This window comes from Pseudomonadota bacterium (genome assembly GCA_030859565.1).
Taxonomy (GTDB): domain Bacteria; phylum Pseudomonadota; class Gammaproteobacteria; order JACCXJ01; family JACCXJ01; genus USCg-Taylor.
In genome coordinates, this window is record JALZJW010000009.1 from 1 (window position 1) to 49,368 (window position 49,368).

Annotated in this window: 42 protein-coding genes and 2 pseudogenes; 21 read left to right on the forward strand and 23 right to left on the reverse strand. The window is 56.9% G+C overall.

Annotated features, from left to right (window positions below; genetic code table 11):
• The first annotated feature begins 1,002 nt into the window (after positions 1 to 1,002).
• The 3 genes from M3436_02520 to M3436_02530 all read left to right on the forward strand — a co-directional run bounded on the left by M3436_02520 (position 1,003) and on the right by M3436_02530 (position 7,063).
• A complete protein-coding gene (locus M3436_02520; protein MDQ3563044.1) occupies positions 1,003 to 4,137 on the forward strand; it encodes a polysaccharide biosynthesis tyrosine autokinase in 3,135 nt (1,044 codons plus the stop codon).
• On the forward strand, positions 4,134 to 5,432 hold the full coding sequence (locus M3436_02525; protein MDQ3563045.1) for a glycosyltransferase: 1,299 nt from the start codon (positions 4,134 to 4,136) through the stop codon (positions 5,430 to 5,432). The genes M3436_02520 and M3436_02525 overlap by 4 nt, the downstream gene beginning before the upstream one ends.
• Before the next feature lie 389 nt (positions 5,433 to 5,821).
• Entirely contained in the window at positions 5,822 to 7,063 is a 1,242-nt protein-coding gene (locus M3436_02530) for an oligosaccharide repeat unit polymerase (protein ID MDQ3563046.1), read from the forward strand.
• A 243-nt stretch (positions 7,064 to 7,306) separates the two neighbouring features.
• Here M3436_02530 and M3436_02535 read toward each other — a convergent pair whose 3' ends face one another.
• Positions 7,307 to 8,575 carry a right-handed parallel beta-helix repeat-containing protein gene (locus M3436_02535; protein ID MDQ3563047.1) on the reverse strand — a complete coding sequence of 423 codons (1,269 nt, stop codon included), beginning with the start codon at positions 8,573 to 8,575 and terminating at the stop codon, positions 7,307 to 7,309.
• An 894-nt stretch (positions 8,576 to 9,469) separates the two neighbouring features.
• Here M3436_02535 and M3436_02540 point away from each other — a divergent pair.
• Positions 9,470 to 10,351, forward strand: coding sequence for a hypothetical protein (locus tag M3436_02540; GenBank protein ID MDQ3563048.1), 882 nt, complete (start codon positions 9,470 to 9,472; stop codon positions 10,349 to 10,351).
• A gap of 1,122 nt (positions 10,352 to 11,473) precedes the next feature.
• Here the strand turns inward: M3436_02540 and M3436_02545 are convergent.
• Positions 11,474 to 11,721: pseudogene (locus M3436_02545) on the reverse strand (integrase core domain-containing protein).
• Positions 11,722 to 12,032: 311 nt separating this feature from the next.
• On the opposite strand from M3436_02545, the pseudogene M3436_02550 reads away from it, so the two are divergent.
• From M3436_02550 to M3436_02590, 9 genes and pseudogenes are all read left to right on the forward strand, one after another.
• Positions 12,033 to 12,101, forward strand: a pseudogene (locus M3436_02550) (hypothetical protein).
• 145 nt (positions 12,102 to 12,246) lie between these two features.
• Positions 12,247 to 13,056 (forward strand): IS630 family transposase, encoded by an 810-nt coding sequence (locus M3436_02555; GenBank protein MDQ3563049.1) that lies wholly within the window; start codon positions 12,247 to 12,249, stop codon positions 13,054 to 13,056.
• 36 nt (positions 13,057 to 13,092) lie between these two features.
• A complete protein-coding gene (locus tag M3436_02560) occupies positions 13,093 to 13,893 on the forward strand; it encodes a glycosyltransferase (GenBank protein MDQ3563050.1) in 801 nt (266 codons plus the stop codon).
• Positions 13,894 to 14,046: 153 nt separating this feature from the next.
• A complete protein-coding gene (locus tag M3436_02565; protein ID MDQ3563051.1) occupies positions 14,047 to 15,030 on the forward strand; it encodes a PstS family phosphate ABC transporter substrate-binding protein in 984 nt (327 codons plus the stop codon).
• A 135-nt stretch (positions 15,031 to 15,165) separates the two neighbouring features.
• A complete protein-coding gene (gene pstC / locus M3436_02570; GenBank protein MDQ3563052.1) occupies positions 15,166 to 16,077 on the forward strand; it encodes a phosphate ABC transporter permease subunit PstC in 912 nt (303 codons plus the stop codon).
• Positions 16,077 to 17,000, forward strand: coding sequence for a phosphate ABC transporter permease PstA (gene pstA / locus M3436_02575; protein MDQ3563053.1), 924 nt, complete (start codon positions 16,077 to 16,079; stop codon positions 16,998 to 17,000). Before pstC ends, pstA begins: the two co-directional genes overlap by 1 nt.
• A gap of 4 nt (positions 17,001 to 17,004) precedes the next feature.
• Positions 17,005 to 17,853, forward strand: coding sequence for a phosphate ABC transporter ATP-binding protein PstB (gene pstB, locus M3436_02580; protein MDQ3563054.1), 849 nt, complete (start codon positions 17,005 to 17,007; stop codon positions 17,851 to 17,853).
• A gap of 25 nt (positions 17,854 to 17,878) precedes the next feature.
• Positions 17,879 to 18,628: a phosphate signaling complex protein PhoU gene (phoU, locus tag M3436_02585; GenBank protein ID MDQ3563055.1), complete on the forward strand. Its 750-nt coding sequence runs from the start codon at positions 17,879 to 17,881 to the stop codon at positions 18,626 to 18,628.
• A 231-nt stretch (positions 18,629 to 18,859) separates the two neighbouring features.
• Entirely contained in the window at positions 18,860 to 19,273 is a 414-nt protein-coding gene (locus tag M3436_02590; protein MDQ3563056.1) for a porin, read from the forward strand.
• On the opposite strand, the gene M3436_02595 is transcribed toward M3436_02590, so the two are convergent.
• Positions 19,161 to 20,678 carry a DUF1929 domain-containing protein gene (locus tag M3436_02595; protein MDQ3563057.1) on the reverse strand — a complete coding sequence of 506 codons (1,518 nt, stop codon included), beginning with the start codon at positions 20,676 to 20,678 and terminating at the stop codon, positions 19,161 to 19,163. The two genes, M3436_02590 and M3436_02595, sit on opposite strands and share 113 nt — an antisense overlap.
• A gap of 407 nt (positions 20,679 to 21,085) precedes the next feature.
• Between M3436_02595 and M3436_02600 the strand changes: the two genes are divergently transcribed.
• The 3 genes from M3436_02600 to M3436_02610 all read left to right on the forward strand — a co-directional run bounded on the left by M3436_02600 (position 21,086) and on the right by M3436_02610 (position 25,262).
• Positions 21,086 to 22,705 carry an AAA family ATPase gene (locus M3436_02600; protein ID MDQ3563058.1) on the forward strand — a complete coding sequence of 540 codons (1,620 nt, stop codon included), beginning with the start codon at positions 21,086 to 21,088 and terminating at the stop codon, positions 22,703 to 22,705.
• A 354-nt stretch (positions 22,706 to 23,059) separates the two neighbouring features.
• The gene (locus M3436_02605; GenBank protein MDQ3563059.1) at positions 23,060 to 23,365 is read left to right on the forward strand and encodes a hypothetical protein; all 306 of its coding nucleotides are present in this window, start codon (positions 23,060 to 23,062) and stop codon (positions 23,363 to 23,365) included.
• A 382-nt stretch (positions 23,366 to 23,747) separates the two neighbouring features.
• Positions 23,748 to 25,262, forward strand: a complete 1,515-nt coding sequence (locus tag M3436_02610) for a choice-of-anchor I family protein (GenBank protein MDQ3563060.1) — start codon at positions 23,748 to 23,750, stop codon at positions 25,260 to 25,262.
• A gap of 47 nt (positions 25,263 to 25,309) precedes the next feature.
• Here the strand turns inward: M3436_02610 and pgeF are convergent, their stop codons facing one another.
• Together pgeF and rluD are read right to left on the reverse strand one after the other, a co-directional pair.
• Entirely contained in the window at positions 25,310 to 26,077 is a 768-nt protein-coding gene (pgeF, locus tag M3436_02615; GenBank protein MDQ3563061.1) for a peptidoglycan editing factor PgeF, read from the reverse strand.
• Complete coding sequence (gene rluD, locus M3436_02620) at positions 26,077 to 27,054, reverse strand: 23S rRNA pseudouridine(1911/1915/1917) synthase RluD (GenBank protein ID MDQ3563062.1); 978 nt, start codon at positions 27,052 to 27,054, stop codon at positions 26,077 to 26,079. The genes pgeF and rluD overlap by 1 nt, the downstream gene beginning before the upstream one ends.
• A 102-nt stretch (positions 27,055 to 27,156) precedes the next feature.
• Here rluD and M3436_02625 point away from each other — a divergent pair, with 102 nt between their 5' ends.
• Positions 27,157 to 27,933, forward strand: coding sequence for an outer membrane protein assembly factor BamD (locus tag M3436_02625; protein ID MDQ3563063.1), 777 nt, complete (start codon positions 27,157 to 27,159; stop codon positions 27,931 to 27,933).
• On the opposite strand, the gene M3436_02630 is transcribed toward M3436_02625, so the two are convergent.
• The 3 genes from M3436_02630 to sucC are packed head-to-tail and all read right to left on the reverse strand — an operon-like array spanning position 27,923 to position 31,639.
• Positions 27,923 to 29,557: an NAD+ synthase gene (locus M3436_02630; protein ID MDQ3563064.1), complete on the reverse strand. Its 1,635-nt coding sequence runs from the start codon at positions 29,555 to 29,557 to the stop codon at positions 27,923 to 27,925. The two genes, M3436_02625 and M3436_02630, sit on opposite strands and share 11 nt — an antisense overlap.
• 43 nt (positions 29,558 to 29,600) lie before the next feature.
• Positions 29,601 to 30,476 (reverse strand): succinate--CoA ligase subunit alpha, encoded by an 876-nt coding sequence (sucD, locus tag M3436_02635; protein ID MDQ3563065.1) that lies wholly within the window; start codon positions 30,474 to 30,476, stop codon positions 29,601 to 29,603.
• On the reverse strand, positions 30,476 to 31,639 hold the full coding sequence (sucC, locus tag M3436_02640) for an ADP-forming succinate--CoA ligase subunit beta (protein MDQ3563066.1): 1,164 nt from the start codon (positions 31,637 to 31,639) through the stop codon (positions 30,476 to 30,478). Before sucC ends, sucD begins: the two co-directional genes overlap by 1 nt.
• Positions 31,640 to 31,735: 96 nt before the next feature.
• Here sucC and M3436_02645 point away from each other — a divergent pair, with 96 nt between their 5' ends.
• Positions 31,736 to 33,394 carry an ATP-binding protein gene (locus M3436_02645; GenBank protein ID MDQ3563067.1) on the forward strand — a complete coding sequence of 553 codons (1,659 nt, stop codon included), beginning with the start codon at positions 31,736 to 31,738 and terminating at the stop codon, positions 33,392 to 33,394.
• Positions 33,395 to 34,699, forward strand: coding sequence for a sigma-54 dependent transcriptional regulator (locus M3436_02650; protein MDQ3563068.1), 1,305 nt, complete (start codon positions 33,395 to 33,397; stop codon positions 34,697 to 34,699). It abuts the gene before it with no gap.
• 337 nt (positions 34,700 to 35,036) lie between these two features.
• Here M3436_02650 and purF read toward each other — a convergent pair whose 3' ends face one another.
• Both purF and M3436_02660 read right to left on the reverse strand, forming a co-directional pair.
• Positions 35,037 to 36,551 (reverse strand): amidophosphoribosyltransferase, encoded by a 1,515-nt coding sequence (purF, locus tag M3436_02655; protein MDQ3563069.1) that lies wholly within the window; start codon positions 36,549 to 36,551, stop codon positions 35,037 to 35,039.
• A 117-nt stretch (positions 36,552 to 36,668) separates the two neighbouring features.
• Positions 36,669 to 37,157, reverse strand: coding sequence for a CvpA family protein (locus tag M3436_02660; protein ID MDQ3563070.1), 489 nt, complete (start codon positions 37,155 to 37,157; stop codon positions 36,669 to 36,671).
• Positions 37,158 to 37,439: 282 nt separating this feature from the next.
• Here M3436_02660 and trpD point away from each other — a divergent pair, with 282 nt between their 5' ends.
• Positions 37,440 to 38,456 carry an anthranilate phosphoribosyltransferase gene (gene trpD / locus M3436_02665; GenBank protein MDQ3563071.1) on the forward strand — a complete coding sequence of 339 codons (1,017 nt, stop codon included), beginning with the start codon at positions 37,440 to 37,442 and terminating at the stop codon, positions 38,454 to 38,456.
• 23 nt (positions 38,457 to 38,479) lie between these two features.
• Here the strand turns inward: trpD and M3436_02670 are convergent, their stop codons facing one another.
• From M3436_02670 to M3436_02710, 9 genes are all read right to left on the reverse strand, one after another.
• Complete coding sequence (locus tag M3436_02670) at positions 38,480 to 39,124, reverse strand: thiol:disulfide interchange protein DsbA/DsbL (GenBank protein MDQ3563072.1); 645 nt, start codon at positions 39,122 to 39,124, stop codon at positions 38,480 to 38,482.
• 111 nt (positions 39,125 to 39,235) lie between these two features.
• Complete coding sequence (locus M3436_02675; protein ID MDQ3563073.1) at positions 39,236 to 39,829, reverse strand: cytochrome c4; 594 nt, start codon at positions 39,827 to 39,829, stop codon at positions 39,236 to 39,238.
• A gap of 1,126 nt (positions 39,830 to 40,955) precedes the next feature.
• Positions 40,956 to 41,591, reverse strand: coding sequence for a DUF502 domain-containing protein (locus M3436_02680; GenBank protein ID MDQ3563074.1), 636 nt, complete (start codon positions 41,589 to 41,591; stop codon positions 40,956 to 40,958).
• Positions 41,592 to 41,791: 200 nt separating this feature from the next.
• The gene (locus M3436_02685) at positions 41,792 to 42,409 is read right to left on the reverse strand and encodes a hypothetical protein (protein MDQ3563075.1); all 618 of its coding nucleotides are present in this window, start codon (positions 42,407 to 42,409) and stop codon (positions 41,792 to 41,794) included.
• A gap of 790 nt (positions 42,410 to 43,199) precedes the next feature.
• Positions 43,200 to 44,453, reverse strand: coding sequence for an MgtC/SapB family protein (locus M3436_02690; GenBank protein ID MDQ3563076.1), 1,254 nt, complete (start codon positions 44,451 to 44,453; stop codon positions 43,200 to 43,202).
• An 81-nt stretch (positions 44,454 to 44,534) separates the two neighbouring features.
• A complete protein-coding gene (locus M3436_02695) occupies positions 44,535 to 44,687 on the reverse strand; it encodes a hypothetical protein (protein ID MDQ3563077.1) in 153 nt (50 codons plus the stop codon).
• Positions 44,688 to 44,795: 108 nt separating this feature from the next.
• Complete coding sequence (locus M3436_02700; protein MDQ3563078.1) at positions 44,796 to 45,041, reverse strand: hypothetical protein; 246 nt, start codon at positions 45,039 to 45,041, stop codon at positions 44,796 to 44,798.
• 535 nt (positions 45,042 to 45,576) lie between these two features.
• Positions 45,577 to 45,747, reverse strand: coding sequence for a Uma2 family endonuclease (locus M3436_02705; protein MDQ3563079.1), 171 nt, complete (start codon positions 45,745 to 45,747; stop codon positions 45,577 to 45,579).
• Between the two features lie 13 nt (positions 45,748 to 45,760).
• On the reverse strand, positions 45,761 to 45,949 hold the full coding sequence (locus tag M3436_02710; protein ID MDQ3563080.1) for a CCDC90 family protein: 189 nt from the start codon (positions 45,947 to 45,949) through the stop codon (positions 45,761 to 45,763).
• Between the two features lie 205 nt (positions 45,950 to 46,154).
• Here M3436_02710 and M3436_02715 point away from each other — a divergent pair, with 205 nt between their 5' ends.
• Entirely contained in the window at positions 46,155 to 46,646 is a 492-nt protein-coding gene (locus M3436_02715; GenBank protein ID MDQ3563081.1) for a CCDC90 family protein, read from the forward strand.
• A gap of 450 nt (positions 46,647 to 47,096) precedes the next feature.
• On the opposite strand, the gene M3436_02720 is transcribed toward M3436_02715, so the two are convergent.
• From M3436_02720 to M3436_02735, 4 genes are all read right to left on the reverse strand, one after another.
• On the reverse strand, positions 47,097 to 47,339 hold the full coding sequence (locus M3436_02720; GenBank protein MDQ3563082.1) for a CCDC90 family protein: 243 nt from the start codon (positions 47,337 to 47,339) through the stop codon (positions 47,097 to 47,099).
• An 81-nt stretch (positions 47,340 to 47,420) separates the two neighbouring features.
• Positions 47,421 to 48,170, reverse strand: coding sequence for a hypothetical protein (locus M3436_02725; GenBank protein ID MDQ3563083.1), 750 nt, complete (start codon positions 48,168 to 48,170; stop codon positions 47,421 to 47,423).
• Between the two features lie 250 nt (positions 48,171 to 48,420).
• The gene (locus tag M3436_02730; protein MDQ3563084.1) at positions 48,421 to 48,999 is read right to left on the reverse strand and encodes a Uma2 family endonuclease; all 579 of its coding nucleotides are present in this window, start codon (positions 48,997 to 48,999) and stop codon (positions 48,421 to 48,423) included.
• Positions 49,000 to 49,086: 87 nt separating this feature from the next.
• Positions 49,087 to 49,368, reverse strand: a complete 282-nt coding sequence (locus tag M3436_02735; GenBank protein ID MDQ3563085.1) for a hypothetical protein — start codon at positions 49,366 to 49,368, stop codon at positions 49,087 to 49,089.

The following is a 49,368-nucleotide window of genomic DNA, read 5'->3' on the forward strand; positions in this document are numbered from 1 at the left end:
ACCCCATACATCGAACAGGAAGCCCATAAGCTCCCGGCGATAATAGCGCCATCTATTACGCGCAGCATCGCTGTCAACGTGGATTGATACGGACGAATCAATCCACGAGAACCCCTTGTGTTTTCCATGTACTGAACGCTACTCACGGCTCACCTCTCCTTGTGATTATCCTTAACCCGCCAAATTCTCGGCTAACATCCTACTACGTAGCACGTTTACCGTACAAGTCTTTCAGGGATCCAGTTATTTTCCAGTCATTTTCGTGTTCTACTTGCCTTTTTTTGTTGTTAGCACATTCCAAACTCGACTTTCGTTCTGCAGGTCACACGCCGTCTCGTCTCTATACTACTCTATTCTTCGGTAACTATACTCGCTATCGGAGCGGTGTTGCTCCGAATAAATCCGCCCCCGGCATCGTTTTCGCGCCGTTAGGGCACGCCGGATTGGCCGTAAGTGCTAACGGCTACAACTCATTGCGCGAGGTATTTGTAGTCCACTATTGACATCTGAACCCGATCAGGCTCTAGTATATTTAGTGCCTGGGATAGTAGACCTGCTGTCCTTGGAACGCGGGCAAGAAGGTTTATCATTTTGCTCGGCATTTTTGAAAAATGGCCGTCAGCGCCTAGCATGGACATGGTAAGAACATGGAAGGTACAAACGCAGCAGTCCGCAGTCCTTTGCCCTTGGCGAATCGTTGTGGCGTCCCAAGCGGAATCATATGATCGTACGCATGAAAAGGCTTATATACTTTTTAGCGAAGGTATTACGATGGCGTTTTATCCGGGCAAATTCCCACTATAGGAGGTAATTGATGATTGCCCAAAGAAGCAAGGGCCTTCCAAATGAATTTGTGATGAGAGCAGCGGGATCGCATTGGAGTAGCTCATCTAATTAGCCACTGGATAGTGGAGACAAGTAACCGGCTATTATCAACCTTGGTCTTTTTTCAATTTAGCGACTCGAAAAAGCTATCATTATACTTCGAGATTAGAGGCAGTTATGACGAAATCAACAGGACATAGCTTGCAGGAAGATGACACGCCAATGGCAAAGGAACACCGTTCCCTACGCCGAGCCGTTATCAAATCAATAGCACAGATCCCGCAGGACGATAACACCCGTGAGGCTGAGGAGCTTCGTTCGCTGCGCCGATCTCTGACAGAATCAATCGAAGATTTCCCGCAAGAGGATGGCACGCCAGAGAATAAAGACCTCGACGAACACGAACACCGCGTCCTGGCGGAGATTGAGCGCTGCACGAATGCGGACCAGATCGTGGAAATACTTGATAAAGAAGGTGTTTTAACTGCACAAGTCGGGCGCTGGCGGCGCCGGCACGGCAGAGCTAAAGAGGTTGGTTCAAAGAGTTCGATCATAGAAGAGTTTATGCATGAGATCACGGATGCCTTTGTGACCGAATCAATAGAGCATACTCCGCAATCGGATAATGCGCCCGTAGCTACGGCATCTCGTTCCCTACTCCGATCTCTTGCCGAAACAATAGGGCGTATCCAGCGCCAAGCTGTAAGACCAGAGGCTAACGAACTGCATTCCCTGCTCCAAGCCCTTGGAGACTCACTAGAAGATTTTCCGCAAGACGATAGCGCGCCGGAGGGGGAACATGAGCTTCGCTATTTCGACGCCGATCGTGAACGCCGGATTCTTAACCAGGTAGGGCGTTGCAATAATGTTACTCAAATCCTGGAGATCTTCGATCGGGAAGGCATTTCCACTGCAAAAATTTCGGCCTGGCGCCGCCAGCGGGTCAAGAGCGGCGAGCTACACGTGAAGCGCCGGCGCGAAGCTAAAGACATGAGCGGTATTACTACCGTAAAGGATCCCGGATCATCACTAGTGAAAACCCCGGGGCGGCCCTTGATGATGCGCCATGAAGCGACATCTGATGAGCCACTAATTAGCGCGAGCTCGTCAATGTCGTTAGCAGACTTTTTTTCTACACTACGGCGGCGAAAATGGGTACTGATGGGTGTCGTAGGCGCATTGTTGGCATTAACGACCGTGGTTTTATTCATGTTGACTCCACGATACGCAGCTGAAGCATTGATCATGGTCGACGGTCAGGAACGCGTGAACATCGGCATCCCGGAAGTGATGCCGATTCTGCCTATGGATTCCGAGACCATTGCCAGCGAAATTGAAGTCCTTCTCGGACGTAGCATGGCGGGCAAAGTCGTGGATCGGTTGAAACTAGAGCAAGACCCAGAATTTAACGCCGAATTGCAAACGAAAACAGAATTCGCCGAGTTTATCGAGCAACTGAAGAAAACGGTAACAGGAATATTTCGCTCTCCGGAAAAAGAGGCGGAGTCCGATGCGCAACGTCAAGCGCGTGAGCGAGCAGCGGTCATTGATACCTTTCTAAAACAACTCAGCGTCGCTCCGAAGGGGCGATCGCGGGTGATCACTGTCGGATTTGAGTCAAGCGGCGCCGAAAAGGCTTCCCATATAGCAAACGCTGTTGCCGACCTATATATAGGGGCGCGGATCGACAACAAGCTCGGAGCGGCCCGACAAACGACCGAATGGCTGGACGAGCGTATTGCCGCAGTACGTAAGCAAGTTGAGGACTCCGAGGAGGCAGTCGAAAAGTACCGCCGGGAGGCCGGGTTAATCCAAGGCCGGGACGGGACCTTGGTGGCGCAAGAGATCTCTGAATTAAACACACAGTTAGTCCAGGCACGGGCGGAGAGAGCGGCCGCGCAGGCGCGCCTCAGAGAGCAAAAACGAGGGTTAACTTCAGCGGGCGGTAGCGCCGATTCTATTTCCGAAGTACTCGGATCTGCTTTGGTCCAGGGGCTCAGAGGACAAGAAACAGAGCTAGCGCGCAAGTCTGCCGAGCTTTCCGAAGATCTCGGGGAGAAACATCCCACCATGCTGCAGCTACAAGCTGAACGGCGCGATTTACAAACCAAGATAGAAACGGAAATCGGAAAGGTTTATAGAGGGTTGCAGCACGAGGCTGATATTGCTAGCGCCCGGGAATATGCGTTTCAGTCACGACTAAGAGAGCTTGAGAAGCAGGTGGCTAAGTCCAACGAAAGCGATGTTCAACTACGTGCATTGCAAGCGGAGGCCGATGCGAATAAGGCGCTCTTAGGGACCTTTTTGACGCGCACAAAGGAATCGAATTCGCAAGAATATCTTGGGGCACGGCAGGCTGATGCGCATGTCATCTCTTATGCAGATGTGCCCATCAACCCGACTTATCCGAGAAAAAAAATATTCCTTGCTCTGGCCTTCGTCGTTTCGCTGTTTATTGCGTTCACTGTTATATACGTCATTGAGGAGCTGGACCCAGGCTTTCGGAGTAGCGAACAGATTGAACGTGCCACCGGATTGCCAGCTCTCGGTTCGATCCCCAAGTTCGGTGGATTTGCAAGTATTGGTAAAAAACTAGAATCATATATTCTCAAACAGCCCCGATCGGCAATCACCGAGTCGTTCCACGCGCTTTACACGAGTATTCGTTTCAGTACGGTAGGCGTGCCGCCAAGAACCGTTCTTATTGCTTCGTCATTGCCATTGGAAGGTAAGACAACAATAGCTTTGTGCTTAGCGAGACTGTGGGCACTCACTGGGCAACAGGTACTTATTGTCGATGCCGATCTTAGAACTCCGAAAATTCACAGCACCTTAGGCATCAAACGCGAACCGGGCCTTATCGAGATCTTGGACGACGAGATATCTCTTGACGACGCAATCCGACTAGACGAAGCATCTGGCACCTGTGTGATATGCGCCGGACGCCCTGTCACAAACCCGAATTACTATTTGAATTCCGAGCGGTTGGACGTTTTACTCGACCAGTTGGCAAAAAAATTCGATTTAGTGATCCTAGATTCGCCGCCGGTGATGGCCGTCGCGGATACACGGGTTCTTGCAACAAAAGTTGATACCACCGTGTACATCGCGAAATGGGCCTCGACACGCCGAGAAATCGTTAAGTATGGAATAAAAATGATCGCCAGCGCCGGGGGCCGCATCAGTGGAGTTGTGTTGTCGATGGTTGATACAAAAATCCACGCGGCTTCAAGGTTCCCGGATGCAGCCGCATATTATACAAGCCTAAATAAATATTACATGAAGCTCCCTAAGCATACCCAACTATCGTGACAATTATCATCACACCAAGCCGATTTTGTCACGCATTCAAAAGAGGAGTAGCTGATTTCAAAAAGCTAACGATTGTTTTCGCAAGCCACACCTTCATGGGTGGAACCTTTGTTGTTGGCTCTAATCATCTAGCACGTTGCTTAGCGAACCAAGGCCACCGCGTCTTGCACCTGAGCACTCCCATCACACCTTTTCACCTGGCTCGTTGGTCAAATCCCGAAATCAAGGGGCGCTTTAAGACTTGGTGTCATGGTGGGAGAGCGTATCACGATGGGGTGATCGACTACGTACCACTGGGCTTAATTCCCAAGAGGATTGCATACCGACTTTTCACGCAGCGCGGTCCGTGCCTCCTCACGCTTCCATCTATCCGGCACATTCTTCGGCGATATAACTTTACTGCTGTCGATCTCCTTCTAGTTGATCAGCCCATTTTCGTTGGTTTAGAAAAGATCGTTAGCCCCAGGATAACGGTCTATAGAGCGACTGACCTGTACAGAGAAATGCTTGGTAATCTACTTAATGAAACGATCGAGAAAGAAATGGCAAATCGAGCGGACTTTCTTATTGGAACGTCGCAGCCGGTTTTAAACAGATTACGAAGTTTGGCGCCGGACAAACCTATTTCGATGTTGGAAAACGGCGTGGACTACCTGTTTTTTTCAAAGCCTGCTATGGCGCCTCCTGAATATGCCGCGATACCTTCTCCCAGACTCGTTTATGCTGGTGCGCTTGACGGACGGTTCGGATACGAGGCCGTAAGGGCGACAGCAAAGTGTCTTCCACACGCCAACGTCATTCTAATCGGCCCGTACGGAAACGATGCTGTCAAGCAGTTAGGTGCCGGTAACAACATCCATTTATTAGGACTGCGGAAATACCATCAGCTGCCGGCCTACTTTCAGCACGCTGACATAGGGTTACTTCCGTTAAGCGATCATCCGGCGAATGCTGGAAGGAGTCCGATGAAGTTATTTGAGTACGGTGCCAGCGGATTGCCAGTGGTTGCAACTCGAACGATCGAGTTGACCAGGCGTAAGCTCGATTTTGTGTTTTTAGCCGATAACGAGCACGAATTTGTTTCTCACATAATTGACCTAATGGATTGTGCCGAGACACGAGAGAAAATAGGATCAACCGCTAAGGATCTATCAAGCAATTACTCGTGGGAAAAAATAACGCGTCGCTTCCTTACTGAGATTTGCGCTATACAACTGTGGACGAAGTATTCCGGGGGTAGTACCCCTAATTGCATTGTCCGAGAAACGCAGCATGACGACTCGATATCCGTTTAGCTCGAGGCGTCACTCACGTGTATAAATCCGCAAGGAAACTTGTTATGAACTTTTAGGGGTTTGAACATGGATAATGTATACCGCAGAGTTATCTTAGTTACCGGCATGAAATCCAGCAACGTCGAGACTACTTTGCATTGCACCCGGGACTACGATGTAGAGGTTGCGGGTCGGTGGTTCGACGCTGTGTTAGCATGCTTATGCGATCGAGGCGGTTTTTTTATCATGGCACCACAAAATCGAAGGCAACCAAGAGATCGAATAAGTCATATGGGAGATTTGATGCTCTTGAGCAACAATTGTGGTATTGATATGAATGGAATTCAATCGTTAGTAGGGAGATGTGTCAAACTTATTTTGCGTAGGTGTCGCGCTGCATCTAACAAGAGATGAATACGTATTGGTGGTATAAGCCCTACGTTTTAGCGCCGACAGTCACATTGCCGTTTCTAGGTGTTGGGGCCCTCTTGCCCACAGAATGGTACACCACAGCGGGCACTCAAAAGTACCTAGATTTAGAGACCTTCACGATTGGGTTTGTTGCGCTCTTTTGCTATTCCTTAGCAGCTTGGTTCAGTGCACGGTCATATAGCTCATCACCGCGCCGCCATCTCGAACCGCATCTGCAAGTAAATGAGCATACCTATCGCAAGGTAATGCACCTCGTTCTGTTCGTGACCACTGCCGCATATCTCATATGGTTTGGGCCGCTATTGAACCGGCCAGAATTAGTCCTGTCGTTACTCAAAGGCGAGCAGGGTGCAATTTATGCGTTAAAAGAGTATGCGGAAAAGACACCCGGAATTACTTCTTTCACGAATCTGGGTCCTCTTTATGGAGTGTTGTATGCGCTTTATCCGACGGCGACCGGATACGAGCGTCGGCCCGGTGATCGCCTTTTCTTTCTTGGATTTATGTTTCTTGCAGTATTACGCGTTTTATTTTCGTCAGAGCGAGTAGCATTGCTCGAGGTTGTTATCCCGTTCGCCGTAATTATGCTAGGTACTACTTATAGGCACCGAATATTCATAAATTCGCTACCATTCACAGCCATTGGCGCGCTTAGTTTACTGTTTGGCGTTAGCGAATATTTCCGGTCCTGGGTCAATTTCTACATGTATCGTTACGACAGTTTTTGGGATTTTATTTTTAACCGGATGTTTGAGTACTACGTAACGGCGTTAAACAACGGAGCGGGCATGGGTAAGATAGTAGGGCCATTGTTCTTGCCTTATTTTACTGCATCATGGTTTTGGAAATTTCCAATCAATATCCATTCGGAAGGGATGCCGGGTTTGTTTCGAGTTGATAGGTTAATATACGACGGGTTTTTGTACACTTATGCCGACCCCGAAATGAACAATCCGTCAGGGTTATTCAGTCCCATAAACGACTTCGGCGTTTTTTTTGGGGTAGTGCTATGGACCGCTTTTGGCTGGATAGCTGGACGTCTATATCATAGTTTTCAGTACAACTCTATCTATGGTTTGTTGTTTTATCCTACCTGCGTAGTAGCCATTATAGAGATTCCAAGGCTTTTCTACTTCGGTTTAAGTAAAACCTTTCCTCTGCTCATAACAACGGCGATGGTCTGCTGGTTTTTCCGATCGGCTACTCGGCGTGTTGGTTAACGTGGTAACCGCAGCACATTGAAGCGCGCTTGTGTCACTAACTCAGCGGTTATCCAGCAGGGCTGTCTTTGATTGCCCAAGGGCTGGTAGTAGACGCGATAGATCGCCCCGAGACGGAACCGTCTCCATGGGTGGACGGTTCCGCCAGGGGAGTGTTATTGGTCTTGCAGGCTGTATGCATCGACAGCACCTACCCCCTCGCACGAATCTCCTAGATTGTGGCGAGACGTTTGGATGCTAAGTTTATAGAGCGCTTCCCGTTACATTGGGCATGGGCGCTCCGCACTTCGGATTCGACGTCGCCTTACCGTTATAAGTGTTGCCGTAACAGGCAATCTTTTTACCGTTCCGCTTCAAATCGATAACACCTATAGGGTTCCGTCCTACATTATATAAAGCGTTTCCGACCAAGCCCACCTTGGAAACGTAACCAGTTACGGTGATCCCGTCCCTGTACGTGGTATGGACAACATTATTACGAACCATGACATTTTCTACAAAATTGCGGCTCAGGTGGTATCCTGCGATGTGAATACCGCCCCACCCTAATTTTACCCGGATACCTTTAGGGTTATAAACCGGCGCAGTAGTCTGTACATGCCGAATTGTATTGTTTTCCACTAGGACATTACTGACGGGAGGATGTGTCCTTCCTTTTTTATTGGTCTCGCTGTATAAAAGAATACCGGGACCATGGGCGGTATATTGGGCTAAGTTGTTCCGTATTGTAATGTCCTTACCTCCTACAACCGCGATCCCTCTACCCCAATAGTTACCCGCTACATCGTTGTCTTCGATGAGTACATTATTGACTCGATAACTGCTAAGCTGGCCGTAGCTTACTACCGCAATCATGTCATCGCCGTTCTCACGCACGGTGTTCTGGGATATTTTGACATCGCTTGACCTGCCGGTAACATGGATCGCATCAGCATAGGTACGGTATACCGTATTGCGGCCAATGAGCACATTCGTGCTGCTTAAAGCAAAAATACCCGTGGCATAACGAACTTTATTATCAATAATCTGATGATTGCTAGAGTTGAGAGCGACGATGCTATAGCAATTAACTCCATGAGGCTGGCAGCCGCCACGTTTCCAGGACCAAGGCGATTCTTTTCTAAAGCCGTAAATGTGGGTGTTATTGGCAATTAACTGAATAGCATGAGAATTCACGTTGGTTGGCTTGAGTGTGGCACCATACCCCCAAAGCTTCACGTTGGGTTTTGTAAGTTTAAGTGCTTTCGAGTACTTATAGGTCCCCGCGGGGAACTCCAACGTTCCGCCGTTTGTCATGCTATTCATGGCATTCTGAATCGCCTGTGTGTCGTCCTTTACCCCGTCCCCCTTCGCCCCGAAACTCTTGACACTCACGATTGGTTTCGTCTTGATCGGGATGGGCACGAAGCTATTTCCTATGGCGATACGTGGGAGGTTACCGGCAAACGCGACAATTGATATCAACACTAGGTAGCGTATCTGCTTTCCATCAGTAATTTGTAAATTTCCCATAATAATATCCTATAGTGAAAAACCGCTTTCATCCTAATTGAACTTTGATATTGCCAATGGCCTAGGCAGAACCTGCTCGCCATGAGCCCCGCAACGGCTGAAGTATCGGCGGGTGATTCGAGCGACTTAAATATCAACTCGCCGTGCAATTCTTCTGGCAACGGTTCGAGCTGACCATTCAAAATCAGTAATGACCACAGGACCAAGTCTGGTGCATATACCTGAGCGAGGTTCACATCCATTTGATCACCGAGCGTTCGCCGAAGGTATCGGGAGTTCGCGTCCGCTGACGCGGTTCTAGAAACAGTCGTCGCGTATTGATTTATACAGATATAGGGGTACGTGTGGCACGCCGCCGCGCCGCGGACAGCTTTCGGATATACGAAGGGTCCACCAAGCCTATGACCGCACTCGGCAGTTCCGTTCTTCAGGGGTTGCGGAACTTCTCAATGGCGGTGGACTTGAGGCATGATAGGCACCGAGTGCCGGGGCTTTAACATCGCTCTAACGCTCGGCACGATAGATCCTTTCGTCTCCATAACTCTTCCTGTTGTTTCCCGATCATCAGGGAGTAGCCGTGCTCCTCAGCGGTTACGCTTCTCCCCTCCAAGGTTCCAGACCGGGCTTCTCGATGGCGCTTCAACCGCGGGGCTTATCAATCTCCGGCACGAAGTACGCCGATCGAGAACCGCATTCAGCTTGTGACCTCTAGACTCCAAACGACGTTCGTGGAATTTCGGAGATCACCGCCCGCGAGCAATGACACCTCGCCATTATCCACGCGTCCACCTACTGCGATCACGATCACACAATCGCAACGTGTGCCTATCGCTCTGCCGACAGAGCACGAAAGATTTTTCAACTTTGGCCGAATTGCCATCCAGCCGGGCACCTATGTTGCGCCCAGCGCTGAGCTGCCCCAAAACAAGCCAACGTGTAAAAATGAAACATTCACTCCCGATAATGGTATTGACTGTGGCAACGCTATCGGCCCTCAGCGCTTCCACGTTTGCGATCTCATCCCACCCGCACGGGAAGGGCCATGCGGGGAAATCAGGAACGAGTATAACGGTCCACTACGAGCGCCCGTGGATCGAAGCCTCGATCCAGAACGCCCGCTTGCTTGATGTGTTCCGAACCCTAGCAGAGAAAGCACCGCTACGGTATTCCTTTGCGCAAAGGGAAATTGCCGAATACCCAATTTCCGCGGTCGTGCGAACCACCAAGCTCGTCGAAGGGGTCAGGCGAATCCTGAGCGGATTCTCTTATGCTATCGATGTTCGGCGCAGCCATATTCAGGTGCTGGTTTTAAGTGCAGTCACGTCCGCACCGACCATCGATGCGGAAACTGAAGCTGCTTATGTGCCGTACCGGCAAGTCCACGGGGTAAGCGAGCCATCGCTATTAGACGTACCGAATGACCTGGAATCTGAGGTCATCTTTGCTGCCGCCGAGCGTGAAGAGCATGAAGTCCATCTACAACGCGTCCTCACTGACTTGCACTCCCTCGACGTGAACCAGCGCACCGACGCCATTAACGAACTTTTGAGCATTGACGATCCTAGCGCTGTCCAGGCTCTAATCGGAGTCACAAACGCCCACGATAAGCATGAGGATGTCCCGTTGAGGTTAGCCGCGGTAGACGCACTTGCCCAATATGCTCTTGATAACAATTTCTCCGATCGATCGGTCGTGGAAGCGCTCGAACAACTCGCAGGAGATACGGAAGAATCGGTCGCCGGTGCTGCGCAGATGGCGTTGCAGCATCGCGAATAACACGCGCTAATTCGCGGCCATATACTTAAACCTGTCTCGGTAACTTTTCCGTCCAACAACGATCTCTCCATCGCTTTACCGAAGGCGTCCATCTTCCGCAGATGCATGTCCCTACCTTATCCGTGATTCGGTACTGCCTAACCTGAAATATTCGGGCGCGAATTGCCGAATAATTCTGCCAAGTCGCTAGAAAGGTTGCGGCGGCAGGCGACAGCGCGCCGACCACGTTAATTACCTACCATTTTGCGCAATCTTGAATTCGTTGATTATTTCACCTTTCGGATTGAGTAAGGTAGCATGATCCTATGGAAGCTGATCATGTTTTTTTAGGCTCAGCACGGAATCGAGTGGGTAGTTTTGAGCATTTTAAGGCGCTGGTAACATGCAGGTCAGGACTTTCAATCGCAGGTACTCCTCGTCGTTTCGCTGATCTAGCCATCGAAACATGATGCCAAATTCAGCGACCTCGCGACATGCACGAAAGCCTGCAAATATAGGCCGCTCAGCCACCGCTATGGTCCTCATATTACCCACTCGATTCCGTGAAGACCCCTTTTTTTAATTTAATGTACGTGCGATTCTACTATCACGTTCCAAGTGACTGTGTCGCCAACCTTGTTTGCAACAAGACCTGAAAGGCTGTTAACGTCGAACACCACACAATGGGCTTAAGGAAGAAAGTGTTCCAAACAAGCGCTCTATTGACGGTAGTACGTTGGACACGGCAGGCGATAAGGGCGGCCTCGTACATTATTCTCGCCCGCCATCTCGAACCGGCTGATTTTGGTATTGCCATGTCGGCGAAATTACCCAGTGGGCTTTTTGGAATGATTGCAGCAGGCTGGTATGGGGGCAGCGCTAGTGTCAACTAGGCGGGCTATTGAGGAAGCTACCCCCATGGCCTTCTATTGAGCCTTGTGGTCGCGACTACCCTGTGTGTGGTGCGTTCGTGTTTGCATCTTTCTACGCGGATGCATTTGCGCGTCCGGAGCATTGCTGATGGTCTCAACTTTTTCCGGAATCGTGATGGCGATTTTCCTCGCTTACTTCGGTTCGTGATGGTAGCCGGGTTAAAGCAAGTTGGAGTTACCCCCGTTCCGTGGACGGTTTACGGTTTGGGATTCAAGCCTGGCATTGCAGCGGTTGTCTGCGTGTTGGGCATATCCTCCTCTCGTAGTTGACGGGTGACAAGTAGCGTATGGACGAGTGCCGGCGGTGCGGGTTGTACCAGCCCTCGATGAACTCGAAGATGGCCATCTTCGCCTCGGCCTGGCTCTCGAAGCGCCGACGATCCAGCAGCTCGCATTCGGCGTGGCGAAGAAGCTCTCGCACATGGCGTTATCGAAGCAGTCGCCCACTGATCCCATACTGATCCCATGGAGGGCCGTGGCACTCGTAGCAGTTGGTAAAAACAGTGTTTCCCGTGAGGTAAAAAGTCGGCGTACCATGATCACTAAGTACCCCATTTCGCAATTACACTAACGTATTATTGGTAAGTTCGGTCACGTATGGCATTTTGGCTGCGAACCACCAAGAGGGTTCACGTATGCCGAGAAGCAGCCCATTTGTCATCCATCTGTCGGTCGAGGAGGCGCACGAGCTGAAGCGTCGGGCGGCGAAATATACGTTGCCGTATTTCGAAGTACAGCGGGCCAGGATTATTCTCATGGCCTCCCAGGGGATGAGCAACGATGAGATCGCGGCCCGGCTGGACACCCGGCGAGAAGTGGTCAGTCTGTGGCGAAAGCGCTTCTTCAAGGAGCGATTGGCGGGCCTGGAGGAACGAGCCCGCCCAGGTCGCCCCCGGGCTTTCCCCCCCCAGAGATCAGCGTTGAGATCAAGGCGCTGGCCTGTAGCTTCCGGCCACCTTGGGTCTGCCGTTGTCGCGGCTCAGTGTGGCCGATGTGGCGCGGCAGGCCGAGCACTCGGGATTGGTGGCACGCATCAGCGAGAGCACCGTCTGGCGTTGGCTGCACGAGGACGCGATCCGCCCCTGGCAGCACCGCTGCTGGATCTTTCCGCGCGATCCGCAATTCCAGGCCAAGGCCGGACGGATCCTGGACCTGTATGGGCGCACTTGGCAGGGGCAAGCACTGCGCGAGGACGAATTTGTCATCTCCACCGACGAGAAGACCAGCATCCAGGCGCGCGTCCGCATTCATCCGAGCCTTCCCGTTTCTGCAGGCAAGCCCATGCGCGTGGAGCACGAGTACGGGCGCGCTGGTGCCTGGGCCTATCTTGCCGCCCTCGATGTGCACCGGGCGAAGGTGTTCGGCCGCTGCAAGGCAACGACCGGCATTGCACCGTTCGCGCGGCTGGTCGACCAGGTCATGAGCCAGCCTCCCTACAGAGAAGCGCGCAAGGTGTTCTGGGTGATGGATAACGGATCTTCGCATCGAGGCGAGAGTTCGGTTCAGCGGCTGACGCAGGCTCATCCCCGGCTGGTGCCGGTGCATGGACCGGTGCACGCTAGCTGGCTCAACCAGATCGAGATCTACTTCTCCATCGTGCAGCGAAAAGTGCTCACGCCGAACGATTTCCCCTGCTTGGAAGCGGTCGCCGAGAGGCTGTCGAGCTTCGAGCGCTACTACGAAAGCATCGCGCAACCGTTCGAATGGAAATTCACTCGTGCCGACCTGAACGCTCTGCTCGCAAGGATGCGAACAGGGTATTCCGAAAGCCAGCTCCAGAAACTGGCGGCCTAATCGATACGTGTCCGTATTTATGAAACGAGGTACTAAATGATACCACCCCAGGAGTCGCCGGCCGTGCGAGCTGAAGATATCACCATCATCGTCCCAACGCGTAACGAGATGCGCAACATCCCGGCGTTCCTGGGATCGATACCTCCCGATATCCGTCTTATCGTGGTCGACGCCAGCAGTGACGATACCCCGCGATGCATAGGTGAGATCCGTCCGAATAACACCGTTTTGTTGCGTTACCCTGGGACTATCGCCGAGGCACGCAATGCCGGAACGGCGGCAGCCAAAACACCGTGGCTGGTATTCACTGATGCGGATGTCACCTTCCCACCGGGTTTTTTCGACCGATTGATGCAGCACCCATTGAGCGATGCGGTTTATGGCCCCAAGCTATCGATAGGTGACTATAAGAGCTACTACGCGTGGTTTGCCCGCGGTCAAGGGTTGTCGGATAGTCTTGGGATACCGGCCGCCAGCGGTTCCAATCTGTGTTGTCGCCGTGATGTCCTGCGAGCGGTGGGCGGATTTGACCCCGCCTTAGTCGTGAACGAAGACTCCGAATTGATGTGGCGTATCAAGCGCGGGGGCTTTCGGGTCACCTTTGATTCCGCACTGGCGGTCTTTGCCTCCGACCACCGGCGGCTTAAGCAAGGCGCTCTGCGCAAGACAGTGCACTCGATTACGCGCTGTTTCTTGTTGTACTTTGGGCTGCTGCCGCGCCGGTGGCGGTCCAGCGACTGGGGTTATTGGAAGCATGGCGGCATCGGGATCCGGCGCATTCCCAAAAAAGGAGATCTGGCCTTGGTCTATAACGATTTCGAGCGCGACGAGGTTTGAGCCGTGTACCTGTCACATGCCTGTCACATGAATTTTGTCTAATAAAAAGCGTAGTGTTGTCTACGAGGAGCTTGCGATGACCACCAATATAACGATGAGACCAATATTGCTATGAACATCATATTAACGAAGGTTTTCAGACGTTTAGGCACCATGGCGCTCGTTGCCGGTGCGCTGTACGCGACCGCGGTTCGGGCCGAGCCGGTGATCCAGATCGATGGCTCCAGCACGGTTTACCCCGTCACGGAGGCCGTCGCGGAGGAATTCCAGAACGCCAAGAAGGGAGCGATCAAGGTGACAGTCGGCATCTCGGGTACCGGAGGAGGATTCAAGAAGTTCTGCCGCGGTGAGACCGACATCTCCGACGCCTCCCGCCCTATCCTCAAGGAGGAAATGGATGCTTGTGCCGAGAACGATATCAAATACATCGAGCTGCCGGTGGCCTTCGATGCCCTGACGGTCATGGTCAATCCGAAGAATGATTGGGTTGACTATCTCACCGTGGCCGAGCTTAAGAAAGCCTGGGAGCCCGAGGCGCAGGGCAAGGTCCAGAACTGGAAAGACATCCGCCCTGGCTTCCCGGATGCGCCGCTTGCGCTCTTTGGCGCGGGGGCCGACTCGGGGACGTTTGACTACTTTACCGAAGCTGTCGTTGGCGAGGCCAAATCGAGCCGCGGCGACTATGTGGCCAGCGAGGACGACAACGTGCTGGTCCAGGGCATCTCGCGCGAGAAAAACGCGCTCGGGTTTTTTGGCCTCGCCTATTATGTGGAGAACAAGGATAAATTGAAGGCGGTGCCGATCAAGCCCGAGGAGGGCAAGCCGGCGGTGTCGCCGTCGATCGAGACGGTCAATAACGGCACCTATCAGCCGCTTTCCCGTCCGATCTTCATTTATGTCAACGATAAATCCGCGAAGAAACCGGAGGTGAAGGAATTCGTCGAGTTCTATCTCAAGAACGGCGGCGAGCTATCCAAGGAGGTCGGGTATGTCAACCTTCCGGATAAGGCCTATACACTGGCACTCGAGAATTTCCAGAAGCAAAAATTGGGGACCGGCTTCGGCGGGGTGTCAGAGGTTGGCGTGCTCGTGGAGGACCTCTTGACGCGGGAAGCAACTCTGACAGCCGGGCAGTGATTGGTGATGCGTGATCGGTCAGATATCAGGGGGCGTCGTCCGGCGCCCCTTGTTTTTCTGCAGCCCCCAAGACGAACGGGATCACGCGCGATGCACAGCGATAGCGGATTTTCGCGAGCAGCGTGAGAGCTGGCTGTGATCCCAGCCCATTCGCGGTTTGCCCGCCGTCCCTTGCGCCATTGGCGCGAGCGTGCCATCGAGGGTATCCTATTTTTCGCCGCCTTCTCGTCGGTGGCGACGACCATTGCCATCGTCGCCATCCTGGTTTATGAGTCGCTAGGCTTCTTTGAGCATGCGCCGCTGTGGGACTTCCTGACCGACACCCAGTGGTCCATCCTGTTCGCCGAGAAGCACTATGGGATCCTGGCGCTCATATCATCCACTTTGGTGGTGACAGGAGTGGCCCTGCTGGTGGCCGCGCCGCTCGGCACCATCATCGCCATTTACCTGAGCGAGTTCGCCCCCCACAAGGTGCAGGAGACCATCAAACCGACGCTGGAACTCCTGGCGGGGGTGCCCACTGTGGTGTATGGCTACTTCGCCCTCCTGCTCGTAACCCCCATGCTGCAGAACTTCTTGCCCGATCTCTCGGGCTTTAACCGGCTGAGTGCAGGCATCGTGATCGGCGTTCTGATCATCCCCCAGTTGAGCTCCCTCAGCGAGGATGCCATGCGCGCTGTGCCCATGGCCCTTCGCGAGGCCTCCTATGCCATGGGCGCCACGCGCTTTCAGACGGCTATCAAGGTGGTATTGCCCGCGGCGACCTCCGGCATCGTGGCCGCCTACATACTCGGGATCTCGATCGCCATCGGCGAGACCATGGTGGTAACGGTGGCCGCGGGCCAGCAGCCCAACTTCTCCTGGAACCCCATGGAACCCGGCGCCACCATAACCGCCTATATCGCGCAGGTAAGCCTGGGCGATCTCCCCCACGGTAGCCTTGAATATCAGAGTATCTTCGCGGCGGGCTTAGTGCTTATGATCATGACCCTGACACTCAACGTCACGGGGCATCTAGTGCGTAGGCGCTTCCGGGAGGTTTACTGATGCCGGCGCAGGATGTGCAGGAGATCCGGCAACTGGTTGCCCGGCGCAAGCGCTGGGATAAGGTCTTCGCCATCCTCGGGCTCCTGTGCATGATGGTGGGCGTAATGACCCTGCTTGCCCTCATCATCGACATGGCCATAGACGGTAGCGGGCGGCTGTCGTGGGATTTTTTCACCTCTTACCCGTCGCGCCATCCCGAGCGGGCCGGCATCCTCTCGGCTTGGGTCGGCACCGCGCTCGTCATGCTGGTCACCGCCGCGGCCGCGATCCCCCTGGGCGTCATGGCCGGGATCTACCTGGAGGAGTACGCACTGCGCAACTGGCTGACCAATCTCATCGAGATCAACGTGACCAATCTCGCCGCGGTGCCTTCCATCGTCTACGGCCTGCTAGCGCTGGGACTGTTTGTGTACCAGTTCGACTTCGGCGAGAGCATTCTTTCCGCTGGCCTGACCCTGGCCCTGATGATCCTGGCCGTGGTGATCGTGGTCACCCGCGAGGCCATACGCGGGATCCCAGCGGCCATTCGCGAGGGATCGTATGCCTTGGGAGCCACCAAATGGCAGACTGTCAAGGACCACATCCTGCCCTATTCGATGGGTAGGATCCTAACCGGCATTATCATTGGCTTGGCCAGCGCCATCGGCGAAACCGCACCCCTCATCACCATGGGGGCGCTCACCTTTATCGCTTTCCTGCCGCCGGCACCGGTGGAGAGTGGATTCCCTTACCTCTCGTTCGACTGGCTGTTTGCGCCCTTCACGGTGATGCCCATTCAGATGTTCAATTGGGTCTCCCGCCCTCAAGCAGCGTTTCTGGAAAACGCGGCGGCGGCCGGCTTCGTGCTGCTCGTCATGACCCTCGCCATGAACGCCTTGGCCATCTGGCTGCGGATTCGCTTTCGCAAGCGCAGCAAGTGGTAGCGCGATGGACGAAACGCTCAATAAGCTGTACTTTCGCTCGCTCGTTGACAGCGAGCGCGAAGAGGCGACGACCCCCGAGGCCCATGATCTGAGAAAGCTCAAGGCCGAGGCCAAAGGGTTGAGCTTCTACTATGGTGAGGTCGCGGCGCTCAAGGCGGTCAATCTGCCGGTCGCCGAGCACCGGGTGAGCGCCCTCATCGGGCCTTCCGGCTGCGGTAAGTCGACCTTTCTCCGGGCTGTCAACCGGATGCACGACCTCTATCCCGGGAGCCGCTATGAAGGGAGGATCCGCTTCTACCCCGATGACATCGACCTGCTCGACAAGGACGTGGACCCCATAGAGGTGCGGATGCGCATCGGCATGGTGTTTCAAAAGCCCAATCCCTTCCCCAAGTCCGTATTCGACAATGTGGCCTATGGGCTGCGCGTGCGCGGGGAACGCAACCGGCGCCTGCTCGTCGAGAAGGTCGAGCAGGCGTTGCGCGACGCCGCGCTCTGGACGGAGGTCAAGGACCGCCTGGACGACATGGCTTTCAATCTATCGGGCGGCCAGCAGCAACGGCTATGCATCGCCCGCGCCCTGGCCACCGAGCCCGAGCTCTTGCTCTTCGATGAACCCACGTCGGCCCTGGATCCCATCGCCACGGCCAGCATCGAGGATCTCATCCAAGGCCTCAAGGCGCGGGTGACCATTCTCATTGTCACGCACAACATGCAACAGGCCGCGCGCGTCTCCGACTATACGGCCTTTATGTACTTAGGGGAGCTCGTCGAGTTCGCGCCGACCAAAACTATGTTCACCAACCCTTCTGATCCGCGGACCGAGAACTACTTGACCGGTCGCTTCGGATAAGGTGAAGTCACCTGTGGAGGGCGGCATGACGCCGGAGCAACGAACACATACCGATAAGCAGTACGACGAGGAGTTGGCCTCGCTGCGGCAGCTCGTGCTTGATATGGGGGCGCTGGTCAAGGAGCAGATCGCTCAGGCTGTCGCTGCACTGGAGCGAGGAGATGTCGAAACGGCCGACCTCGTGATCAATCGCGATTACGAGGTCAACGGCTATGACGTCAAGATCGACGAGGGGACGGTGGCGCTCATTGCGCGACGGCAGCCGGTGGCCAGTGACTTGCGGCTGTTGATGTCGATGGTCAAGGCGGTGGCGGATTTCGAGCGTATCGGCGACAAGGCGAAGAAGATTGGCAAAATGACGCTTCTGTTTAGCCAGCATGTCGCAAACCCGTTTAACGGCGGGCTGCTGCGCGATGTGTCGACCATGGGGAAGCTGGCTTTGGAGATGTTAGAAGGCGCACTCGACGCGCTGGCACACCTCGATGTGGCAGGGGCGGTGACCATCGCCCGCAGGGACCGGGATCTCGATGCGGAATACCAAACAGCGTTGCGGCGCCTCATCACCTACATGATGGAGGACCCGCGAATGATCGGCCCCGCGATTGATATACTCTTCGTCGTCAAGGCGCTTGAGCGCGTCGGCGACCATGCCAAGAACATCGCGGAGTATGTGATATACCTTGTGAAGGGCAAGGACGTGAGGCACATTAGCTTGGAACACCTTGCTCAGGAAACAAGCACAAACAACACGAACAGCACGAAACATTCCCCTTAAAGTGTTCTGGCCGCTGGGGTGCTGCGCACTGCCTCGCGGTGCCCTTGACGCCCAAAAGTGTCCACCGTGCGGTGGACAGATAGTGATCTGGACTTCGACGGCTGGTATGTCTTCGGGAGCTGGTCTAAACCGGCGAGTCGCGCGCCGCGGCCTACAAGGTCGAGAAGGGCGCCTTCGATCGCATGAGAGATCGCGGCGCGCTACAGCACGATTGACCTGGAGGACGAGGACATCCTTGACGGCGAGCAGGATGATTTCACCTTTGGCCTCAACTGGTACCCGAACCCCAACATCCGCTTGATGGCGAACTACGTTAAGGTACTCGACATCGGGGCGGGGAATTCGAGGGCGCATCGCCCGACATCTTCCATCTCCGCGCCCAGGTTGACTGGTAGCCCGGGCGGCTCCCGCTCGGCAGGTAGGCTTCCGAGGCTCTGCTCGAACCTGAGGCTGCGCCCCACCTTGACGGGTGGGGCGTTTTTTCGGGCGTTCCGCAGGCTCCGTAGCTTACCTGGGAGCGAGGAATCGGGCCTTAGGGGCGCGTCAAGCGAAGGTTCTTGGCGACTGAGGGCACACCGTTTTGATTTATCACAAATATCATCCAGTAACCAGGCATTGCTACGTTCGCGTTCTTGGGAGCGGTAACAGTCAGGGTCCCGCCACTTTGGGTAAAGCTCAACGCCGTGAAAGACGTGGCGGCGTCGAACGAATGCGTCACCGATCCCTTTCGCACCAGTGTGACGCGCTTGATGGAGTCTCCGCTTGGCACAGTGACGAAAAACTTACCACCCAGAACCACTGTGCCCGGTGCGCTCACGATCGACGGACGGCTGGCGAGCTGTCCCGAGCCATCCGCTTTCCAGAGGTACGGCGGATAGAATTTCTCACCGTTCAGGTTCTTCACCGGGCCGGGCGCACCCCCTCCGGCCGTGAGTACACTCGCATCGGGCAGCAGCAGTGCAATCGAGTGATAAAGACGCGGCTTCTGGGCGGCGGCTCCGAGCGTCCACTTACCGGTGGCCGGATCCCAGATCTCGACTGCGTATATTGCGGAGGGTAGGTTATTCCTAACTCGGGAACCACCGCTGACCATGACCTTTCCGTCCGCTAAGACCGTCGCATTGGACCAGTCACGCACGCTGCTGACCGGCGCCGTAGCCGTGAAGGTAGGCGGCGACTTGTTCAGGTCGACGATGATCACTTTCTTGTCCTTCCGCAGGGATAATATCTTGCCGGGCGCGATGTGCACGCTCGGTAACGCAGGGCCATTCGAACCGGGGGCTAATGCGCTGGTCGCTCGTTTGATCGATCCGGTTCCTGTCGGGTTCAAATAGAACATTTCACCATGATGCGCGAGTATGAAAACCTGGCCGTTGGGAGCTGGAAATGCACGCGGATAATACCAAGAACCGTTGGTACTTCCGTACGCGAGATTGCTCTTTGCGGTGCTCAAGGTTTTCCAGCCCGTAGCCGGGGTATATACCTCGGGGATAGACCCGTAGGTTGCGGCGGCCGTGGACGTCGATCTCGCGCTTCGTCCGCCGAGGACCAGCATGTTACCGTTTGTCAGTGCAAGGAGCGTAGGATACCAGCGCTTGTGAAACATCGGCTGGCTGGACACTAGCACGTTGGCCCCAGGGTCGTAAACATTCGTGTCATAATTCGACCAATTCCGTTGGCCATTGACGATCGCATCCCCGCCGGTCATCATCAGTCGGCCGGTGTTCGGTAACAGCGCCTGCGCGGCGCAGAAGGTGTCGGTGGGAGTGGTATTGGGCAGCAGCGTGTGCGCCGAGGCAGCAGTACCAAGCTTGGGGTCCCATAGGTCGTGCCAGAGTGTCGCGCCCTGCGTCCCCGCCGTGTCAGTCCCGTAACTGTAAATCTTACCGTTCGGGAGAAGCGCCGCGTGAATCGGGATGATGGGCCAGGTAAAGGGATCGCCGAACACGCCCTTGATATGTGCATCGGCGCCCGGCGCCAGCGCCGCGGCATCGACAACCCCCAGAGTGCATAACATCATTAGATAAGAAACGAAATAAACGCGCTTCATGTAAACCTCCTTGCCATGGATTTTCCATGGAAAAATAACGCGGTGTGCAACTCTAAGATCCTGTCTCTTAAAAGCTTCGACTGAGTCTCTAGCTAGTCCGAAACGCCGAGGTCGACTCGCAAGCCCAGTACGCACGTGCGCGGCCGGGCAGACTGTCACTCCGGCGTTGTCGCCACCTTTCTCCGGCAGGCATACGCCTGCGCCTGCATAAGTATTGGCATTAATCCACGCACAGTCATAAGGTTTCAGTTAATTTTGAGTAAAATTATAGTAAGGGTGGGCACAGAAAATGCTGATTAGAGGTTAGCCAAAATACCGCTGCGAAACGCAGCACCACCCTACTTAACTAGGGACGGGCAGGAGCCTCCGAGAATCGGGTCTCAGGAGGACGAATACGAAGGAGGAGCATGATGGAAAGCATTTTTTTCTGGCCGTTCTGCCTAGACCCCGCGAGCGGGCGGTTGATGCGCGATGGACAGGCGATTTCAATTACCCCGAAGGCCTTCGCGGTGCTGCACTCCTTGCTGCAACGTCCGGGCAAGCTGATTACCAAAGGCGAGTTGTTAGCGGCCGTGTGGCCACGACGGTGCGTGGGCGACGGCGTGCTTAAGGTGTGCATCCGGGAGCTCCGCCAAGCGCTCGGAGATGAAAGTAAGCAACCCCGATTCATTGAAACAGCACATCGGCGCGGCTATCGCTTCGTGGCCCGGATCACCGGGGTTCAGGCGCAATTTTCCCACCGATTCGACCGTGGGGCTTTAGGTAAGGTGCCGGGTTGTGAAGCAAACGAGCAGAACCTGTCGTCGGCGGGTGACAGAGCTCTCAGCGGTTCTCTTGATGTAGGGCTTTTAGGACGCCAAACAGAGCTCGACCAACTTGAGGCTTCTCTCCGCAATGCTTGTCAGGGAGAACGCCAACTCGTCTTCGTCACCGGCGAGGTTGGCATAGGAAAATCCGCCCTTATCGAAGCTTTCCTTAGGCGGGCCACCGGCACCGGTCCCGTGTGTGTGGCTCGAGGCCATGCCTTTGAACAGTGGATCGACGAGCAAGAATATGTACCTGTGATCGAGGCCCTGCAGGGCCTATGCCGTGATCCGCAAGGCGCGCGACCGCTCGACCACTTACGTCGCTGGGCACCGACCTGGCTTTTTCAAATCCCTAGCGCGGTGAAGCCCGAGGAGCGCGTCCTGCCCGAGCCCCACCGTAGCACCCGGCAGCGAATGTTTGCGGAGATCGCGGATTTTGTCGAGGCGGTCACCAACGAGCAGCCCATGATCCTGGTATTGGAAGATCTGCACTGGAGCGATCATGCCACCATCGATCTCATCAGCTATCTGGCGCATCGGCAAAGTCCGGCTGCCTTCATGCTCATCGGCAGCTATCGCAGCAACGAGGTAATCACCAAGAATCAACCGGTGAAGGCGCTCGTCCAGGAGCTTAAAACCCACAAGGCCTGCGTGGAGATCCCGGTTCAAGGCCTCAGCGAACTTGCCGTGCGAGAATTTGTCGCCAAACGTTTACGTGGCAGGCCGCATACAGCGAAGGTAGCTCAGATCCTGTACGACCAAACGGAGGGTAGTCCACTGTTTATGCTCGAAATGATGGGCCACTGGATAGGCAAGGACCTCTTCAACCTGCTGAACGACGCAGGAGATATGAGCGATCGTTTAAGGGATATACGCTTCGGGATACCCGACGCTATCCGCGAGTTGGTGAATAGACAGTTTGATTTACTCCCGGCATACGACCGCCACGTTTTAAAGGCCGCTAGTGTAACCGCGCTTGAGTTTTCTGCGGAGGCCGTAGCCGCCCTATTAGATGAGGATGTGATGGCAGTAGAAGAGTGCTGCGAACACCTTGCGCACCAGCAGCAATTCCTCGATTCGACCTCGAGCTCGCGGCGTCCCGAGCGGCGAGGTGCATCGCGTTACTCCTTTATCCATTGGCTGTATAAAGAGATAATATTTTTAGGTGTGCCGATTGCGAAGCGGACGCAACTATTACGCTCGCAACAAGCGCTCAGCTGAGCAAATACGCGCGACATTAGGTGCGTTTTAGAACGGATGCTAGGTCCGAATGTCCCGCCCAGCGGGCTTAAGGGTCCCTGGCTATCGAAGGCTGGCGAACACTCTCCAGTGCTCGCCGCCTCGGGAGGCGGCCCGCCGCATTTGCACATCAAACCGCGTAAGATAGAATCCATCCATGCGGTGGGATCCCTATCCTTCCTTGGCGGGCGATGTCCACGCGACGGACGGCCGAGACCTGGTGGGCGATGGGACGTACCTTAACACGCCGACTAGTGATCGGGAATCGCTCTCCATAATTCAAGATCACTAAGCTCAACCGAAAATCTACCATCCGGAAGGCCGAGGGACGACACCATGTCAAACTGGCGAGTAGAACTGACTGCAAATAGTGACAACCAAAAGGCCATTATTGATGTAATGGACACAGTGGGACCGCTCAACAAGTGGCGATGCGTTACTGATGATGCCTTTCTTCCCGATGAGGGTGAATTCACCAATCAAGCTAGAAGAGTTGTACCGCTTATCCCCAACTTTTGGCAGCTCGACGATTTCGATATCGACGAGGTGCAAGTTGGATCGACTGGTCCCGGAGAAGTATTCGAAAGCGGAAGTTCTTTTCCGAATGGACCAGTTAGTTGGAGGGTTGTTAAAGCCTTATGAGAGATTTCATGACGAATAGATGGATGCTAGGAAGGGTCGCTTCAGGTTAGCCTCGCCGATTCGCTAAGCTCGCGCGCATCTTCGTCCAGCAAATTGCGCGCATATATCGCCACGTCGATATTCTTAAACAGATCTGTGGTACGCGGCGCTGGCCGATCGTTCCCGGTGGCGCAGCCGCGAATCCACTGTCATAACACCTTCACATACGGCGCTTACACTTCCCGGTTGGCGAGCTTGCCGAGCAGTGATAAGGCGCGCCGCGATCGTTGAATTCCTCTAACCCTCCAATTACATCCTCCAAACAAAAGGAAAAATAATGCGTATGAATCGTCTAGCGAAGACCGGCCAGTTATTGCTTCTCGTCGCGACCTTGCTGTGCCCCATGCTCGCTTTAGCCGCCGCGCCGTCAATCGAATTGAAAGCGATCGGAACTTATGCGACCGGCATCTTCGACGATGCGGCCGCCGAGATCGTGGCACACGATCCGAAGACCCAGCGGCTTTTTATCGTCAATGGCTCAGCCGCCGGTATCGATGTCGTCGACATCGCGGATCCGGCGCAACCGCGTTTGCTCTTCAGCATCAGCGTGACGCCCTTCGGCGCCACACCGAACAGCGTTGCGGTCCACCATGGCGTGATCGCAATCGCGGTCGAAGCCGAAATCAAAACCGATCCAGGTACAGTCGCCTTCTTCGATGCCGGCGGCAATCTTCTGAGTCAGGTGAAAGTCGGTGCGGTGCCCGATATGCTGACCTTCACGCCCAATGGCAGGAAAGTGCTGGTCGCGAATGAGGGCGAGCCGAACGACGACTACACGATCGACCCCGAAGGTTCAGTCAGCATCATCGATCTCAAGGGCGGCGCGGCCAATGTCACGCAAAATGACGTCGTGACCCCGAGTTTTACCGCGTTCAATTCGGCCAACCTCGATCCGAGCATCCGCATTTTCGGTCCGGGCGCCAGCGTCGCGCAGGATCTCGAACCCGAATTCATCACCGTGTCGGCGAATTCGAAAACCGCCTCGGTCGTGCTTCAGGAGAACAACGCGCTGGGCATACTCGACATCAAAAAAGGCCAATTCAAAAAGCTGACAGGGTTGGGTTTCAAAAATCATGCGCGAGCGAAAAACCCGTTCGACGCCAGCGATAAAGACAACGCTATCAACATCGCCAACTGGCCGGTGCTCGGCATGTATCAACCCGATGGCATCGATAGCTTCAGGCATCGCGGCCGCACCTATCTGATCATGGCGAACGAAGGCGATGCGCGCGACTACGACGGTTTCAGCGAAGAGGCGCGCGTCAAGGATTTGAAACTGGATCCGGTCGCATTCCCGAACGCCGCCAACCTGCAAAAGGACGAGCAACTCGGGCGTCTCAACGTCACCACCGCCAATGGCGATCCCGATAAGGACGGGGATTTCGAGCAACTCTATGCGTTCGGCGCACGTTCGTTTTCGATTCGTGACGCCGACGGGAAATTGATTTTCGACAGCGGCGACGATTTCGAGCGCATCACGGCACAGTTTTTTCCCGATTTTTTTAGTTCGGATCACGCCGAAAACGCTTTCGATAACCGCAGCGACAACAAAGGTCCCGAGCCCGAGAATCTGGTTGTCGGCAAAGTGCGCGGTCGCGACTACGTCTTCATCGGCCTCGAGCGCATCGGTGGCGTCATGGTTTACGACATTTCCGACCCGTTCGCGCCCGAATTCGTGCAATACATCAACAACCGCGATTTCAGCGCCGACCCGGAAACCGCGGCGGCCGGCGACCTCGGTCCGGAAGGGCTGATCTTCATCCCCAGAGGCCATAGCCCGATTCGCAAACCGTTGCTGGTCGTTGCCAACGAGGTCAGCGGCACGACGACGATCTACAAAATCAAGAGAGTGAGGTAGCTGGGTGGGCTGCGCGCGGGTTTGCTCCGTGCTCAGGTAACTCCGCCTTATGAGCGCGTGGCTTGCTCCAGCCAAATGCAGGTGGCCATGCGGCCGGTGACGCCGTCGCGGCGGTGCGAGAAGAAGAAATCCGCCTCGGTGTAGGTACAGCGATCATTACCATAAATGCTGCTTACTCCGTGTTGTTCGAGGAGCATGCGCGCGGCGCCTGTCAGGTCCAGATGCCAATGACCGGCGCTCGCCGGTTGGAAAACCGCAGCGAGCGTCCCAGTCAGAGACGTAAACACCTCTCGCACCTCCTCACCGACTTCGTAGACCGTGGGACCGATGGCGGGGCCGAGCCACGCAAGGAGGCGCGACGGCGGCCGTTGCATTGCTGCAATACCGGCTTCGATAATCCCGCGCGCGATGCCCTGCCAACCGCAATGTAGCGCCGCCACGCGCGTACCGTCACGGTCGCAGAGCAACACCGGCAGGCAATCGGCGGTGAGGACGGCGCACACCGCACCCTGTGCAGACGTACAGGTGCCGTCGGCGTGGGGGCCGGCATCCGGATCGGCGGGGTCTATCACCCGGGCGCCATGCTGCTGTTCCAGCCAACGCGGTGGAGCGCCGGTACCCAACGCCGTATAAAGCGCGTTGCGGTTAGCGCGTACCGCGGCCGGATCATCCCCCGTGTGCCCGGCCAGATTGAACGAATCATACGGCGCCAAGCTCATGCCGCCCGCGCGCGTCGTCGCGCAGGCGCGTATGCCGCGCGCGGCTGGCCAATCGGGCGTTATAAGACTCGGACCGAGCGCCGCCGTCTTTGGCATCAGGGGGGACGCGTTCCGGATCGGAATCCGCGCGAATCCTCGTATAAAGCCTCCAAGAGTTGAGTCATATCGAAGGGCAGAGGTGATTCCCAGTTCATCTCGCGGCCGTCCGCCGAGGGGTGCAGAAGCCGCAGCCTCGATGCGTGCAGTGCCTGGCGCTTAAATCCTTGCAGGGTGCGCGTCAGCGCCGGCGTCGCGCCCGGCGGCAGCAGCAGCCGGCCGCCGTAGACGGGATCCCCCACGATGGGCATGCGCAGGTGCGCCATGTGCACGCGGATCTGATGGGTCCTTCCGGTTTCGAGCCGGAGCCGCAGGTGCGTATGCGCGCGAAAGGGCCGCACCACGCGATAGTGGGTCACGGCGTCCCGTCCCCCCAAGACGACCGCCATGCGCGTGCGCTGAACGGGATGCCGGCCGAGCGGCGCGGACACCGTGCTGCCGGCGGCCAACGCACCTCGAACTACCGCATCATATTCGCGCATGATCCGGCGTGCTTTAAGCTCTTTTACCAAGTAAGTGTGCGCGCGCGGCGAACGCGCGATCACGAGCAGGCCCGAAGTGTCTTTGTCGAGCCGATGCACGATGCCGGCGCGCGGTAGAAGCGCCAGTCCCGGATCGAAATGCAGCAGCGCATTGAGCAAGGTGCCTGCACGATTCCCGGCCCCGGGGTGCACGACCAATCCCGGGGGTTTGTCAATAACGATGAGGTCGCCGTCTTCATGTATTATCGTGAGCGCGATCGGCTGCGGTTGCGACTCGACGCGCCGCTCGACAGTGGGCCAGAGTTCCACGGCTTCCCCTCCGCGGAGGATTTCCCGCGGTTTCACGCGCCGGTGGTTTACCAGCAGCTTGCCGTCGAGGATCCAGCCTTTGAGCGTGGTTCTCGAATAATCGGCGAACAGACGGCTGACGGCTTGATCGACGCGCATGCCGGTGAATTCGCCCGGAATCACCGAGATGAGGCGCTCCCCGTTCATGAGCTCATCGTTTCACATCCACCCATCGGATCACCGGAACTCGCCCTAGGATTTGAATAACAATAGAATGAATAATATGCCCAAAAGCTTGCATTGACCCCTATGCGCATCTTGTATCTCCTGATCATCCTCGCGGCGCTCGCCGGTTGCGCCATCTTCGGCGACGATAAAGAAGACGAGACGGCCAATTGGTCCGCCATGAAATTATACGCCGAGGGAAAAGACTCGTTGAAGGCTGAGTACTACACCAAGGCCGTCGAGTACTACGAAAAGTTGCTCGCCCGGCACCCTTTCGGTGTGCATGCCCAGCAAGCCCAACTCGACCTTGCCTACGCCTATTATAAAAACGACGAATCTGCCTCGGCCGTCGCCGCCTGCGACCGATTCATCAAGCTCTACCCGGACCACTCCCATGTGGATTACGCGTACTATCTGAAGGGATTGGCCAATTTTAGTACCGGCAAGGGACTGACGGAACGCTATTTGCCGGTCGATCCGTCGCAGCGCGATCAAGCCACGGCATCGAAATCGTTTCAAGATTTTTCGGAGCTTGTTAAACGCTTTCCGAAGAGCCGCTATGTCAAGGATGCGCAGTTGCGCATGACCTATCTACGCAACCTGCTGGCGCAGCACGAGATCAATACCGCCCATTACTATATGCGCCGCGGAGCCTATGTCGCGGCGGCCAATCGCGCGCGTTACGTGGTCGAGAACTACCAGCGCGCCCCGGCCATGCCCGAGGCCCTGTTCATGATGGCGAAGGCTTACCGCGTTCTCAAGCTCGATGATCTGGCCAAGGATGCGATCCGCGTCCTCGAGATCAATTACCCGAACCACCCGCGCATCAACGAGCTCAAATCTCTACGGATCAGCGACTAACGTCGATCTCGGTGTAACCGGAAGTAATCGGATAGCGCCGATCGCGCCCGAACGCCCGCTGGCTGATGCGCACCCCGGGCGCCGCTTGGCGCCGCTTGTATTCGTTGCGATCCACCATGCGTACCACTTTGGCGACCGTCGCGGCATCGAAGCCGGCCCGGACGATCTCTTCCGGTGTCTCATCGTCCTCGATGTAGCGTTCGAGGATCGGATCGAGGACCGCGTAGGGCGGCAGACTGTCTTCGTCCTTTTGGCCGGGCGCAAGCTCCGCCGAGGGCGGCCGATCGAAGACTCGCTGGGGAATGACGGGCGCGATGCGGTTGCGCCACGCGGCGAGGCGATAGACGAGCGTCTTCGGCACGTCCTTCAGAGGGGCGAAGCCTCCGGCCATGTCCCCGTAGAGAGTCGCGTAGCCGACCGCCATCTCGCTCTTATTACCGGTCGTCAGGACCAGTTTGCCGGTCTTATTCGAGAAGGCCATCAAAATCACCCCGCGGCAGCGCGCTTGAATATTCTCCTCGGTGGCGTCGCGCGGGCGCCCGGCGAACACGGCGCCGAGGCTCTCCTCGAAGGCCCTCACCGCCGGCTCGATGGGAATCGTATGGTAAGCGACGCCGAGCCGCCGCGCCTCCTCGGCGGCGTCGGTACGGCTCATCTCCGCGCTAAAGCGCGAAGGCATCAAGACTGCTTCCACGGCGTCCTTGCCCAAAGCATCCGCCGCAATCGCCAGGGTCAAGGCCGAATCGATCCCGCCCGAAAGCCCCAGTACCGCGCCGCGAAACCCGTTCTTGCGGGCATAATCGCGGACCCCGAGCACCAGAGCTTGATAGATCCCCGGCTCGGCCCGGCTCGCGGGAACGACCTCGCCCGCGCGTGGGCTTACCGGCCGGCCGGGATCCAGGTCCAGCGGGTAAATGCCCTCGGTGAAATCGGGCGCGCGTAGGCAAACGGTGCCATCCGCGTCAAGGACTGTCGAGCCGCCGTCGAACACCAATTCGTCCTGACCCCCGACCAGATTGACGTAAATGATCGGCAGACCACTCTCATGGCAGGCCCGCTTCAATACCTCCTCGCGTTCCGCGGCCTTGCCGAGGTGGAAGGGCGAGGCGTTGATATTGACGACCGCCTGAGCGCCGGCGTCGCGCGCCTGCAAGGCGGTGCCGGCAATCCAGATGTCCTCGCAAATGCTGAGGGCAAGCGCGATGCCCTTGATCTCGACGATCTGCGCGCCGGTGCCGGGCACGAAGTAACGCTTCTCGTCGAAGACGCTGTAATTGGGCAGGTGTTGTTTATGATAGGTGGCCTTGATGCGGCCCGTTCCGATCACTGAACAGGCATTATAAAGCCGCCCCTCATGCCGCCTCGGGTAGCCCACCACCAGTTCCACGCCTCGGACGCGCCGGGAGATCTCCGCAAGCGCACTCTGTACTTGGCGCGAGAGACCCGGGCGCAGGACGAGGTCTTCGGGCGGATAGCCGGTAAGCGACAACTCCGGGAATACGACCAGATCGGCCCTCAGCCGGTCACGGGCTTCTTCGGCGGCGGCCAGGATCCGTTGGGCGTTCCCCTGGATATCGCCGACCGTGAGGTTCAACTGGGCGAGGGCGATGCGCAGCGATCCCATCGCTCTATGCGCTCCCATCTGCGGCGATGCGCGCGCTACGAAGCTACCTCTTCAAGCACGCGGCCAGCGCCGACCCAATTTCGGCCGGGGAGCGTACAGTCACCACCCCGGCCGCTTTCAAGGCCCGGTATTTCGCTTCCGCCGTGCCTCCCCCGCGCGAGATGATAGCACCCGCGTGCCCCATGCGTTTGCCGGGCGGCGCGGTGACTCCAGCGATGTAAGCGACGACCGGTTTGGTGACATGCGCCTGGATATATTCCGCCGCCTCTTCTTCTTCCGTGCCGCCGATCTCGCCGACCAGAATGATGCCCCGGGTCTCCGGATCTTGTTCGAATAACTGCAAACACTCGACGAAATCGATGCCGTGTATGGGATCGCCGCCATTCCCTATACAGGTGCTTTGTCCTAGGCCGAGCTGCGTGGTCTGATGCACGGCCTCGTAGTTCAGCGTTCCGGAGCGGGACATGATGCCGGCGCATCCCGGCCGGTGAATGCTGGCCGGCATGATACCGATCTTGCACTGCCCGGGGGTGATGATGCCGGGAGAGTTGGGACCGATGAGGCGCGTTCCGGGATACTGGCGCAGGCTCGCCCGGACCTTGAGCATGTCAAGGATGGGGATCCCTTCGGTGATACAGACGATGAGCCGGATCCCGGCATCGGCCGCTTCCGCGATCGCCTCCGCGGCATAAGGCCCCGGCACGAAGATCATGCTCGCCTCGGCCCTGGTTTCATGCACGGCTTCGTAGACAGTGTCGAACACCGGCAAGCCGAGATGAGTCTCCCCGCCGCGCCCGGGCGTGACCCCACCCACGAGCCGGGTGCCGTAATCGAGCGCCTGTTGTGAATGGAACGCACCCTGCCGGCCGGTAATTCCTTGGCAGATCACCCGGGTATTCTTGTCGACGAGTATGGCCATCAGGCGCTCCCTACGGCAGCCACCGCCTTGCGAGCGGCATCGCCCAGGTCCTCGGCGGCGGTGATTGAAAACGCTGTCTCGGCCAGGATCTTCCGGCCTCGCTCCACATTGGTCCCTTCGATCCGCACGACCACGGGCACAGTGACGCCGACTTCTCTAACGGCTTGAATGATCCCCTCGGCGATGAGATCGCAGCGCACGATGCCGCCGAAAATATTGACCAGGATGGCTTTGACCTTGGTGTCGGACACCAAGAGCTTGAAAGCTTCCGCCACCTTGTCCGCGGTCGTGTTGCCCCCGACATCGAGGAAATTGGCCGGCTGGCCGCCGTGCAGCGTGATGACATCCATGGTCGCCATCGCCAATCCCGCTCCGTTCACCATGCAACCGATGTTGCCGTCGAGGCTCACATAGTTCAGGTCGTAGCGCCGGGCGACATTCTCCTTCGGGTCCTGTTGGGTCGGATCGCGCCATTCGGCAAGCGCCGCTTGGCGGTACAAGGCGTTATCGTCGATCGATATCTTGGCATCCAGGGCTTGGATCTCGCCCGTATCGGTAATGATCAAGGGGTTGATCTCGATGAGGCTCAGGTCCTTCTCGAGGAAGAGACGGAACATGGCCGCTAGAATCGCGGACAGTTGCTTGTTCTGAGCCGCATCGAGCCCCAATGCCTGAGCGATGCGGCGGCTTTGGAATGATTGCAACCCAAGGATTGGATCGATGGTGAGGCTCAGGACCTTCTCCGGCTCCGTGGCGGCCACCTCTTCGATGTCCATCCCGCCGGCCCGCGAGGCGATGATGGCGAGGCGTTTGGTCCTGCGATCGACCACCATCGCGAGATAGATCTCGGCCACGAAATTCGATGCGCGCTGCACCAGGACGCAATTGACGGGTTGTCCGGTCGGCGCCGATTGCTTGGTAATCAACTGCATACCGAGCATGTCGCGCACGATGCTTTCGACCTTTTCGATGCTGTCCGCGAACTTTACCCCCCCGGCCTTGCCGCGTCCGCCGGCATGAACTTGAGCTTTGATGACCCAGGGTCCGTGCGATTCCGCCGCATGGCGCAAGGCTTCCTTGATCGACTGCGCGGGCTTGCCGGGGGGCACCGCGATCCCGTATTCCGCAAACAGTTTCTTGGCTTGATATTCGTGAAGATTCATAGCACTTTGGCCGCTAACAACCGGCGAAGTGAATTCTAACAATAACTAATGCCGATAAACCATGGGAATTTCTTCTCGCGAGCCGTTCTTCCAAAGTTGAGCAACATAACGGTCACAGAGCATCCGCAACCCGATCGTCACGCCTTTCGGGAAGCCGGCGTGCCTAACGATCGGCCGTCACCGGCCTGGACCGCTCTCCGCTACTTCGGCCTCTACCGCTTGATCCTATCCGGGTTCTTTACGGTGATCGTCTGGACAGGGCAGCTGCCACCGCCACTCGGCGAGCACGATCCCGGCGTCTTCGCCGCCGCAGTTTGCGCATATCTGCTGTTCGCGATCTTGGCTCAAATCGGCGTGGAGATTAGGCCGCATCGTTTTGGCGCACACGTGTTGGGCCAGGTCTTGACGGACATCGTGATGCTCACCGCCATGATGTATGCCAGCGGCGGGGTGACGAGCGGCATGGGGATGCTGCTTCTCATCAGCATCGCACTCGGGAGCATGCTGACCGAGGGCCGCACCGCTTTCTTGTTCGCGGGCGCCGCTTCGATCGCGGTGTTATGCGAGGAAGCCTATTTTTGGTTATACGGCAACGCGCTCACGGCGAACTACACCCAGGCCGGCTTTCTTGGTTCGACGTTCTTTGCGACTGCTCTCTTAGGCCACGCGCTCGCCGGGCGGCTCCGCGCCAGCGAGGCCCTGGCAGCGCGGCGCGGGGCCGATGTCGCACATCTCGAACGGCTCAACGAGCAGATCGTGCAGCGCCTGCGCTCGGGGATCGTGGTTCTCGATGCCACGGGCCGGGTGCGCTTGGTCAACGAGTCGGCGCAGGTGCTGCTCGGGCTAGCGCAGCCGGTACCGGTAGCGCCCCAGCCCTTGGCCATGCTCGCTTGGGATCTGGCGCAGCAGCTCGATAGTTGGCCGAGCCACGCGCCTCCTTCACAAATCCTGCGGACGGCATCGCGCGGCACCGATCTCCTCGTATCGCGGGCGGAGCTCGGATCCGGGCCCGCGGCGGCAACCTTGGTATTCATCGAAGACGCCGCGGCGATGCGGCAACGCGCGCAGCAGCTCAAGCTCGCCTCGCTCGGGAGGCTGACCGCGAGCATTGCCCATGAGATCCGGAATCCCCTCGGGGCGATCAGCCACGCCGCGCAATTGCTCTCGGAGTCAAACGGGCACACCGCGGAAGACCGCTACGTCACGCGCATCATCAAGGGGCATTCCGAGCGGGTGAACCGCATCATAGAAAACGTACTGACCATCGGCCGCCGCGACCGCTCCGCGCCGGAGATCTTCGCGGCCAAGCCCTGGTTGGAAGGGTTCGTGAGCGAGTTTACCGCGCGCATGCAACTCCCGAGTGAGCGAGTGCTCGTCCATACGGAGCCGGAGGACATCGAGATCGTCATGGATCGCAGTCAACTGCACCAGGTGCTTTGGAACCTCTGCGAGAACGGCTTGCGTTACAGCCAGGGCACGCCCGCGCTGGAATTGAGGTGCGGCGTTAAACCTATCTCCGAGACGCCCTTTCTCGATGTCATCGACCACGGCACGGGGATCCCCGAGGACATCGCGGATTCGATCTTCGAGCCCTTCGTGAGCAAAAACTCACCCGGAAGCGGGCTTGGCCTCTACCTCGCGAGCGAGTTATGCGAGTGCAACCAAGCCGCGTTGAGCCTGCATGAGAATAGCGCCAGCGGATGTTGCTTCCGGATCAGCTTCGCGCACCCCCAACGCCAGCAGTGGATCGCCTAAGTGTCTAGGCCGCTAACGCTCATCGTCGATGACGAACCGGACATTCGCGAGCTGTTGAGCATCACGCTCAAGCGCATGGACATCGCCTGCCGGAGCGCCGTCAATCTAAGCGAGGCCCGCGAGATGTTGAAGCAGCAGAACTTCGACCTGTGTCTCACGGACATGCGTTTGCCCGATGGCGATGGGATCGATCTCGTCTCTTATATGCAACGCGCCTGTCCAAGAACGCCGGTTGCGGTCATCACCGCTCATGGCAGCATGGAGACCGCCATTCAGGCCTTGAAATCGGGCGCGTTCGATTTCGTCACCAAGCCCGTCGATCTTCCCGTGCTCCGCAACTTGGTCACGACCGCGCTCAAGCTTTCCGACGGGCGCCCGGAACCCGAGACGCGGTTGATCGGTGATTCCGAGGCCATGCAAAGGACCCGCGCGACCATCGCGAAAGTGGCGCGCAGCCAGGCGCCGGTTTATATCAGCGGCGAGTCGGGCACCGGCAAGGAGCTCGTGGCGCGCATGATTCACGAACAAGGCGCGCGTTCGGGGCGCCCGTTCATCCCGGTCAACTGCGGCGCGATCCCAGGCGATTTGCTCGAAAGCGAGTTCTTCGGGCATATGAAGGGTAGCTTCACGGGGGCGGTCGCGAACAAACCGGGACTCTTTCAAGCCGCCCAGGGCGGAACCTTGTTCTTGGACGAGGCCGCCGAGTTGCCGCTGCATATGCAGGTAAAACTGCTGCGCGCGATTCAGGAGAAGTCCATCCGGCCCGTAGGGGCGCAGCAAGAGCTTGCCGTCGATGCAAGGATCCTGAGCGCCACGCACAAGGATCTCGCCGCCCTGGTCAGGGAGGGGCGTTTCCGCCAAGACCTCTATTACCGCATCAATGTGATCCAATTGTGCGTGCCGCCATTGCGGGAACGGGGCGGGGACATTCCGGGGCTCGTCGCGTTCATCTTGAACCGGCTGACCGGGGCGAACGGACCGATCCCGCGGATCGCAGAGGAGGCGATGCAAGCACTCGCGCGTTATCCCTTCCCGGGCAATGTCAGGGAGCTTGAAAACATCCTCGAACGCGCCTTGACACTATGCGAAGGCGATCGGATCGAAGCGCGTGACCTCGATCTTCCCGCGCACGCTAATGAACCCGCCGGCCAGGCGGGGATCGAGGGCTATCTAAGCGAGATCGAACGCCAACAGATCCTCGCCGCGCTCGAGCAAGCGCGCTGGAACAAGACGGCGGCGGCCAAACTGCTTGGGATTACCCTCAGGGCACTGCGCTATCGCTTGGAGAAGCTCGGGCTCGAATAGTAGGAGCCGCTGTTCGTTGGCGAGTCCATCTCTCTCTCAAGAAACACAACGCAAACCGCAAAGCCGCCCACCGTGTTTCTTCCAAACGCCTTCCGTCACGGGCGGTTATTCAGCTAACCCACCCTTCATCTAAGCCGTAGCGAGAGAGGGCGTGTGAGTTTCTTGAAGTCGATAATGTTCAACATTCAAGACGTGAGTACCTATAGCGAGACTCGGCAGGAACAAGGGGCCAATGCTACGTCCATTCCTCGCGTAAGCTACGCCGGTCCACCCCCGGCTCTTCAGACAAGGCGCCCGCAATGCACACGCCATGGCTAGGAGATCAACCCTCCCGGTGTCAACCGACGACGGTGTTCAAATCAGTCAGCGTATTGATGCCCCCGGACTGATCGAGCTTGGCTTCGTCGGAACGCAGTGCCGCGATGCGCTCTAAATAATCCGGGCTCACGTCACCGGTCACATAACGGCCGGTAAAACACGAGGAATCGAAGACGGTGATGTCGGGATTTCCGCGCTGGGCGGCATCGATCAAGTCTTCGATGTTCTGATAGATCAGGCGATCGGCGCCTATCATCTTGCCGACGTCTTCCTCGGAACGATCATGGGCGATCAACTCCTCGGCCGAGGGCATGTCGATGCCGTACACGTTCGGGTAGCGTACGGGCGGCGCGGCGGAGGCGAAGTAAACCTTCTTGGCGCCGGCCTCGCGCGCCATCTGGATGATCTGTTTACAGGTGGTCCCCCGCACGATCGAGTCATCGACGAGCAGGACATTGCGGCCGCGGAACTCCAGATCGATGGCGTTGAGCTTTTGGCGCACGGATTTTTTGCGCATCGCCTGACCAGGCATAATGAAGGTACGCGGGATATAGCGATTCTTGATGAATCCCTCCCGGTACTTGATCCCCAATTCGTAGGCCAGTTGCAAGGCCACGGTGCGGCTCGTGTCCGGGATCGGGATGACGACATCGATATCGTGACCGGGCCAGGTGTTGCGGATCTTTTGCGCCAGCGTCTCACCCATGCGCATGCGTGCCTTGTGGACCGAGATCCCATCAATGATCGAGTCCGGCCGCGCGAGATAAACATACTCGAAGATGCACGGCGCGTGTGACCAATGCTCCGCGCATTGGCGCGTCTTGAGCGTGCCGTCAGCGCTGATAAAAACCGCCTCTCCGGGCTCGATGTCACGGACGAGCTTGTATCCCAATGTGTCGATCGCGACGCTTTCCGAAGCGATGGCATACTCGGGACCGGCGGTGCTCATGCGGCTCCCGAACACGATGGGCCGGATCCCGCGGGGATCGCGAAACCCGACGATACCGATCCCCGTGATCATGGCGACCACGGCGTAAGCGCCCTGACAGCGCCTATGCACTTGGCTGACCGCATGAAAGACATCCGCAGCATCCACCTTAAGCTTCCCCAGACGCTGTAGCTCGTGGGCGAACACATTCAGCAACACCTCGGAATCCGAGTCGGTGTTGACATGCCGCAAATCGTCCCGGAACAACTCCCGTTGCAGCGCTTCGGCATTGGTGAGATTGCCGTTATGGGCAAGGCAGATCCCATAGGGGGAATTGACGTAGAAGGGTTGCGCCTCGGCCATAGACGCGCAACCCGCGGTCGGGTAGCGAACATGCCCGATGCCCATGTGACCCACCAGCTCGAGCATATGGCGGGTCTGAAAGACGTCGCGCACCAGGCCGCTGGACTTGTGCAGGTGCAAGCGCCCTTCGTGGCAGGTCACGATGCCAGCGGCATCCTGGCCGCGATGCTGCAACACGGTTAGCCCGTCGTATAAGGACTGGTTCACGCTCGCGCCCGCTACGATTCCGATTATTCCGCACATAGGCTATCGCCTCGCCTGACCACTATCCCGATGCTAACGATTTCCGCTCGGCCGGCGCCGCGCGGAGTCGAATTGTATAGCGCCTCCCAGTCACCCACAATGCGGCGTGCGCGTCGACTAAAACGTAAAATAGGCCGCGACCTCGGGCGGCAAGTAGCTCCGCAACCACAGCGCCATGGCCTCGAAGCGGCCCAAGAGAACCGATTGCTCCCACCAGGGGTCCTGCGGCAGCGGTGTCAAACCGGCCATGAGCACCAAGACCCCCACCACGAGGGCGCCGCGCGCGATCCCGAACACGATCCCCATCATCCGGTCTGTCCCGGAGAGGCCCGAGCTCATCACTAGTTTGGCAATAATGAAATTGATGATGGCCCCGCACAACAAGGTCGCGATGAACAGCGCCATGAACGCGATGATCAAGCGCGCCGAAGGCACCGAGATGTAAGGGGTCAATTGATCCGCGAGCGGCCGCATAAACGTCATTGCAACCAAGATGGCCAAGATCCACGCCAAGAGCGAGAGCACCTCGCGAATCAATCCGCGCCAAATGCTGATGAGCGCGGACAAGCCTATGATGGCGAGGATGGCGTAATCCGCCCAGATCATCGGTTGCCCGCGTTCAACCTCGCTAGACCCCTCCGCCGGGACTCTTCCCGCCAGGCCGGCTGCCTAACGACGCTGTAGAGAAACCCCATTATTCATCCTACCGCAACCACAAAAAAAGCAGACCCGAAGAATAGCGGGCTATCGCAGCTACACCAGCGACAAGCCCTGCCCCTAACGATGGCAACGAAACCATCGGGTGTCCGCCAATAGGTGAGAGAACTTTGGGAGGTGCCCAAAATTTCAAGTATTATTGGCCAGAAACTAGACGATAGCGATCATCGCATGCCACTTCAATCGGCCATCGCCAAACTCGTGGCGGGCCAAGACCTCTCCGGAGACGAGATGAGCACGGCCATGGAGCTCATCATGGGCGGGCAAGCCTCCGCCGCGCAGATTGGGGGTTTTCTGGTCGCGTTGCGGATGAAAGGTGAGACCGTGGCGGAGATCACGGCGGCGGCGCGGGTCATGCGGGATCTCTCCGAGCCCGTCGAAGCCCCGACCGGCCATCTGGTCGACACCTGCGGTACCGGCGGAGATGGCGCAGGCACATTCAATATATCCACGACCAGTGCGTTGGTCGTGGCTGCTGCCGGTGGCCGGGTTGCGAAACACGGTAATCGCGGCGTTTCGAGCCGCTCGGGGAGCGCGGATCTCCTGGAGGCCGCAGGCGTTAACATCGGGCTCACCCCGGCGCAAGTCAGCGCGTGTATCGCCGAAATCGGCATTGGTTTCATGTTCGCGCCCGCGCATCACCAAGCCATGCGGCATGCCGTCGCGCCGCGCCGCGAGTTGGGGATCCGCACTCTCTTCAATCTCCTCGGGCCGTTGACGAATCCGGCCGGCGCGAGGGCCCAGCTTATCGGCGTTTTTCAAGCGCGCTGGACCGAGACCCTCGCCGAGGTATCGCGAAACCTCGGCAGTACCCACGTGATGGCCGTTCACGGTGAGGACGGATTGGATGAAATCAGTATCAGCGCGCCGACGCGAGTCACCGAATTGCGTAACGGAGCGATCGCCAACTATCGCCTGACGCCGGAGCAGTTCGGGATCGGCTCCGCCGACCTCGGCGCAATCAAGGCTGGCGATACCTTGGAGAGTCTGGCGCGCATGCGTTCCGTGCTCGATAACGATCCCGGGCCGGCCTTGGATATCGTGCTACTCAACGCGGGAGCAGCCCTCTATGTGTGCGGAGTCGCCCGAGAAATTTCCGCGGGCGTCGCCTTAGCGCGGGAAACCCTCGCTCAAGGGAGCGCGCGGCAGAAATTGGAGCAGCTTGTCAAAATGACCAACGCTTTTTAAGCATGCCGCGCCCGCTGGTTTTTTTATAGCTTAGCGGCGCGCTCTTTGTCGATGAGGAAATCGATCACCTTAAGCATTTCACTAAAGCTGATACCCACCTCTCCGGGCGTGCGAAACTTACCGTTGATGACGACCTTGGGCACGCCATCGATGCCATACTGTTTAACGGACTGAAGGGCCTGTTGGACTTTGGCATCCACCGCAAAGGAGCTGAACGCCTCAGTAAACGCTTCCTTCGAGACGCCGTTTTCGGCAAAAAACTCGGCGAGTGACGCCTCATCGTCCAGCCGCCGCTTGGACTCGTGCAACGCCTTGAAGAACGGAGAGTGAATTTTATCGACGACCCCCAATGCCTCGGCGGCATAGTAGGCTTTTGCATGGACATGCCAGGCTTTATTCAAAGCCGCCGGTAGGCGGCGAAATTCGACATCCGGGGCTTTGCTTGCGGCCCATTCATTAATATACGGCTCAAAATCGTAACAATGAGAGCATCCGTACCAGAACACCTCAATGACCTCTATCTTCCCGTCCGTCGCGACCGGCTGGGCAGGAACGATTTCTTGATAATGCTTGCCGATCTGATAGCCAGCGTTCGATGCCGGTTGCTCCGCGAAACCGTTACCAGCAAAGAACATAAGTGCGACTACCCACCGAAACTTTGCGTGCATAACATCCCCCTTAATGATTAACTGAATCGACGTGGCCAACACTTGAACCGAAAGGTTTCCCGGGGGCGGCAGGTTCTTGCCTCAGGCGTGCTCGCGGGTCCGTGTCCCACTCTACCGTAATCCCGCGATATATGACGCCACCGCCTCGATTTCCGATGCAGACATTCTAGTGGCGATCGCCTGCATCGTCTGTCCGTTCTTGCGCTCCAAGGAGCGATAAGCGTGCAGTTGGTTGCGCGTGTACGCCGCATGCTGACCGCTTAGGGCCGGAAACCCGGCCGCCGGATTACCGGCGCCCGCGGGTCCATGACATGACATACAGGCCGGGACTCCGGTGGTGGCGTTCCCGCCGCGATATAAGCGCTCACCCGGCTCTACAAGCCCTGGGTCCGCCATCCCCGTTGGTCGTTTCTGAGCCGAGTAGAATTCCGCAATATCGGTGATGTCCGTTTCACTAAGCGGGGCCGCCATCGGACTCATCACCTCATCCTTGCGCACCCCCGATTTAAAGTCGCGAAGCTGTTGCGCGAGATAATTCGGATGCTGGCCGGCGAGCTTTGGCCACTCGGGATTTTGGCTGTTTCCGCGCTCCCCGTGGCAGGCCGCGCACACCGCCGCCTTAGCCTCCCCCGCCGTCGGGCTCGCTTGCCCCTCGGCGGGGACCAGCGCCAGTGCCACGACAAGGAAGGCTATAAATTGGCTCACGTAGTCTATATAGTTTTTATTTTGAACGTGCTCACAGGATACAACATGCGTTCGCGGCGTGACATCCGGCAGCACAAAGTTTGTGGTGCGCAGCGGTTGGAACCAGCGCGCCGCTTTAGCGCGCACCCGGATATAGGAAAAAAAAAGGCCCCGGTGCAACTAGGGGAGAAATACTTACCGGGGCCAACTCGGCCCGGTTGGGGATACCGGGCAGAAAGTCCCGCTCAGGGAGGGAGAGCGGGAACGTTCATTACGAACGTACCTGCTATGACGCGGGCGTTCGCGGAAAGTTCCAACGACACTTGTCCCGGCGCCAGCATGCTTATTCACCGGCAATCGATTGCGTTCCTAGCGCTGAACGCGCGCATCAAGGATCTCGATCAATCGCATGACAAAAATTGTTTAACCTATTATAAAGAAAGTAAAAAATAAAAATTCGATTAAATCTTCGCTAATTCCGCCGCCGGTCAAGCGGCGTGCATGAATGGGCGGATTCAAAGCAAATAGTCCACAAAGTTATCCACAGATTTTGTGGATTAACGGATTTAGGCAAGCGAGTACAGAATGTTACAAATTTTTCATAAAAAAGACATTCAACAATGTTCCTAAATTTGAGAACGCTAAGAGAATATTCAGAGAGTGCAGGCGCATCCAAATACTCAAAACATCCTGTCCGGCCAAAAAGCCCGATATACGTTCTGTGGCCAGCACGGCACCACAATTGCGCGGTCTCAAAGTGCACCCGCACCCAACAACAGCAGCATGATTCCAACCGCGAACTCCAGTCCTTGAGCGAGGCGTACCGGCATCACCACGTCCCGTGCGAGAACGAGACCGCCGAACAGCAACGGGGTAAGCGTGTGCCCTAACCCCAAGCTGCGCCCAATTTGACGGTCTGGCCTACCGATTGAGCGCGGGTGGCCAGCGCGGCAACGTGGTCGGCCCTCTATCGCGTGTTCATGCCGAGCAACAGTCCTAACCACATTATGCTGATCACTTCACTCCCCGCTCAAGCCGGTCCCCTTCAACGGGAAGATCATTGAAAGAACCTGCCTTGATTTCCGCCCGCAGCCAAGGTCAAATCCGACCTTGGCGTATTTTTTATTTTAGTAAAATTCCAACCCCTTTAACTTTTAGTTTTTTTATCATTAACACTGCCTATAACGCCAGCTGTTGCGACAAAACGCAGAGCATCCTCAACAGACATATCTATTTCTACGACATTTTCCCGTGCAATAATGACCGTGTTTCCACCCATCTGATAACTGAACGGCAGAAATACGGCAACCTGGTTTTCGGCAATAAAAGTATATGAAAACTCCTCAAAATCCGAAACTGTAATAAATCCTATCTGTTGACGATTGCCGGGAGGCACATTAACCAAAACTACTTGTTTAAATTTTCCTTTCTGTTCGCTGGAGAAGAGAGAAATAAAATCGCGTATTGCTGTATATATGGTTTTAACAACGGGAATCTGGATCACAAGTTGTTCAATGTTATGGAACCGCCTGCGGAAAATTTGGGACTCCAGAAAGCCTCCGACAAAAAACACTACAGCAAGACCTAAAACAAACCCCAAGCCTTTTATGTACCAACTGTCGGGGAAGAAAAACCTGAAGATATTTCCCAGCGCCAATTCTGCAGTGCCGGCAAGCCAGAAGAGCAAATAAAGGGTGAGTGTAATGGGAATAATAGCGATTAACCCTTTGAGAAAGGTTTTACTGATCGGCTTCATTTTTGATTTCCAATTACGGTGATTCATAAGCTGTCGACGAAAAAAGGCGTTTATTTTTCTTATACTCCCTTGTCCCGCAACGTCTGCACTAGACCCGCAAGCCCCTCCGTTTGCGGGGTATTGAGCAAGGTGATGGCCGCATCGATTACCTTTCCGGCCACCGGGCCGGCAACCGCTCCGCCCACGAAAGTAAATAAGGTTTTCCAGATGCTCGTAGGGTTTCCTCCTCATCTCCTCGTTGTAGGGGTGTGCTTCTCGACCAGATCATCCGGGGTCAGCGGTAACGCCTGACCCTCTATAATCCCCGATCGTCCAGACGTACGGAACATTCGCCCTCCCGCGGCCTGCTGACGGCCTGGATACGCTTGGCGAGCCCGCACCACGTAGCCGAGCAACGCACCACCGGCCGTGGATAGGGTCAGTAAACCGACCGTCACGAACTGGCTCAGCAACATGATGCCACCCAGGCCCAGCAGCGCCGCGAAACCCAGACCGACCTTAAAGCTCGCCCCGGCCTGCACGCGGCGAATGGTCTTGAGGGTCTCGCGGTGGGTCTGTGCTATCAGCTTGCTCTTGTCTTTTTCCGATTGTACACGGATCTTTTCCCGTTCCCGGGCGAATTCGTCCTTCACGCGAGCGACGGCGTGGTGCCTGGTACCGTTGGCAATCGCCGCGAACCAAAGCGCGGCGAAAACGCCGATCAGCAATGCGAACACGGCGAACACACCCCAATGCTCCACTAGCCGCGCTTGTAATGCTGCAATCGCCATCACGACGGCGGCGGCCTGGGCGAGCAGGATCCCCGCCAGGTATTTGAGAACCGTGATTAGGCTGAAGCGTTCCACCGCGACGCTACCCGTCTAATCAATCGGCAGGGCCCTGATCGAGAAACACCGGTCATTCCTTCCTGAGTGCTCTCAGGTAGAGGCGTCCGGAGCCCGCCTGTGCACGCCATAAGCCGCGAATGCGATGGCCAAGAGCAGGATGATTCATAGCATAGATAGGCGGTAAGATATAGCGTATTTGACGTGTCGCTACCATGAATATCGACTATAGGAAACTCAACGCTGCAAAGCAACCCACTATTAACTAACGAGTTGTACTCTATCTCATGAAACCACTGGCGAAGCTGGGCCTAGAAGTAGAGACCAAGTGAAACATGGTAAAGACAGGCCGGCGCGGGATGCCCGATCTCTCTCGTCACGCTCGTGGGTTGCGAGCGCCAGTTTTTCAAACGCCAGACCGGACTCCCCGACGACCTCGCCGCGGCGAGAGAAAGTCCTCGCTGTCAATTCATAACAACAATTGGATATTCCATAGACCACCGCTCCCACAATCCTACACACTTAGGAATGGAGCGGTTAAGCCTTTTGCTTACTCGAAAGCAGTATCCATGCTAACAAAGAAAGAAACGCGAGATATCGAGTCTTTACAATAACGTACGTGTCTATCTGGGACATCTCCAGGGCTAACGAGACTTCATCCATAGGTAAGAGTTACAAAGGTGGGTGTAAGGCTTGGGAAAGACTGCCCCATTCGCAAGAGTGCGGGATAGGACGCGATCACTTCGATAGGAATGAGCCGAGCGAAACCCAGCCGCTGCTGTTCATCCCTCCATCTCGAACGCGCGGGCGGTCAGAGCATGAACAGCAATGTGATTATTCCGCCTGCTGCGGCGACGGCGTTAGTGAGCCCAACGCGGCGACCGATCGTGCCGCCGCCAATGAATGCAGCCATCAATCCCTTCACCACCGTGTTCACTAATGCGGCCACCGTAATCGCGCCCGCCGCCGCAACGAGCGCCAGTTCTTCCGGCGCCATGCGCGAGAGCGAGACCGCAATGGCGTCCACATCGCTGAGGCCGGCGGCGGCGGCGAGCAGGTAGACACCCAGTTGTCCGAACCAGTGCCGCAGCGCCTGAGCGAGGATCATGATGAACGTCAACAAGGCCGCGAACTGCAAGGCCATCTTGAAATCGAAGGGGTTCTGCAACGTGGGTACTTCGACATCCTTCGATGTCTTCAGAGCGCGCCATTGCCACAGCGCCGATGCGCAGGCGATGACCGCCATGATGCCCAGCGGCCAGGCGAGAGAGCGCAGCAACTGCGGCTGGATCAGCCCGACGATGATCAGTATGCGAGGGAACATCACTGTGCAGGCGATGATGACTCCCACCGCGTAGAGGTTCGCGAGTGCGGGTTCCGCCCGCGCCTGACGCGAGAAACTGAGCGTGGTCGCCGTCGAGGATACCAGTCCGCCGAACAGCGAGGTGAGGATGACCCCGCGACGCGCGCCCGCGAGCTTTTGTGCGAAGTAGCCGACGAACGATAACGCGCAGATCAGCACCACGATCCACCACATCTCGTACAGATTTATCGCCTCCCATGGACCGAAGCCGCGATTGGGCAGTGCAGGCAGCAGCACCACCGAGATGAGCAGAAGCTTGAGGATCGCGTAGAGCTCGCGGCGTTCGAGCCGCTCGAGCCAGCGGTGCAGTATCGGTTTGGCGCTCAGTATGATGGTGACGATAACGGCCGTGGCGGCGGAGAGCAGCACGTAGCCGTGCATCGTCATGGCGCCGAGGGTAAAGGTGATGAAGGCCGCGACCTCGGTGGTGATGCCGTAGTGATCGGTCCCGCGTGCCTCGAGCCAGGATGCGGAGACGTATAGCGCTGCGAAGCCTAAGAAGCCGGCGGCGAGTATCAGTGCGCCGAACTGTGAGCCGAGCAACTGCCAGAGTGCACCAAGTAGTGCAATCAGAGCGAAGGTGCGTACACCTGCGATGCGCCGTGTCTCGCGCGTCTCCTGGTCATCCCAGCCGCGCTCCATGCCGATCAAGAGCCCAATGGCGAGCGTCACCGCGAACCGCTGTATCAATTCCAGATCCAAAATGGTCCCCTCACCGACCCCCCGCCCGCAGGCGGCGGCACAGCGAATTATGCCTTAGGGCAACTGCCAAAAAAATCGTAGCTACTTGATCCGGAGGGAACGTTTCATGCCCGCGGTGATGGCGTGCTTGCGCGCGAGCGGCACCACGATTGATGTGCAGGCCCTGCCGGTAGTCTTGGGAAAGCTGCGCAGACCCAACTCATCGAGCAGCGCTTTTACCAATAGCATTCCCACGGGCTCGCGCTTGAACCGGGACAGAGGGTGATGGGGATGTTCAAAGTCCGAACGCGATATCGCCCTTCCAGACTGCCCGCTTGCTTTCGCCGCCTCGTGCCATGGGCATCAAGCCTGCTTATCCGCGCGGTCCCGCATTTCGGGGGCGCCGGCATTGGAAGCGCAGTGCGCACAGCAATAGAACTTTTCATCGCTCTCCATGCCGTGGCCGATGATCCGGCAACCGCAATGCCCGCAGGTAGGCGCAAGCGCATGGATGGCGCACTCGAAACTGTCGAACACGTGCGCCTCGCCGTCTATCGTCACGGTAAAGCTCTTGTCGTAGTCGTTACCGCACATTTCGCATTTAGCCATGGTTAAGAGCCCCCGGCGGTGTCATCGCCCGTAGTGGTTTGAACTCATCAAACGGCAATTGAAGTGCCATGCGAAATCGCTCTTTACCCCGCGGCCCCATCCTGACGAGTCGCGCTCCGCGCGGCGGCTCTTGAAGGCGGTATTTCTACACGCAAGCCCGTGAGATAGAAGCTGGAGCAGCTGGTCGTTTTGCAAGATTTTCCGTGCGAAGCGGCAACTATTACCGATGGGGGCTCCTCCGCAAGTCCGGCAACCCCGAAACAATTGCCTATCCTACTGATATTGCGTGTTTCCTTCATGGGCCGCTCTTGGCACACAACATGACCTAAATTATACCTGTCTCGGCTTGGCCGAAGGCGCAAAGCGAAGCTATCTAGCGAAGCTATCTACCGTTGGTTTGATCATTAAGAGGAGAGATAAAATGCCTATTATATTGTGGCTTCTGGGTGTACCCTTCACCGTCATTATAATTCTGGCGTTGCTAGGCGTCTTCTAGTTAACTCAGTGCGGTAAGTCCCCGGCTTTGCCGGGGGACTCACCGTGGTTTGACCTGTACTACGGTCGGTGATCTCCGCCCGGCTTTGCCGGGGTGATTTATCTGGTCCACCGTTCCCGCGTGCAGACTGCCGATTGGCGCCATTTTTACGATTTCTCCATCGATAAGCTCCACCCGATCGTCCTCGTGAAATATGCCCGCCTCGCTCATGCGGCGGTAATCATCAACCGTCAGGCGTGCGTTGGCTAGATTTCAATTTAACATAATGCCGCAGATCTTTTTTGGTACCTAACTCGGCGTCGCTCTGCGCATCACGAAAGGCTTCGGCGATGGCCTTGGCCTCCACATCCGGCATACCTGAGGCCTTTAGCTTTTCAACGAACTTGAGTGTGTCAAAGGTCACGCTGGTCATGACGGCAGTATAGCGCGGACAAAAAAAGCCCCTCCGAGGAGGGGCTTTCGGATTTGGCCTTTTGCCGGATTCCGCTTTGCTTCGTCCAGGCAGCGCTGGCGTCGTCCGCCTACGGCGGTTGGAAGCAGATAGCTCCAAGCCTATGACGGATTGTACGATTTTGCTATGCTCCGGAGCACGCCTATATGAAACCGCTTCCCAGCCAATGACGGCCATCGCTTTTGACACGTTGAAGTTTGCCAAGCGCCTCAAGGAGGGCGGTTTCACCGATCAGCAGGCGGAAACATTGGCGCAGGCGGAAGCTGAGTTCATTGAGCAGAATCTTAGCACCAAGCGGGATCTCAAAGACCTTGAAGTGGCGTTAAAGCGGGATCTCAAAGAGCTTGAAGTGGCGTTAAAGCGGGATCTCAAAGAGCTTGAAGTGGTGTTAAAGCGGGATATCGAGGAGCTTCGGGGCGGCGTCAAGCGGGATCTCAAAGAGCTTGAAATGGCGTTAAAGCGGGATATCGAGGAGCTTCGGGGCGGCGTCAAGCGGGATATCGATGAGCTTCGGGGCGGCGTCAAGCGGGATATCGATGAGCTTCGCGCCGATCTCAAGCGGGACATGAAAGAGATGGAATACCGTATGATTATCAAGCTCGGTGCGATGTCAGCGGTGGCCGTGGGCGCGATGGCGACGTTGGCAAAGCTGCTATAAGCCGGGCCGTGCGCCTGGTCTGTTCCATGCGCTCGACATCGGCATGGGACGCTAGACTCATTCCAACGCTTCGGTGAAGACGTCAGGCTGGGCCTCGGCGTTGGCCTGAGCCTCCGGGAGTCCCGCAGCCTGAAGCCTTTCGACGAAAGCAATGGATCCAGAACGCGATCCCCTAAACGAAAAGCTCCTCGCGAGGTGGGGCGTGGGTTACAGACCTGACGCTACCCCGCTTCCTCTGGACTACGGGGGATCTTCCCGAGGGTCGTCATCCCGGCGCAAGCCGGGATCCAGGCTTTACAGAGCATTCTGGATGCCGGCTTGCGGCAGTGGATCTCGCGCCCTAAAGCCGGCTGTCGTTCTACGATACGACAGTCGCCGCGCCTTGAACCGGAAACATCCGGCGCAATACGCTCACGCTATTACGCCCTACGGGTGCTTACGAGTAAAAAATTACAGTAGCTTGACCAATATTCCTACCATCAAGGAAATCTGCGCGAGGGCAAGCCCCACCATCCATTTGATTACGTCCAGCTTGAGCTCGGCGAGATCCGTCTTGGTCGTCAACTGCGTGGCGACCGATTCCGAAAGCGCCTCTTGTTGCGCCTCCGCCATCGCCTTGGCCTGGGCCTCGGGAACCCCGGCGGCTTTGAGTCTTTCGACGAATTTCAGGGTGTCGAAGGTTACGGTTGCCATACCTGCAGTGTAGCACGCGCAAAGAGCCCCTCGCGGGGCGGACTTTTGGATTTTAGCGCGTGGGACGGACCCTACACAGGATCATACCCACGGATCGATGGGCAACACCTTGAGCACCTCGCCCGTCTTGCGATCGATGATGGCGGTGAGATCTTGTTTGCGGGCGCGCACGGGCAAAAAACCGAGGTCTTTCGCGCGCCCGGCGAACTCCTTCTTCAAGGCCGCGAGTTGCGGTTCAGCTTCCGCGCGCTTTTGCGCGAGATCGTCCAAGGGTCTGGAACGTGCGATTGCCTGTGAGATCTGCTCTTCATAGGGCACGTAGTGTTGCGGGAAGTTCGGCAGATCGTAGCCCGCGCCCACGGCGGAGAATAGGATCCGGTGTCGCTCTTCGCGATCGGAGGGCATCACCGCGGCGACGATCTTGGGTCCCGTGAGCGGCAAGGATTGATATTCGGGGCGCGTTACTTTCTCGCGTTCCACCGGGTCGAGCTCGTTCGCCGCCACCACGTCGAACCGGTCTATATTAAATACGACGTAGACAGGGCGGGCTTCATAGACCACGTATACGCCATAGACGAGGGCGCTCAATTGCAACAGCGCCACAACGGCCAGATCAAACCGCAGGCTTTTCTTGAGCGGGTTGTAAATAATCAGCGTGATGAGCGGGCCGATCACGACATCCACCCCGATGATGGTCATGGAAAGCTTTCCGGCGCCCAGACCCTCGAAATAAGGCGCGGGATACCAGACCAGCAGCATCCAGGCAAGCACCGCCAGCCCAATTCCGGCGCAAATGGAGAGATGGATAGCGGATGCCTTCCAGCGCGTCATTGTTTTTGCCCTAATTCTTTGGCCGTGAGTCTCCTCGCAGCAACTCGAAATCGATTGTTCCATCGGAAGTCTTCCTCGCTAATGAATCTTGGAACACGCCACCGTCATAACTTGTCACCTCGAATAAAGCCAGTGTCGTAGCCGGGATAAAGCGAATCCAAGCCGGGGCTTGGATTAAGCAAGATGAGGTCCATTGATCTGCCGGGATCAAAGGAGCGGCGCGGGATCCCCGAATTTCGCTTGGTATTTGCTAAGCTCGCCTGAACAAAGCGCTGAGATCGATTTCACACCCGGCCAAGCGCAAGGGCGTCAGCAGGTAGGGGTGTGCGAGGATTCGCGTGCGCGCAAAGCCTTTCCCGGCGGGCTCCTGAAACACCCGCACGCAGCGGTTCTCCAGGTCCACGATCCAGACTTCCGGTATGTGGGCGCGTGCATACAAGGGGAGCTTGACCTCGCGATCGTAGGTAAGCGACGAATCAGCGATTTCGACCACGAGCAAGAGATCGCGTGCGGTGGGGTGTGAGGATTTATAGAAATCCTCGCGCGGCGTGAGCAGCGCAAGGTCCGGTTCGGGCTCTGAGTAATCGTCCAGGACAATCGGGATTTGGACGCGAATAATGGCGTTTTGTCCGAAGGTCAGGAAAAAAAGACGGGCTAACTGGTCCACCGTTCCCGCGTGCAGACTGCCGATTGGCGCCATTCTTATGATTTCTCCATCGATAAGCTCCACCCGATCGTCCTCGTGAAATATGCCCGCCTCGCTCATGCGGCGGTAATCATCAACCGTCAGGCGGTATCGCTGGTATAAGGTTTGAGCGCTGTTAGACATGGAGCTGGATGCGTTGGCTAGACTTCTAATTTAGGATAACGCCGCTGTGCGGCCGCCGCAAACACGCGCGCCTAATATCGGCGTGAATCAACCAAGGAAGGCCTTAAGGATCAGAGAAGCGACGCCCCCGATGATGAGCGCCAACATCCATTGAAGCAGATTGATCTTTCCATCGATGCGCTCGAAGCGTGCCGCCATCTGGAGCTCCAGTTCCTTGACCCCGGTGCGCGGTAGTGTCTCAGTTTGAATTTCGGCTATCGGCCGATTTTGTTGAAAAACTTCCGGAACTTCTGCTCGCGGTGATGATCGGATCTTCGTAATGGTTATTACGGAGAACTGCTGATGATGGGGCAACGGCAAAGTGGGCAA

Excerpts from the sequence above, each read along its gene's own strand:
- M3436_02540 (MDQ3563048.1), top strand. The coding sequence starts at position 9,470 with ATGTTGCGCCCAGCGCTGAGCTGCCCCAAAACAAGCCAACGTGTAAAA.
- M3436_02530 (MDQ3563046.1), top strand. The coding sequence starts at position 5,822 with ATGAATACGTATTGGTGGTATAAGCCCTACGTTTTAGCGCCGACAGTC.
- M3436_02705 (MDQ3563079.1), bottom strand. The coding sequence starts at position 45,747 with ATGAGCGAGGCGGGCATATTTCACGAGGACGATCGGGTGGAGCTTATC.
- M3436_02670 (MDQ3563072.1), bottom strand. The coding sequence starts at position 39,124 with ATGCACGCAAAGTTTCGGTGGGTAGTCGCACTTATGTTCTTTGCTGGT.
- M3436_02720 (MDQ3563082.1), bottom strand. The coding sequence starts at position 47,339 with ATGGCAACCGTAACCTTCGACACCCTGAAATTCGTCGAAAGACTCAAA.
- M3436_02660 (MDQ3563070.1), bottom strand. The coding sequence starts at position 37,157 with ATGATCTGGGCGGATTACGCCATCCTCGCCATCATAGGCTTGTCCGCG.
- M3436_02560 (MDQ3563050.1), top strand. The coding sequence starts at position 13,093 with ATGATACCACCCCAGGAGTCGCCGGCCGTGCGAGCTGAAGATATCACC.
- pstB (MDQ3563054.1), top strand. The coding sequence starts at position 17,005 with ATGGACGAAACGCTCAATAAGCTGTACTTTCGCTCGCTCGTTGACAGC.
- pstA (MDQ3563053.1), top strand. The coding sequence starts at position 16,077 with ATGCCGGCGCAGGATGTGCAGGAGATCCGGCAACTGGTTGCCCGGCGC.
- M3436_02625 (MDQ3563063.1), top strand. The coding sequence starts at position 27,157 with ATGCGCATCTTGTATCTCCTGATCATCCTCGCGGCGCTCGCCGGTTGC.
- purF (MDQ3563069.1), bottom strand. The coding sequence starts at position 36,551 with ATGTGCGGAATAATCGGAATCGTAGCGGGCGCGAGCGTGAACCAGTCC.
- M3436_02520 (MDQ3563044.1), top strand. The coding sequence starts at position 1,003 with ATGACGAAATCAACAGGACATAGCTTGCAGGAAGATGACACGCCAATG.
- rluD (MDQ3563062.1), bottom strand. The coding sequence starts at position 27,054 with ATGAACGGGGAGCGCCTCATCTCGGTGATTCCGGGCGAATTCACCGGC.
- M3436_02630 (MDQ3563064.1), bottom strand. The coding sequence starts at position 29,557 with ATGGGATCGCTGCGCATCGCCCTCGCCCAGTTGAACCTCACGGTCGGC.
- phoU (MDQ3563055.1), top strand. The coding sequence starts at position 17,879 with ATGACGCCGGAGCAACGAACACATACCGATAAGCAGTACGACGAGGAG.
- M3436_02600 (MDQ3563058.1), top strand. The coding sequence starts at position 21,086 with ATGATGGAAAGCATTTTTTTCTGGCCGTTCTGCCTAGACCCCGCGAGC.
- M3436_02710 (MDQ3563080.1), bottom strand. The coding sequence starts at position 45,949 with ATGACCAGCGTGACCTTTGACACACTCAAGTTCGTTGAAAAGCTAAAG.
- M3436_02725 (MDQ3563083.1), bottom strand. The coding sequence starts at position 48,170 with ATGACGCGCTGGAAGGCATCCGCTATCCATCTCTCCATTTGCGCCGGA.
- sucD (MDQ3563065.1), bottom strand. The coding sequence starts at position 30,476 with ATGGCCATACTCGTCGACAAGAATACCCGGGTGATCTGCCAAGGAATT.
- M3436_02605 (MDQ3563059.1), top strand. The coding sequence starts at position 23,060 with ATGTCAAACTGGCGAGTAGAACTGACTGCAAATAGTGACAACCAAAAG.
- M3436_02730 (MDQ3563084.1), bottom strand. The coding sequence starts at position 48,999 with ATGTCTAACAGCGCTCAAACCTTATACCAGCGATACCGCCTGACGGTT.
- M3436_02680 (MDQ3563074.1), bottom strand. The coding sequence starts at position 41,591 with ATGAATCACCGTAATTGGAAATCAAAAATGAAGCCGATCAGTAAAACC.
- M3436_02565 (MDQ3563051.1), top strand. The coding sequence starts at position 14,047 with ATGGCGCTCGTTGCCGGTGCGCTGTACGCGACCGCGGTTCGGGCCGAG.
- M3436_02715 (MDQ3563081.1), top strand. The coding sequence starts at position 46,155 with ATGACGGCCATCGCTTTTGACACGTTGAAGTTTGCCAAGCGCCTCAAG.
- M3436_02610 (MDQ3563060.1), top strand. The coding sequence starts at position 23,748 with ATGCTCGCTTTAGCCGCCGCGCCGTCAATCGAATTGAAAGCGATCGGA.
- sucC (MDQ3563066.1), bottom strand. The coding sequence starts at position 31,639 with ATGAATCTTCACGAATATCAAGCCAAGAAACTGTTTGCGGAATACGGG.
- M3436_02700 (MDQ3563078.1), bottom strand. The coding sequence starts at position 45,041 with ATGGCTAAATGCGAAATGTGCGGTAACGACTACGACAAGAGCTTTACC.
- trpD (MDQ3563071.1), top strand. The coding sequence starts at position 37,440 with ATGCCACTTCAATCGGCCATCGCCAAACTCGTGGCGGGCCAAGACCTC.
- pgeF (MDQ3563061.1), bottom strand. The coding sequence starts at position 26,077 with ATGCCAAAGACGGCGGCGCTCGGTCCGAGTCTTATAACGCCCGATTGG.
- M3436_02535 (MDQ3563047.1), bottom strand. The coding sequence starts at position 8,575 with ATGGGAAATTTACAAATTACTGATGGAAAGCAGATACGCTACCTAGTG.
- M3436_02595 (MDQ3563057.1), bottom strand. The coding sequence starts at position 20,678 with ATGAAGCGCGTTTATTTCGTTTCTTATCTAATGATGTTATGCACTCTG.